Annotated in this window: 50 protein-coding genes and 7 tRNA genes; 48 read left to right on the forward strand and 9 right to left on the reverse strand. The window is 54.6% G+C overall.

The annotated features are described in order from the left end of the window. Positions 1-501: 501 nt before the first annotated feature. A complete protein-coding gene (locus ACOTX2_RS09000; protein WP_014069366.1) occupies positions 502-708 on the reverse strand; it encodes a YbfA family protein in 207 nt (68 codons plus the stop codon). Positions 709-1,018: 310 nt separating this feature from the next. Here ACOTX2_RS09000 and kdpF point away from each other — a divergent pair, with 310 nt between their 5' ends. From kdpF to potE, 9 genes are all read left to right on the forward strand, one after another. Then, positions 1,019-1,108: a K(+)-transporting ATPase subunit F gene (gene kdpF, locus ACOTX2_RS09005; RefSeq protein WP_100148835.1), complete on the forward strand. Its 90-nt coding sequence runs from the start codon at positions 1,019-1,021 to the stop codon at positions 1,106-1,108. Continuing rightward, a complete protein-coding gene (kdpA, locus tag ACOTX2_RS09010) occupies positions 1,108-2,787 on the forward strand; it encodes a potassium-transporting ATPase subunit KdpA (protein WP_063148007.1) in 1,680 nt (559 codons plus the stop codon). Before kdpF ends, kdpA begins: the two co-directional genes overlap by 1 nt. 18 nt (positions 2,788-2,805) lie before the next feature. After that, positions 2,806-4,854, forward strand: coding sequence for a potassium-transporting ATPase subunit KdpB (gene kdpB, locus ACOTX2_RS09015; protein ID WP_063148008.1), 2,049 nt, complete (start codon positions 2,806-2,808; stop codon positions 4,852-4,854). Positions 4,855-4,866: 12 nt separating this feature from the next. Beyond that, the gene (kdpC, locus tag ACOTX2_RS09020) at positions 4,867-5,442 is read left to right on the forward strand and encodes a potassium-transporting ATPase subunit KdpC (protein ID WP_022647452.1); all 576 of its coding nucleotides are present in this window, start codon (positions 4,867-4,869) and stop codon (positions 5,440-5,442) included. Beyond that, complete coding sequence (gene kdpD / locus ACOTX2_RS09025) at positions 5,443-8,130, forward strand: two-component system sensor histidine kinase KdpD (RefSeq protein ID WP_063148009.1); 2,688 nt, start codon at positions 5,443-5,445, stop codon at positions 8,128-8,130. After that, complete coding sequence (gene kdpE, locus ACOTX2_RS09030) at positions 8,127-8,804, forward strand: two-component system response regulator KdpE (protein WP_022647450.1); 678 nt, start codon at positions 8,127-8,129, stop codon at positions 8,802-8,804. Before kdpD ends, kdpE begins: the two co-directional genes overlap by 4 nt. A gap of 278 nt (positions 8,805-9,082) precedes the next feature. Continuing rightward, complete coding sequence (speFL, locus tag ACOTX2_RS09035) at positions 9,083-9,187, forward strand: leader peptide SpeFL (protein ID WP_003858645.1); 105 nt, start codon at positions 9,083-9,085, stop codon at positions 9,185-9,187. A gap of 255 nt (positions 9,188-9,442) precedes the next feature. Beyond that, positions 9,443-11,641 (forward strand): ornithine decarboxylase SpeF, encoded by a 2,199-nt coding sequence (speF, locus tag ACOTX2_RS09040; RefSeq protein WP_421625909.1) that lies wholly within the window; start codon positions 9,443-9,445, stop codon positions 11,639-11,641. Beyond that, positions 11,638-12,951: a putrescine-ornithine antiporter gene (gene potE, locus ACOTX2_RS09045; RefSeq protein ID WP_022647448.1), complete on the forward strand. Its 1,314-nt coding sequence runs from the start codon at positions 11,638-11,640 to the stop codon at positions 12,949-12,951. Before speF ends, potE begins: the two co-directional genes overlap by 4 nt. Positions 12,952-13,061: 110 nt before the next feature. Here potE and pgm read toward each other — a convergent pair whose 3' ends face one another. Beyond that, positions 13,062-14,702 (reverse strand): phosphoglucomutase (alpha-D-glucose-1,6-bisphosphate-dependent), encoded by a 1,641-nt coding sequence (pgm, locus tag ACOTX2_RS09050; protein WP_045621787.1) that lies wholly within the window; start codon positions 14,700-14,702, stop codon positions 13,062-13,064. A gap of 24 nt (positions 14,703-14,726) precedes the next feature. After that, complete coding sequence (seqA, locus tag ACOTX2_RS09055; RefSeq protein WP_003858650.1) at positions 14,727-15,272, reverse strand: replication initiation negative regulator SeqA; 546 nt, start codon at positions 15,270-15,272, stop codon at positions 14,727-14,729. Positions 15,273-15,455: 183 nt separating this feature from the next. Here seqA and ybfF point away from each other — a divergent pair, with 183 nt between their 5' ends. From ybfF to fur, 4 genes are all read left to right on the forward strand, one after another. After that, positions 15,456-16,229, forward strand: a complete 774-nt coding sequence (gene ybfF / locus ACOTX2_RS09060; protein ID WP_022647446.1) for an esterase — start codon at positions 15,456-15,458, stop codon at positions 16,227-16,229. 128 nt (positions 16,230-16,357) lie between these two features. Then, positions 16,358-16,645: a LexA regulated protein gene (ybfE, locus tag ACOTX2_RS09065; RefSeq protein ID WP_003858652.1), complete on the forward strand. Its 288-nt coding sequence runs from the start codon at positions 16,358-16,360 to the stop codon at positions 16,643-16,645. Between the two features lie 155 nt (positions 16,646-16,800). Further along, positions 16,801-17,331: a flavodoxin FldA gene (gene fldA, locus ACOTX2_RS09070; protein ID WP_003858653.1), complete on the forward strand. Its 531-nt coding sequence runs from the start codon at positions 16,801-16,803 to the stop codon at positions 17,329-17,331. A 291-nt stretch (positions 17,332-17,622) separates the two neighbouring features. Further along, on the forward strand, positions 17,623-18,069 hold the full coding sequence (fur, locus tag ACOTX2_RS09075; protein WP_003858655.1) for a ferric iron uptake transcriptional regulator: 447 nt from the start codon (positions 17,623-17,625) through the stop codon (positions 18,067-18,069). Between the two features lie 92 nt (positions 18,070-18,161). Here the strand turns inward: fur and chiQ are convergent, their stop codons facing one another. From chiQ to nagE, 4 genes are all read right to left on the reverse strand, one after another. Next, positions 18,162-18,488 carry a ChiQ/YbfN family lipoprotein gene (chiQ, locus tag ACOTX2_RS09080; protein WP_023299602.1) on the reverse strand — a complete coding sequence of 109 codons (327 nt, stop codon included), beginning with the start codon at positions 18,486-18,488 and terminating at the stop codon, positions 18,162-18,164. Between the two features lie 47 nt (positions 18,489-18,535). Then, positions 18,536-19,933, reverse strand: a complete 1,398-nt coding sequence (chiP, locus tag ACOTX2_RS09085) for a chitoporin ChiP (RefSeq protein ID WP_017694280.1) — start codon at positions 19,931-19,933, stop codon at positions 18,536-18,538. Between the two features lie 447 nt (positions 19,934-20,380). Further along, positions 20,381-22,048, reverse strand: coding sequence for a glutamine--tRNA ligase (gene glnS, locus ACOTX2_RS09090; RefSeq protein WP_015571127.1), 1,668 nt, complete (start codon positions 22,046-22,048; stop codon positions 20,381-20,383). Positions 22,049-22,217: 169 nt separating this feature from the next. Further along, positions 22,218-24,167 carry a PTS N-acetyl glucosamine transporter subunit IIABC gene (gene nagE / locus ACOTX2_RS09095; RefSeq protein ID WP_022647444.1) on the reverse strand — a complete coding sequence of 650 codons (1,950 nt, stop codon included), beginning with the start codon at positions 24,165-24,167 and terminating at the stop codon, positions 22,218-22,220. A gap of 325 nt (positions 24,168-24,492) precedes the next feature. On the opposite strand from nagE, the gene nagB reads away from it, so the two are divergent. The 12 genes from nagB (at position 24,493) to ACOTX2_RS09155 (ending at position 31,357) form a co-directional block, all read left to right on the forward strand. Beyond that, positions 24,493-25,293, forward strand: coding sequence for a glucosamine-6-phosphate deaminase (nagB, locus tag ACOTX2_RS09100; protein WP_003858663.1), 801 nt, complete (start codon positions 24,493-24,495; stop codon positions 25,291-25,293). Positions 25,294-25,347: 54 nt separating this feature from the next. After that, complete coding sequence (gene nagA, locus ACOTX2_RS09105; protein ID WP_023299598.1) at positions 25,348-26,496, forward strand: N-acetylglucosamine-6-phosphate deacetylase; 1,149 nt, start codon at positions 25,348-25,350, stop codon at positions 26,494-26,496. 8 nt (positions 26,497-26,504) lie between these two features. Then, positions 26,505-27,725 carry a DNA-binding transcriptional regulator NagC gene (nagC, locus tag ACOTX2_RS09110; RefSeq protein WP_100148833.1) on the forward strand — a complete coding sequence of 407 codons (1,221 nt, stop codon included), beginning with the start codon at positions 26,505-26,507 and terminating at the stop codon, positions 27,723-27,725. A 45-nt stretch (positions 27,726-27,770) separates the two neighbouring features. After that, complete coding sequence (gene nagD, locus ACOTX2_RS09115) at positions 27,771-28,523, forward strand: ribonucleotide monophosphatase NagD (RefSeq protein ID WP_003858667.1); 753 nt, start codon at positions 27,771-27,773, stop codon at positions 28,521-28,523. A 250-nt stretch (positions 28,524-28,773) separates the two neighbouring features. Continuing rightward, complete coding sequence (asnB, locus tag ACOTX2_RS09120) at positions 28,774-30,438, forward strand: asparagine synthase B (protein WP_015571128.1); 1,665 nt, start codon at positions 28,774-28,776, stop codon at positions 30,436-30,438. Positions 30,439-30,663: 225 nt separating this feature from the next. Continuing rightward, positions 30,664-30,740 (forward strand) — tRNA-Met (locus ACOTX2_RS09125). A gap of 8 nt (positions 30,741-30,748) precedes the next feature. Continuing rightward, positions 30,749-30,833: transfer RNA gene (locus ACOTX2_RS09130), tRNA-Leu, on the forward strand. A 23-nt stretch (positions 30,834-30,856) separates the two neighbouring features. Further along, positions 30,857-30,931, forward strand: a tRNA-Gln gene (locus ACOTX2_RS09135). A 32-nt stretch (positions 30,932-30,963) separates the two neighbouring features. Further along, positions 30,964-31,038 (forward strand) — tRNA-Gln (locus tag ACOTX2_RS09140). A gap of 17 nt (positions 31,039-31,055) precedes the next feature. Continuing rightward, positions 31,056-31,132, forward strand: a tRNA-Met gene (locus ACOTX2_RS09145). Between the two features lie 41 nt (positions 31,133-31,173). Continuing rightward, positions 31,174-31,248: transfer RNA gene (locus tag ACOTX2_RS09150), tRNA-Gln, on the forward strand. A gap of 34 nt (positions 31,249-31,282) precedes the next feature. After that, positions 31,283-31,357 (forward strand) — tRNA-Gln (locus ACOTX2_RS09155). 108 nt (positions 31,358-31,465) lie between these two features. Here ACOTX2_RS09155 and ubiF read toward each other — a convergent pair. Then, on the reverse strand, positions 31,466-32,641 hold the full coding sequence (gene ubiF / locus ACOTX2_RS09160; protein ID WP_063148012.1) for a 3-demethoxyubiquinol 3-hydroxylase: 1,176 nt from the start codon (positions 32,639-32,641) through the stop codon (positions 31,466-31,468). A 135-nt stretch (positions 32,642-32,776) separates the two neighbouring features. Between ubiF and miaB the strand changes: the two genes are divergently transcribed. From miaB to rihA, 10 genes are all read left to right on the forward strand, one after another. Then, positions 32,777-34,201 carry a tRNA (N6-isopentenyl adenosine(37)-C2)-methylthiotransferase MiaB gene (gene miaB / locus ACOTX2_RS09165; protein WP_003858672.1) on the forward strand — a complete coding sequence of 475 codons (1,425 nt, stop codon included), beginning with the start codon at positions 32,777-32,779 and terminating at the stop codon, positions 34,199-34,201. 163 nt (positions 34,202-34,364) lie between these two features. Next, on the forward strand, positions 34,365-35,411 hold the full coding sequence (locus ACOTX2_RS09170; protein ID WP_003858674.1) for a PhoH family protein: 1,047 nt from the start codon (positions 34,365-34,367) through the stop codon (positions 35,409-35,411). Next, on the forward strand, positions 35,408-35,875 hold the full coding sequence (gene ybeY, locus ACOTX2_RS09175) for an rRNA maturation RNase YbeY (protein WP_003858677.1): 468 nt from the start codon (positions 35,408-35,410) through the stop codon (positions 35,873-35,875). Before ACOTX2_RS09170 ends, ybeY begins: the two co-directional genes overlap by 4 nt. A gap of 84 nt (positions 35,876-35,959) precedes the next feature. Beyond that, positions 35,960-36,838 carry a CNNM family magnesium/cobalt transport protein CorC gene (gene corC / locus ACOTX2_RS09180; protein ID WP_003858679.1) on the forward strand — a complete coding sequence of 293 codons (879 nt, stop codon included), beginning with the start codon at positions 35,960-35,962 and terminating at the stop codon, positions 36,836-36,838. Positions 36,839-36,843: 5 nt separating this feature from the next. Further along, positions 36,844-38,382 carry an apolipoprotein N-acyltransferase gene (gene lnt / locus ACOTX2_RS09185; RefSeq protein WP_022647439.1) on the forward strand — a complete coding sequence of 513 codons (1,539 nt, stop codon included), beginning with the start codon at positions 36,844-36,846 and terminating at the stop codon, positions 38,380-38,382. A 383-nt stretch (positions 38,383-38,765) separates the two neighbouring features. Beyond that, positions 38,766-39,671, forward strand: coding sequence for an amino acid ABC transporter substrate-binding protein (locus ACOTX2_RS09190; RefSeq protein WP_022647438.1), 906 nt, complete (start codon positions 38,766-38,768; stop codon positions 39,669-39,671). A gap of 155 nt (positions 39,672-39,826) precedes the next feature. Further along, a complete protein-coding gene (gene gltJ / locus ACOTX2_RS09195; protein ID WP_015571133.1) occupies positions 39,827-40,567 on the forward strand; it encodes a glutamate/aspartate ABC transporter permease GltJ in 741 nt (246 codons plus the stop codon). Then, on the forward strand, positions 40,567-41,241 hold the full coding sequence (gene gltK / locus ACOTX2_RS09200; protein WP_022647437.1) for a glutamate/aspartate ABC transporter permease GltK: 675 nt from the start codon (positions 40,567-40,569) through the stop codon (positions 41,239-41,241). Before gltJ ends, gltK begins: the two co-directional genes overlap by 1 nt. Then, positions 41,241-41,966, forward strand: a complete 726-nt coding sequence (locus ACOTX2_RS09205; protein WP_006809622.1) for an amino acid ABC transporter ATP-binding protein — start codon at positions 41,241-41,243, stop codon at positions 41,964-41,966. The genes gltK and ACOTX2_RS09205 overlap by 1 nt, the downstream gene beginning before the upstream one ends. A 119-nt stretch (positions 41,967-42,085) precedes the next feature. Continuing rightward, positions 42,086-43,027 (forward strand): pyrimidine-specific ribonucleoside hydrolase RihA, encoded by a 942-nt coding sequence (rihA, locus tag ACOTX2_RS09210; RefSeq protein ID WP_063148013.1) that lies wholly within the window; start codon positions 42,086-42,088, stop codon positions 43,025-43,027. A gap of 68 nt (positions 43,028-43,095) precedes the next feature. Here rihA and ACOTX2_RS09215 read toward each other — a convergent pair whose 3' ends face one another. Beyond that, entirely contained in the window at positions 43,096-43,578 is a 483-nt protein-coding gene (locus ACOTX2_RS09215; protein ID WP_032621827.1) for a zinc ribbon-containing protein, read from the reverse strand. Positions 43,579-43,792: 214 nt separating this feature from the next. Between ACOTX2_RS09215 and leuS the strand changes: the two genes are divergently transcribed. From leuS to ACOTX2_RS09280, 13 genes are all read left to right on the forward strand, one after another. Further along, the gene (gene leuS / locus ACOTX2_RS09220) at positions 43,793-46,375 is read left to right on the forward strand and encodes a leucine--tRNA ligase (RefSeq protein WP_015571136.1); all 2,583 of its coding nucleotides are present in this window, start codon (positions 43,793-43,795) and stop codon (positions 46,373-46,375) included. A gap of 14 nt (positions 46,376-46,389) precedes the next feature. Continuing rightward, positions 46,390-46,959 carry an LPS assembly lipoprotein LptE gene (gene lptE / locus ACOTX2_RS09225; protein ID WP_022647432.1) on the forward strand — a complete coding sequence of 190 codons (570 nt, stop codon included), beginning with the start codon at positions 46,390-46,392 and terminating at the stop codon, positions 46,957-46,959. After that, positions 46,959-47,990, forward strand: coding sequence for a DNA polymerase III subunit delta (gene holA / locus ACOTX2_RS09230; protein ID WP_063148014.1), 1,032 nt, complete (start codon positions 46,959-46,961; stop codon positions 47,988-47,990). The genes lptE and holA overlap by 1 nt, the downstream gene beginning before the upstream one ends. Continuing rightward, on the forward strand, positions 47,983-48,648 hold the full coding sequence (nadD, locus tag ACOTX2_RS09235) for a nicotinate-nucleotide adenylyltransferase (protein ID WP_023299589.1): 666 nt from the start codon (positions 47,983-47,985) through the stop codon (positions 48,646-48,648). The genes holA and nadD overlap by 8 nt, the downstream gene beginning before the upstream one ends. 268 nt (positions 48,649-48,916) lie before the next feature. After that, entirely contained in the window at positions 48,917-49,234 is a 318-nt protein-coding gene (gene rsfS, locus ACOTX2_RS09240) for a ribosome silencing factor (protein ID WP_003858696.1), read from the forward strand. 3 nt (positions 49,235-49,237) lie between these two features. After that, on the forward strand, positions 49,238-49,705 hold the full coding sequence (gene rlmH, locus ACOTX2_RS09245) for a 23S rRNA (pseudouridine(1915)-N(3))-methyltransferase RlmH (RefSeq protein ID WP_003858701.1): 468 nt from the start codon (positions 49,238-49,240) through the stop codon (positions 49,703-49,705). Between the two features lie 28 nt (positions 49,706-49,733). After that, positions 49,734-51,635, forward strand: coding sequence for a peptidoglycan DD-transpeptidase MrdA (mrdA, locus tag ACOTX2_RS09250; RefSeq protein WP_015571138.1), 1,902 nt, complete (start codon positions 49,734-49,736; stop codon positions 51,633-51,635). Positions 51,636-51,637: 2 nt separating this feature from the next. Continuing rightward, entirely contained in the window at positions 51,638-52,750 is a 1,113-nt protein-coding gene (mrdB, locus tag ACOTX2_RS09255; protein ID WP_022647428.1) for a peptidoglycan glycosyltransferase MrdB, read from the forward strand. Positions 52,751-52,766: 16 nt separating this feature from the next. Further along, complete coding sequence (rlpA, locus tag ACOTX2_RS09260) at positions 52,767-53,873, forward strand: endolytic peptidoglycan transglycosylase RlpA (protein ID WP_022647427.1); 1,107 nt, start codon at positions 52,767-52,769, stop codon at positions 53,871-53,873. 139 nt (positions 53,874-54,012) lie between these two features. Then, on the forward strand, positions 54,013-55,224 hold the full coding sequence (gene dacA, locus ACOTX2_RS09265; RefSeq protein ID WP_003858714.1) for a D-alanyl-D-alanine carboxypeptidase DacA: 1,212 nt from the start codon (positions 54,013-54,015) through the stop codon (positions 55,222-55,224). Positions 55,225-55,331: 107 nt separating this feature from the next. Next, entirely contained in the window at positions 55,332-55,595 is a 264-nt protein-coding gene (ybeD, locus tag ACOTX2_RS09270) for a DUF493 family protein YbeD (RefSeq protein ID WP_003858718.1), read from the forward strand. Positions 55,596-55,689: 94 nt separating this feature from the next. After that, positions 55,690-56,331, forward strand: coding sequence for a lipoyl(octanoyl) transferase LipB (gene lipB, locus ACOTX2_RS09275; protein ID WP_023299587.1), 642 nt, complete (start codon positions 55,690-55,692; stop codon positions 56,329-56,331). Positions 56,332-56,622: 291 nt separating this feature from the next. After that, a complete protein-coding gene (locus ACOTX2_RS09280) occupies positions 56,623-57,576 on the forward strand; it encodes a YbeF family transcriptional regulator (protein WP_022647425.1) in 954 nt (317 codons plus the stop codon). Positions 57,577-57,671: the final 95 nt, after the last annotated feature.

Consider the following 57,671-nt stretch of genomic DNA (forward strand, 5'->3'; position numbering starts at 1 on the left):
AAATAAAAAAGGCCGCCCGAGGCGGCCTTAACGCTACTTGTCCTGCGCTATCGGGGTAAAGGCAATAAACACATTCGGTTTATCACTCTTTACAACGAGTGCGCTGGCGACAATGAACGCGATGCATAAATAGCGTTTCACTATGCGGTCCCTGCTGCTAACCGCTCCACCTATCACCACCGGTGATAAATCGGTGGACACAAGCCCGGGTAGGCGGGCTGCTTTACGGCTATGGATACACCTTTCCCAGGACCGATGCCCATTTGCGAGATGGCGGAAAGGGACGTGGCATCATAATTAACACCAACGCCAAAAGTAAGTTATTTCAGTAAAATTAGGAATTTATAAAGGTGAAGTGGATTGCGAACTTTTTAAAGAAGGGTATGATAAAAATCCCGGGTAGGGGCTGCAAGATTACCCAACGGACCGCGAATCCCGAGGGACAAAAAAACCGCCACTTTGCTGTAGGCGGTTTTTTTATGGCTACGATGTCACACCGTATCAGTAGAAATCGCAGGTTGCTTTCTCGGCCTGATCCATCCACACCGGCTTTTCGCTGGTTTTCGCCCAGACGCGGTGCAAATAGCTGTAAAAACGTGCGCGATCTTTCCAGAACAGCATCACCGGCAGGGCCAGCACGCCAGCCACTACGGCGAAAGTGCGACGCATGAACACGATATGAGCCGGATACTCTTTATAAAGATCCATATTTTTCTCCCCTGTAGTTGGCCGGAAACCGTCTCCGGAAAATGTGAAATCTGTGACCTGGTTAAAATAATACCGCTTTGTTTGTAATTTTACTACTCATCCGACCACTTATTTTCATCCATTTCGTGAATATTTACATTCACGCCTGTAATTAAGTTACAAAAAAGTTAACAGTTTACTTAACAATAGTTAAATTGTGGTCTTTCCCATTTTTATACTTTTTTTACACCTGCCCTTCTGATTTTTGCGAAATCTTTGCGCCACAAATCCTACCGTTTGTACAACAACAAAAGTCACCCGGAGGTGGAGTGTGAGTGCAGGTCTGATTGCCGGCATCGTGCTGGTGTTCCTGTTATTGGGTTATCTGATTTATGCCCTGACTAATGCGGAGGCATTCTGATGGCTGCTCAGGCGTTTTTGCTTATTGCCAGCTTTTTACTGCTGCTGTTTGTGCTCGCCAGGCCGCTGGGAACAGCGCTGGCGCGGCTGATAAACAACGTGCCACTGCCGGGTACGCGAAAAATTGAAAACGTGCTCTGGCGCATTTCAGGTATCAGCGACCGCGAAATGAGCTGGGGCCAGTACCTGATGGCGATACTGCTTCTGAATATCGTGGGGCTTATTGCCCTCTTTACGCTGCTCATGCTCCAGGGCAATTTGCCGTTGAATCCGCAGCAGTTACCAGGTTTATCCTGGCATCTGGCGCTGAACACGGCGGTCAGCTTTGTCACCAATACCAACTGGCAGTCTTACGCCGGTGAAACCACGCTCAGCTACTTCAGCCAGATGGCAGGGTTAACCGTGCAAAACTTTCTGTCTGCATCCAGCGGTATCGCGGTGATCTTCGCCCTGACGCGCGCGTTTGCCCGTCAGAATGTCAGCACGCTTGGCAACGCGTGGGTTGATGTCACGCGCATCACCCTTTGGATCCTGGTGCCTGTTGCGCTGATTATTGCCCTGTTCTTTATACAGCAAGGCACTCTGCAAAACCTGCTGCCTTATACCCCTTACACCTCGCTTGAAGGGGGCAGGGAACTCCTGCCAATGGGGCCAGTGGCGTCGCAGGAAGCAATCAAGATGCTGGGCACCAACGGGGGCGGCTTCTTCAACGCCAACTCATCGCATCCGTTTGAAAACCCAACGGCATTAACCAATTTTGTACAGATGCTGGCGATCTTCCTGATCCCCGCCGCGCTCTGCTTCGCCTTTGGCGATGTGGTTAACGATCGCCGCCAGGGCCGTACGCTGCTGTGGGCCATGTCGTTAATCTTCGTGGTCTGCGTTGCACTGGTGATGTGGGCCGAATGGAACGGCAACAGCCATTTCATGCAGCTGGGGGCTAACAGCAATATCAACCTGGAAGGCAAAGAGAGCCGCTTCGGCATTCTTGCCAGCAGCCTCTACGCGGTGGTCACCACGGCGGCCTCCTGCGGGGCGGTGAACGCCATGCACGACTCTTTCACCGCGCTTGGCGGCATGATCCCGATGTGGCTGATGCAGATTGGCGAGGTGGTCTTCGGTGGGGTCGGTTCGGGGCTGTACGGCATGCTGTTGTTCGTTCTGCTCGCCGTGTTTATCGCCGGGCTGATGATCGGCCGCACGCCGGAATATCTCGGCAAAAAAATCGACGTCCGCGAAATGAAATTAACCGCGCTGGCAATCCTGGTCACCCCTACCCTTGTGCTGCTCGGTACCGCGCTGGCGCTGATGACCGACGCCGGGCGCAGCGGCATCTTTAACCCGGGCATTCACGGCTTTAGCGAAGTGCTTTACGCCGTTTCGTCTGCCGCAAACAACAACGGCAGCGCCTTTGCAGGGTTAAGTGCCAACTCACCGTTCTGGAACTGTCTGCTGGCGTTCTGCATGTTCTTCGGTCGTTTCGGCGTGATTATTCCCGTCATGGCGATCGCCGGAACACTGGTGAATAAGAAGATCCAGCCGACCACTACCGGTACGTTACCGACTCACGGCGCGCTGTTCGTCGGCCTGCTGATTGGCACCGTTCTGCTGGTAGGTGCCTTGACCTTTATCCCCGCCCTCGCGTTAGGCCCGGTTGCGGAATATCTCTCTTTACGCTGATTTTGCGGAGAATTTGTCATGAGTCGTAAACAACTGGCCCTGCTCGAACCGACGTTAGTTCGTCAGGCCATCATGGATGCGGTAAAAAAACTGAGCCCGCGCGTGCAGTGGCACAACCCGGTGATGTTTATTGTCTGGACTGGAAGTTTACTCACCACCGCACTGGCGATTGCCATGGGAACGGGACACCTTTCAGGAAATGCAACCTTTACCGGCGCCATCAGCCTGTGGCTGTGGTTTACCGTGCTGTTCGCCAACTTTGCCGAAGCGCTGGCGGAAGGCCGCAGTAAGGCGCAGGCCAACAGTCTGAAAGGGGTCAAAAAAACCGCCTTTGCGCGCAAATTACGCGAACCTAAATACGGCGCGCAGATGGACCACGTTCCGGCGGATGAACTGCGCAAAGGTGACGTGGTGCTGGTGGAAGCCGGGGACATCATCCCCTGCGACGGGGAGGTAATTGAGGGCGGCGCGTCGGTAGACGAAAGCGCCATTACCGGGGAATCCGCACCGGTGATCCGTGAGTCGGGCGGAGATTTCGCCTCAGTTACCGGCGGAACGCGCATTCTTTCCGACTGGCTGGTGATCCAGTGCAGCGTTAACCCGGGCGAAACCTTTCTCGACCGGATGATCGCCATGGTGGAAGGCGCACAGCGTCGTAAAACGCCGAACGAGATCGCCCTGACCATTCTGCTGGTGGCGCTCACCATTGTGTTCCTGCTGGCAACGGCGACCCTGTGGCCCTTCTCTGCCTACGGCGGTACAGCGGTCAGCATCACCGTACTGATCGCCCTGCTGGTCTGTCTGATCCCCACCACTATCGGCGGCCTGCTTTCCGCGATTGGCGTGGCGGGGATGAGCCGTATGCTGGGCGCGAACGTCATCGCCACCAGCGGACGCGCCGTTGAAGCGGCGGGTGACGTAGACGTACTGCTGCTGGATAAAACCGGGACCATCACCCTGGGTAATCGTCAGGCCTCTGACTTTTTACCTGCTCCCGGCGTGGATGAAAAAACGCTGGCCGACGCGGCGCAGCTTTCTTCGCTGGCCGATGAGACGCCGGAAGGTCGCAGTATCGTGATCCTCGCCAAGCAGCGCTTTAACCTGCGCCAGCGCGACGTACAAAGCCTGCACGCCACGTTCGTGCCCTTCACGGCGCAAACACGGATGAGTGGAATTAACATTCAGGACCGAATGATCCGTAAAGGCTCCGTTGATGCCATCCGCCGTCATATTGAAGCCAATAATGGACATTTCCCTCCGGAAGTCGACCACCTGGTGGAAAGCGTAGCGCGTCAGGGGGCAACCCCGCTGGTGGTGGCGGAAGGTGCAAGCGTTCTGGGGGTTATCGCCCTGAAGGATATCGTTAAAGGCGGTATAAAAGAGCGTTTCGCCCAGATGCGTAAGATGGGGATCAAAACGGTGATGATCACCGGGGATAACCGTCTGACTGCGGCGGCCATTGCCGCCGAAGCGGGCGTGGATGATTTCCTTTCCGAAGCGACGCCGGAAGCGAAGCTGGCCCTCATTCGCCAGTATCAGGCGGAAGGCCGTCTGGTGGCGATGACCGGCGACGGCACCAACGACGCCCCGGCGCTGGCGCAGGCCGACGTGGCGGTGGCAATGAACTCCGGTACCCAGGCGGCAAAAGAGGCGGGCAACATGGTGGATCTCGACTCGAACCCGACCAAGCTGATCGAAGTGGTGCATATCGGGAAGCAGATGCTGATGACGCGCGGCTCGCTGACCACGTTCAGTATCGCCAACGACGTGGCGAAGTATTTCGCCATCATCCCGGCGGCGTTTGCGGCAACCTACCCGCAGCTGAATGCCCTGAACGTGATGCACCTGCACTCTCCGGCCTCGGCCATTTTGAGCGCGGTGATCTTCAACGCGCTGATTATTGTCTTTCTTATTCCGCTGGCGCTGAAAGGGGTGAGCTATAAGCCGCTGACGGCCGCCGCCATGCTGCGCCGTAACCTGTGGATTTACGGTCTGGGTGGGCTGGTGGTGCCCTTTATTGGGATCAAGGTTATCGACATGTTGTTAACGCTGTTCGGGCTGGTTTAAAAGGTGAATCTCATGACGATGTTACGTCCCGCTATACTGTTGTTTATTCTGCTGTCTCTGATTACCGGCGGGCTTTACCCGCTGATGACAACCGCGCTGGGCCAGTGGTGGTTTGAGGACCAGGCCAACGGCTCGCTGATTATCCAGAACGGTGAAAACCGCGGCTCGCGTCTGATTGGGCAAAACTTTACGGACCCGCGCTACTTCCAGGGACGCCCTTCCGCCACTGCGGAAAGCCCGTATAATCCAATGGCCTCCGGCGGCAGCAATCTGGCTGGCAGTAATCCTGACCTGGACAAAGCCGTTGCTGAACGCGTTGCCGCCCTGCGCGCCGCGAATCCGCAGGCCAGCCGTGAGGTACCGGTTGAGCTGGTCACCGCCTCCGCGAGCGGGCTGGATTACAGCCTGACGCCGGACGCAGCGGCGTGGCAGATCCCACGCGTGGCCGCCGCCCGTCAGCTGACCGTCGAGCAGGTGAGCCAGCTGGTTGCAGAACATACGCAAAAGCCGCTGGTCAGCTTCATCGGCATGCCGGTAGTGAACATTGTTGAGCTGAATCTGGCGCTGGATGCGCTAAGGAAGAACTAAATGACCGAAGAGCCCATGCGCCCGGATCCGGACAGGCTGCTTGAACAGACGGCTGAAGCCCACCGCGGCAAGCTGAAAATTTTCTTCGGCGCCTGCGCGGGCGTCGGGAAAACCTTCGCCATGCTGACGGAAGCCCAGCGGCTTCGGGCGCAGGGGCTTGATATTCTCATCGGCGTGGTGGAAACCCACGGTCGCAAAGAGACGGCGGCGCTGCTGACGGGGCTGGCGACGCAGCCGCCCCAGCGTATCAGCCATCGCGGTCGGCTGGTGACGGAGTTCGATCTTGATGCCGCCCTCGCCCGCCGCCCCGCGCTGATCCTGATGGACGAACTGGCGCACAGCAACGCGCCTGGCTCACGCCACCCGAAGCGCTGGCAGGATGTTGAGGAGCTGCTTGAAGCCGGCATCGACGTCTTCACTACGGTGAATGTTCAGCATCTGGAAAGCCTGAACGACGTGGTAAGCGGGGTAACCGGTATCCAGGTGCGGGAAACCGTCCCCGATCCGTTTTTTGATTCTGCCGATGAAGTCGTACTGGTTGACCTGCCGCCTGACGATCTGCGCCAGCGCCTGCACGAAGGCAAGGTGTATATTGCCGGCCAGGCCGAACGCGCCATCGAACATTTTTTCCGCAAAGGAAACCTGATTGCCCTGCGCGAGCTGGCCCTGCGCCGCACCGCCGATCGCGTGGATGACCAGATGCGCGCCTGGCGAGACCTGCAGGGGCGGGAGCGCGTCTGGCACACGCGTGACGCCATTCTGTTATGCATTGGTCACGGCAGCGGCAATGAAAAACTGGTCCGCACCGCCGCCCGGCTTGCGGCGAAGTTTGGCAGCGTCTGGCACGCGGTGTATGTCGAAACGCCACAGCTTCACGGCCTGCCGGAAAATCAGCGTCGCGCCATTTTGAGCGCGCTGCGGCTGGCGCAGGAGCTGGGTGCCGAAACCGCAACCCTTTCCGAACCGCAGGAAGATAAAGCCATTCTGCGCTACGCGCGCGAGCATAACCTGGGCAAGATTGTCATTGGACGTCGTCAGCATCGCCGCTGGTTTAGCCGCGAATCTTTTGCCGACAGGCTGGCCCGCCGCGCGCCGGATCTGGATTTAGTCATCGTCGCGCTGGATGACAAGCCCACCCCCCTGCCCGGCCGTACGCCGGACGCACGCACCTTTGGCGATAAATGGCGCGTCCAGATCCGGGGCTGCCTCGTGGCCGTGGTCCTTTGCGCCCTGATTACGGTGATTGCCAGCCAGTGGCTAATCGCCTTCGATGCCGCCAATCTGGTCATGATTTATCTGCTGGGCGTCGTTGTGGTCGCGCTCTTTTATGGCCGCTGGCCGTCGGTGCTGGCAACGGTGATCAACGTCATCAGCTTCGACCTCTTTTTTATCGCTCCGCGCGGGACGCTTGCTGTCTCGGACGTGCAGTACATTCTGACCTTTGCCGTGATGCTTACCGTCGGGCTGGTGATCGGGAATCTGACGGCAGGCGTGCGCTACCAGGCACGCATTGCCCGCTATCGCGAGCAGCGCACCCGCCATCTGTATGAGATGTCAAAATCGCTGGCGGTCGGTCGCACGCAGCAGGATATCGTCCAGACCAGCGAGCAGTTTATCCGTTCGACCTTTCATGCCAGTAACCTGATTTTGCTCCCCGACGAGCAGGGGCGCCTTCGCCCGCTGACCTCCCCTTCGGGGATGACGCCCTGGGATGAAGCGATTGCCCGCTGGAGCTTTGATAAGGGTTTACCTGCCGGTGCCGGCACCGACACTCTGCCCGGGGTGCCTTACCAGATCCTGCCGCTGCGCAGCGCGGATAAAAATCACGGGCTGGTCATCGTCGAGCCGTCTAACCTGCGTCAGCTGATGATCCCCGAGCAGCAGCGCCTGCTGGAAACCTTCACCCTGCTGGTCGCCAGCGCCCTTGAACGGCTGGCGCTCACCGCCAGCGAAGAGCAGGCGCGGCTGGCAAGCGAGCGCGAAAGTATTCGCAATTCGCTTCTGGCAGCGCTGTCTCACGATTTGCGCACCCCGCTTACCGTGCTGTTTGGCCAGTCCGAAATTCTGACGCTGGATCTGGCGGCGGAAGGATCAAAACATGCGATGCAGGCCAGCGAAATTCGTCAGCACGTGCTAAATACCACGCGTCTGGTGAACAACCTGCTGGACATGGCGCGCATTCAGTCCGGCGGGTTTAACCTCAAAAAAGAGTGGCTCACCCTTGAGGAGGTTGTCGGCAGTGCGCTGAAGATGCTGGAGCCGGGTCTCGGCGGGCGCCATATCGAGCTGGACATGCCGGAACCCCTGACGTTAATCCATGTGGATGGCCCGCTGTTTGAGCGCGTGCTGATTAATCTGCTGGAAAATGCCGCTAAATACGCCGGGACAAAGGCCCGGCTGGGGATTGCTGCCAGGGTGGATAAACGTGTGCTGCGGCTCGATGTCTGGGATACCGGGCCGGGTATTCCGGCCGGCCAGGAGCGCGCCATATTCGAAAAATTTGCGCGCGGTAATAAGGAATCTGCCATTCCGGGCGTCGGGCTGGGGCTGGCGATCTGCCAGGCGATTGTTGATGTGCATGGCGGCACCATTTCCGCAGAGAACCGCCCGGAAGGTGGGGCACGCTTTTGTGTTACACTTCCTCTTGAAACCCCACCAGAACTTGATGAATTACCAGAGGATTTGTGATTAACGTTCTGATTGTTGAAGATGAGCTCGCTATCAGCCGATTTCTGCGTACCGCGCTGGAAGGCGACGGTTTGCGCGTTCATGAAGCCGGTACGCTTCAACGGGGGTTAATTGAAGCCGCCACCCGCAAGCCAGATCTGGTGATCCTGGATCTGGGACTCCCGGATGGCGATGGCATCGATTTTATTCGTGAGGTGCGTCAGTGGAGCCAGATGCCCATTCTGGTGCTCTCTGCCCGCACCGAAGAGACGGATAAAATCGCCGCGCTGGATGCCGGAGCGGATGATTATCTGATAAAACCGTTTGGCATTGGCGAGTTACAGGCCCGGCTGCGTGTGGCGCTGCGTCGACACAGTGCCACCACTCCTTCTGAACCGGTGTACGTCTTTGGCGATATCCGCGTCGATCTTGCTGCCCGCCGCATCGTGCGAGGGGAAGAAGAGATCCACCTTACGCCTATCGAGTTTCGTCTGCTGGCCGTGTTGCTCAGTAACCACGGAAAAGTGTTAACGCAGCGACAGCTGTTAAGCCAGGTCTGGGGACCGAATGCTGTCGAACATAGTCACTATTTACGCATTTATATGGGACACCTTCGCCAGAAACTTGAAGCCGATCCCGCGCGTCCTCGTCATTTATTAACAGAAACCGGTATCGGATATCGGTTTATGATCTGAATAAGTATTCACTTTAATTTTAAATAAAGAACACACCAGCCTGAATATAGGCATGAAAATAATGACGAGATTATTTTCATGCCTATATTCGCCCTCACTAAACATATTTAGAACACCAACTTAACACCAAACCAACAAAACAGCATTTTGATCTGCGTTATTCACTCATAACGACTAATTATTTCTGAAATGATCGGTTATTGGTGATCTGTTTCACAGTTAATCCCTTTTTCCTGGATAAAATGACCGTGCTTTCAATTACTGAAAGGAAAATGAACATGGAAAACAATAATCGTTTAATGCCCCATATAAGGCGGACAACACATATCATGATGTTTGCCCACCGAAACTGTTTTGACTTTCATCTCTTTAACGCCCGGTAGTCCTTCGACTTCTGGCGCATCTGCTTACAGGTTATCCTGAAAAACGCTATTTTACAGGCTGTTGCCTGTGAACACCTGCGCTCATTCCTTGTGATTCAGATTCTCCGCAACCGGGCGGACTGAATTCTACTCAGCAAAAAAGCAATTAACTGATTTCGTATCAGCGGACGCGCTTTGCTTTTTTTTCCGGAAAAAATCGATTTCTTTACCGCAAGAAGTCGAGGGACCCATATTGCCTGAAATAAAGAGATAAAGATGAAAACGTTAAAAATTGCCGTCAGCCGTGCCTGCCCTGAATGCTTTACCACTTCGCGCGAGATCGTGGATGTCACCGCATCGGATTATATTGATGTGGCAGCCGTGGTTCTGGCCGTCAGTGATATTTTCAATGGCGCCATAGAAGAAATAGAAGCCACGGGATTCGGTATTCCGGTGTTTATTGCCACGCATAAAGAAGAAAGGGTTCCGGCTGAATTTTTGTCGCGTATTCACGGCGTTTTTGAGTACTCCGACACCAGCAATGCGTACTACGGACGCCAGCTTGAAGCGGCTGCGCAGAAGTACGAAACCCAGCTCCGTCCGCCGTTCTTCCGCGCGCTGGTCGATTACGTCCAGCAGGGGAACAGCGCGTTTGACTGCCCCGGACATCAGGGAGGCCAGTTCTTCCGCCGCCATCCGGCCGGAAACCAGTTTGTCGATTTCTTTGGCGAAACGCTTTTCCGCGCCGATCTGTGCAATGCCGACGTGGCAATGGGCGATCTGCTGATCCATGAAGGTGCGCCATGCATCGCCCAACAGCATGCGGCAAAAGTCTTTAATGCGGATAAAACCTACTTCGTGCTGAACGGCACCTCCTCTTCCAATAAGGTGGTGCTCAATGCCCTGCTCACGCCAGGCGATCTGGTGCTGTTCGATCGCAATAACCATAAATCTAACCACCACGGGGCGCTGTTACAGGCGGGAGCGACGCCGGTGTATCTGGAAACAGCGCGCAACCCGTACGGGTTTATCGGCGGTATTGACGCACACTGTTTCGACGAGAGTTACCTGCGGGAACTGGTGTCAGAGGTCGCGCCTGGTCGCGCGCGGGATGAACGTCCCTTCCGTCTGGCGGTGATCCAGCTGGGCACCTACGACGGTACTATTTATAACGCCCGTCAGGTGGTGGATAAGATTGGTCACCTGTGCGATTACATCCTGTTTGACTCCGCCTGGGTGGGTTACGAGCAGTTTATCCCGATGATGGCCGACTGCTCGCCGCTGCTGCTGGAGCTGAACGAAAACGATCCGGGCATTCTGGTTACCCAGTCGGTGCATAAGCAGCAGGCGGGCTTCTCGCAAACCTCGCAAATCCATAAGAAGGACAGCCACATAAAAGGCCAGCCGCGCTATGTTCCGCATAAGCGCCTCAACAACGCCTTTATGATGCACGCCTCCACCAGCCCGTTTTATCCGCTTTTTGCCGCCCTGGATATCAACGCCCGCATGCACGAGGGGCAAAGTGGGCGCAACATGTGGATGGACTGCGTGGTGACGGGTATCGAAGCGCGAAAACTGATCCTTCAGAACTGTCAGTTTATTCGCCCGTTCGTGCCGGAGACGGTGGATGGCCGTCCGTGGGAAAGCTGGGATACGGCGGAGATCGCCACCGATCTGCGCTTCTTCCATTTCGTTCCGGGCGAACGCTGGCACGCCTTTGAGGGATATGCCGAGCATCAGTATTTTATTGATCCCTGCAAACTGCTGCTGACCACGCCAGGCATCAACGCCCGCACCGGCGAGTATGATGATTTCGGCGTGCCCGCCACCATCCTCGCCAACTTCCTGCGTGAAAACGGCATCGTGCCGGAAAAATGCGACCTCAATTCCATTCTGTTCCTGCTCACCCCGGCGGAGGACATGGGCAAATTGCAGCAGCTCGTCGCCCAGCTGGTGCGCTTCGAAAAACTGCTCCAGAGCGATGTGCCGCTGAAAGAGGTTCTGCCCTCTCTTTATAAGCAACATCCGAAACGTTATGCGGATTATTCCCTGCGTCAGATTTGTCAGGAGATGCACGACCTCTACGCCCGCCATAACGTGAAGCAGTTGCAGAAAGAGATGTTCCGCAAGTCTCACTTCCCGCGCGTCATGATGAACCCGCAGGAGGCGAACTATGCCTATCTGCGCGGTGAGGTCGAGCTGGTGTCACTGCGCGACGCGGAAGGCCGTATCGCCGCGGAAGGCGCGCTGCCTTACCCACCGGGGGTGTTGTGCGTGGTTCCGGGGGAAGTCTGGGGCGGTTCCGTGCTGCGCTATTTCGCCGCGCTGGAAGACGGGATCAATCTGCTGCCGGGCTTTGCGCCGGAGTTACAGGGGGTTTACGTCGAGGAGTGTGACGGGCGCAAACAGGTACGCTGCTACGTCATTAAACACCCCGCCGCTCAGCCGTCTCTGCTGAAAGGAGAAAAATTATGAGTAAGTCCAACAAGATGGGCGTGGTACAACTCACTATCCTCACCATGGTGAATATGATGGGGTCCGGGATCATCATGCTGCCCACCAAGCTCGCTGAAGTGGGGACGATTTCGATTATCTCCTGGCTGGTAACGGCAGTCGGCTCAATGGCGCTGGCGTGGGCGTTTGCCAAGTGCGGGATGTTCAGCCGTAAGTCTGGCGGCATGGGCGGCTATGCCGAATATGCGTTTGGCAAGTCGGGCAACTTTATGGCCAACTACACCTACGGCGTGTCGCTGCTGATCGCCAACGTGGCGATTGCCATCTCCGCTGTCGGTTACGGTACGGAGCTGTTTGGCGCGACGCTGACCCCGGTGCAGATTGGGCTGGCGACCATCGGCGTGCTGTGGATCTGCACCGTCGCCAACTTTGGCGGCGCGCGCATCACCGGACAACTCAGCAGCATCACCGTCTGGGGCGTGATCATTCCGGTTGTCGGTCTGTGCATCATCGGCTGGTTCTGGTTTAGCCCGACGCTGTACGCCAATTCCTGGAACCCGCACCACGTGCCGTTCTTCACCGCCGTGGGATCGTCGATCGCCATGACGCTATGGGCTTTCCTCGGTCTCGAGTCAGCCTGTGCGAATGCGGAAGTGGTGGAAAACCCGGAAAAGAACGTGCCGATCGCGGTACTCGGCGGGACGCTGGGGGCGGCGGTGATCTATATCGTCTCAACCAACGTGATTGCGGGAATTGTGCCCAACATGGATCTCGCCAACTCCACGGCGCCGTTCGGGCTGGCGTTTGCGCAGATGTTTACGCCAGAGGTAGGGAAAGTGATCATGGGACTGATGGTGATGTCCTGCTGCGGCTCGCTGCTGGGCTGGCAGTTCACCATCGCCCAGGTATTCAAATCCTCCGCTGACGAAGGTTATTTCCCGAAAATCTTCTCCCGCGTCACCAAAGCGGATGCGCCGGTACAGGGTATGCTGGCGATTGTGATTTTCCAGAGCGGTTTGTCGCTGATGACCATCAGCCCGTCACTGAACAGCCAGTTTAATGTACTGGTCAACCTGGCGGTGGTGACGAACATCATTCCGTACATTCTGTCGATGGCGGCACTGGTGATTATTCAGAAGGTGGCGAAGGTGGATCCGCGCAAAGCCCGGGCGGCCAATATCGTGGCGCTGATTGGGGCGATTTACAGCTTCTATGCGCTCTACTCGTCCGGTCAGGAGGCGATGCTGTATGGCGCGATGGTGACCTTTATGGGCTGGACGCTGTACGGTCTGGTATCGCCGAGATTTGAACTGAAGAATAAGCATAGTTAAAAAAGAAGCCCGGTGGCGCTAACGCTTACCGGGCCTACGAGATCAATGTTTTCTCCCTCTCCCTGTGGGAGAGGGCCTGGGTGAGGGCATCAGCCCGCACCAGACACCACTTACGCGTTTTTCAGCACTTCGCTGACAATCTCTACCGCTTCTTTCTCAATCTGCTGACGATGCTCAGCGCCGAGGAAGCTTTCGCAATAGATTTTGTACGCATCTTCCGTACCGGATGGACGCGCGGCGAACCAGCCGTTTTCGGTCATCACTTTCAGGCCGCCGATCGATGCGCCGTTACCCGGTGCCGCCGTCAGACGCGCGGTGATCGGGTCACCTGCCAGGGTGCTTGCGCTGACCATCTCCGGAGAGAGTTTGGACAGAGCGGCTTTCTGAGCAGAGGTCGCGCCAGCCTGAATACGGTTATAGCTTGGCGCACCAAAGCGTGCCGCCAGGTCGTTGTAATGTTCCTGCGGGTTCTTACCGGTAACCGCGGTGATTTCCGCCGCCAGCAGGCACATGATGATGCCGTCTTTATCGGTTGACCATGGGGTACCGTCGAAGCGCAGGAAGGATGCCCCCGCGCTCTCTTCACCACCAAAGCCGAAGCTGCCGTCGTGCAGACCATCAACAAACCACTTGAAGCCCACCGGCACTTCCACCAGCTTGCGGCCCAGCGCATCGACCACACGGTCAATCATGGCGGAAGAGACCAGCGTTTTACCCACCGCAACCTCTTTGCCCCACTGCGGACGGTGCTGGAAGAGATAGTTAATCGCAACAGCCAGGTAGTGGTTCGGGTTCATCAGCCCAGCGGGGGTGACGATACCGTGGCGGTCGTAGTCCGGGTCGTTGGCAAACGCCAGGTCGAACTTGTCGCGCAGCGCCAGCAGGCCCGCCATCGCGCATTCGGAGGAGCAGTCCATACGGATCGCGCCGTCTTTGTCCAGGTGCATAAAGCGGAAGGTCTGATCGACGTGATCGTTCACGATGGTCAGATCCAGCTTGTAGTGATCGGCAATGCGTTTCCAGTATTCAATACCGGAGCCGCCCAGCGGATCCACGCCCAGCTTCAGACCGGCTTTCTGGATAGCGGCCATATCGACGATATCCGCCAGCCCTTCCACGAACGGCTGCACCAGATCCTGCTCTTTCACGTGGCCGGACGCCATGGCTTCATCCAGCGAGATGCGCTTCACGCCGTTCAGACCGTTAGCCAGTAACGCGTTGGCGCGATCTTCCACCACTTTCGTGACGTTGGTATCCGCCGGGCCACCGTTAGGTGGGTTGTACTTGATGCCGCCATCTTCCGGTGGGTTGTGGGACGGGGTGATCACAATACCGTCCGCCTGCGCGCCACCTTTTTTGTTATGTACCAGAATAGCGTTAGAAACCGCAGGCGTTGGCGTGAAACCGTTGTTCTCCTGAACAATCACGTCTACGCCGTTTGCCGCCAGTACTTCCAGCACGGAGATAAAGGCAGGTTCAGACAGGGCGTGGGTATCTTTCCCAACATAGCACGGACCGGTGACGCCATTTTTGGCGCGCTCTTCCGCGATGGCCTGAGCAATGGCCAGAATGTGCGGTTCGTTAAAGCTATGGCGCGCCGCGCTGCCGCGGTGGCCAGATGTACCAAACTTCACTGCGTGTTCTGCGTTGCCCACCACCGGCTTCAGCACGTAGTACTGCGCGGTCAGTTGAGCGACGTTAATCAAATCGCGTTGTTGTGCAGGTTGTCCTGCACGGCTGTGATTTGCCATTGCCTGGTCCTTCTGATGCAAGGGTTAAATTGTACCGCAAACCTTTTCGATCAATTCCGCCGGGAACTGCATGGACTGCATGATATGTTCGATCATGCTGCACTTGCGGCCCGTATTGGTATTGGTGATCACCCAGTATGGCGTACCGGGAACATGTTTGGGTTTGGTTTGGTTGCCATTTTGCAGCAGGGTCTGCTCGTCACCTGCGAAGTAAACGCGCGTGCGACCGTGCAGCGACTCTGTCGCTTCTGCAAATGCGTTGTTATCCAGTGAGTAAAGTGTAGACAGCACCAGCATAAAGCGGTTAACCGCCTTTTTCTGCTCTGCATATTCATCGGACAGCAGCAGCTCGCGCATCGCGCGCACTTTGTCTTTTGCCGGCATGACGGCAGGTTTTACTTGTGCAACAACGCTCGGCTGAGACACAACATCTTTAGTGACAGGAGTGGGCTGTGAGGCGGCGGAAATTTTAAGCATGCGCCGTAAAATGTCGGACGCGCTCTCCCCAATATGCCGCGTCTGGCTGGCAATATACTGATAGAGTTCGTCATCAACTTCGATTGTTTTCATCTTAATCCAGTGCGATATCTTATCTGAATACAAGTCGTTGAGATTATAAGGTCTAATCCCAACAGCGGATAGCGTCAAACCAGGTTGGCGGCAAAAGTCAGATTAAACTGGATCCTTGCCCCCGGGCGGCAGAATGGTCAACATGATACCCTAACCTGACAAACCTAAAAAAAGAACTTTGCCATGAAATTGAATACCCGAGCGCAAACTGCACAATCGCCGAACAATAATTCTCCCATCGTACTGGTTCACGGCCTGTTTGGTAGCCTGGATAACCTGGGCGTGCTGGCGCGCGATTTAGTGACCGATCACGAGATCCTCCAGGTTGATATGCGCAATCACGGTCTTTCAGGGCGCTCTGAGGAGATGACCTACGCAGCCATGGCGCAGGATCTGCGGGACACCCTCGATGCGAATAATATCCAGAAAGCGACGCTCATCGGGCATTCAATGGGCGGTAAAGCGGTGATGGCGCTTACAGCGCTGGCCCCTGAGCGAATTTCCGGTCTGGTGGTCATTGACGTTGCGCCCGTCAATTACGACGTTCGCCGTCACGATGAGATTTTCGCTGCGATCAATGCCGTGACAGAGTCAGGCGTCTCCACACGCCAGCAGGCGGCAGCCGTTATGCGCGAGCATCTCGATGAAGAAGGCGTAGTCCAGTTCCTGCTGAAATCCTTTGTTGACGGACAATGGCGCTTTAACGTCCCGGTACTGTGGGATCAGTATTCGCATATTGTGGGGTGGGAAAATGTCCCCGCCTGGCCGCACCCTACCCTCTTTATTCGCGGCGGCAACTCCCCTTACGTCACTGACGCGTACCGTGACACGCTGCTGGCGCAATTTCCGCAGGCTCGCGCTCACGTCATCGCCGGTGCCGGGCACTGGGTCCACGCGGAAAAACCGGATGCGGTCCTGCGCGCCATTCGCCGCTATCTTACTGATACAGCGAATTGATTAAAAAGCCAGCGACCGGAAGACGACGGGCTTCCAGTCGTTGGCGTGTGGATTTGGGTGATGTATGATGGCGCGCTTATCGCCCGGGCATTAGCAGGGCGGCGTGTTTCCCCCGAAGTCTCAGAATCATGGCCAAAGAACAAACGGACCGTACGACACTAGATCTGTTCGCGAATGAGCGTCGACCGGGACGACCGAAAACGAATCCGCTTTCGCGCGATGAACAGCTGCGTATCAATAAACGCAACCAGCTTAAACGCGATAAAAATCGTGGGCTTAAGCGTGTCGAACTCAAGCTGAATGCCGATGCCGTCGATGCGCTTAACGAGTTAGCTGACGCGCGCAACATCAGCCGCAGCGAACTGATCGAAGAGATGCTGATCGCCCAGCTTGAGACGTTACGCGGCAAGGCGTGAGTCAGAAAATCCCCAATATTACCTTTTTCATGTAGCACAGAGTGCAGTCCTGCGTGATAGCTGTTTCCGCAGGGTTGCCTGTTCTGCTATTATTGCCCTTATCCGTGGACAATTTGCGCCACCATACCATTAAGTTTCAAGAGGTTATTTTACTCATGGCAATCATCGGCATTTTCTTTGGCAGTGATACCGGCAATACTGAAAATATCGCAAAAAACATTCAAAAACAGCTCGGTAAAGACGTTGCTGATGTGCATGACATCGCCAAGAGCAGCAAAGAAGATCTCGAGGGCTATGACATCCTGCTGCTGGGCATCCCGACCTGGTACTACGGTGAAGCACAGTGTGACTGGGACGATTTCTTCCCGACGCTGGAAGAAGTCGACTTCAACGGCAAGCTGGTTGCCCTGTTTGGCTGTGGCGATCAGGAAGACTACGCTGAGTATTTCTGTGATGCGCTGGGCACTATTCGTGACATCATTGAGCCGCGCGGTGCGGCGATCGTTGGTCACTGGCCAACAGCGGGTTACCACTTTGAAGCTTCCAAAGGTCTGGCAGATGACGATCACTTCGTTGGCCTTGCCATTGATGAAGACCGTCAGCCAGAGCTGACCGCAGAGCGTGTAGAAAAATGGGTTAAGCAGGTTCGTGAAGAGCTGAACCTGGACGATATCCTTAACGCCTGATATCCCTGCGGCGCAACTCCGGTTGCGCCCGTTGTCCAGGTAAAACCGATTAAATTAATTGCTACAAACTTTTAACTTTTTCGTCCAGACCTGTACAATATCCCCCTGGTAAAAAGTGGGTGCCATCGAACAAGTTTGTTGGTGATACCACGTTTTTATAAGCATACTTTGCTTGAGACTTGCAGTTTTCATTTAGCCATGGCAGTTCTATAATGAGACGCATTATCCCAAGTGCATTTTCTGTCACTTCTTCTTTTGAAGTGAATCGTTTAGCAACAGGACAGATTCCGCATGACTGACAACAATACCGCATTAAAGAAAGCTGGCCTGAAAGTAACGCTTCCTCGGTTAAAAATCCTTGAAGTGCTTCAGGGGCCAGACAATCACCATGTCAGTGCGGAAGACCTTTATAAGCGTCTTATCGATATGGGTGAAGAGATTGGGCTGGCAACCGTCTATCGTGTGCTGAACCAGTTTGATGACGCGGGCATTGTTACTCGTCATAATTTCGAAGGCGGTAAATCCGTGTTCGAGCTGACTCAGCAGCACCACCACGATCACCTGATCTGCCTCGACTGTGGCAAGGTCATTGAATTTAGCGATGATTCCATTGAATCACGCCAGCGTGAAATCGCCGCCCGTCATGGCATCCGCCTGACCAACCACAGCCTGTACCTGTACGGTCACTGTGCTGAAGGGGATTGCCGCGAAAATGAACATGCGCACGACGCAAAATAAGTCAGTGTTCATACTCTGAGCCAGCCGTGAGGTTGGCTTTTTTTTGCCTGGAAAAAGCCCAGTAAGCGCAGCGCCACCGGGCGTAAAGCAACTTATTTATTGTTATTGCGAATCTCGTCCCAAATCTTATCGCAACGCTTCGCCACTTCCTGATCGTTACCGGTTTTACGCGCCTGAATACAGGCCTGGTAATCCATCACGCGAACGTTTTCCTGCGTGGCGAATTGCTCATGGGCTTTGTCTTTTTTTAGCTCGTTCAGCACGCTTTGACAGGCTTCAATCTTCTCAGGTGAACCTTGTGCGGTATTGATGCAAGCGCTATACGCCTCTTTCAGACGGGAGTCTTCTTTCGGCGCCTGATCCTGCGCGCACGCCACCAGCCCGAATGCCAGCAGCGCAACGATTACCCTTTTTTTCATCATGTTCAGTCTCCATAACGGCGGGACACAGCCCGCCGCAGCATTCATCAGAAGATGGTAAATGGCGCAATGACCATGAATTTCACGTCGCGCTCATCCTGGAAGATGTTGCCGTAACCGCCCGCGTAGCTCGGGATATCGGAGTGGTTGTCATACTGGGTGAAGTGCAGTTTGAACATCGTGCCTTTCGCACGCCCCTCCTGCAGGGTGTAAATCGCATCCAGACTGTATGAAGACTCTTTCAGACGGTAGTTCGGATCGTAGTAGGCGTCTGGCGTAGCCATATCCGCTGGCTTCGCGTCCCAGGCGTACGCGTAGGACGCACCCACTGCCCAGCCAGGCAGGTTCCAGTTCTTCAGGTCATACATTGCGCCGAAGAAGACCGCCTTTTCGCCGTCGGCGTTGAAGTCAGAGCGGTTATCCCACCAGATATCCAGACGACCGTTGGAAGAGGCGTAGGTTGGCGTCATACGTTGCAGGAAGTAGCCCTGCTGCCCTTCTGCCTTAACCCATGTACCCTCCAGACGCAAATCAACCTGACCCACCTTGTAGCCGAAGGTCAGCGCCTGTAACCACGCGGTGCCGTCATAAATATCATTTACGCTGCCATCGCTGACCTTGTCGCGCGTACCGTAGAACTGATAGCTGGTGCTCAGCGGGCTACCTGCGATATCAAATTTGTAGCTGGCTTTAGCAAAGTACTGATCGATATAGCCTTCAGCCTGACCAAAAGCCGCTTCCAGCACCAGATCGTTTTTGAAGTCGTACTTCGCCCCCAGCGAGTGGAGATAATCAACTTTGGTTTTTTTATCGTTTTGATAGAACTTGTCCATCTCAATGTGCCACGGCGCTTTGTACTCGTTGGTCCACATATAGGAGAAGCTCAACGCCCCCGCATCGCCGTAGTCAAAATTAGCACCGGCTTCCGCGCCCTGATAGGTACCTGGCATAAAGCTCCAGTGCGGCGCTAACAGCGTCTGACCGGTTGGCTGGATATAACCACCACGCGCCCAGACCGGGCCATATTTGAATTTTGCAGCCGCTTTATACAGGCTGATTCCGCTTTTATCGCCGGACCAGTCTTCGTCGTAAGCTTTATTGCTGGAGGAGAACGCAATTTCGTTCGGATGGCCGCTGTCGCCATTTTCGGCCATTTCAATTGCGGTGAACGCTGCAATATCGATCCCGAACATATCGGCGGCATATCCCGACTGGAAATCCAGGTTGGCGTTCCAGGTCGAGTGAGAAAGGTTAGTTTTGTATTTATCTTCAGTGACGTCTTTACGGTCACGCTCACGTTGCCAGTAATAAATACCGCCCGTAAGGGTGGAATCTTCAATGAAACCTGCTGCTTTTGCCTCTGGCGCAACCACCAGGCCCGACATTGCTGTCACACCGGCGATAGCCAGCGCCAGCGCACTACGTTTGCCACTGAACGTACGCATAGATTATTCCTCTTTGACGAATTAAAACGCCTTAAACGGCGAAAAACAGAAAAGACCAAATGGTCAGGGGTAGTCAGAAATACCCTCGAATTAACTACCGTCTTTAGGTTATTTTTCGCGACGCGAATTATCAATGCTTTTAATCAGGCAAAAGTCAGGATTATGACGAAGAGCACATATTTCGTAGTGCTTTGTAACATTTACCGGGAAGCGAGTACTGGCGGGGGAATACGCTAATTTTCAGTAAGTAACATTGAGATTGAGAATATATTTTTCAGCGTTTCTGTTTTTGGAAAACAACAAACTTTTTTTAAATAAAATAAGTAGCACCACATTGACCTGGAATGTTGGCTTTAAAAGATTATCCCGATGCTTAACGACATGATCGTTAAATAAAAAAACGCCGCATTACGCGGCGTTTGTTTCTCATTGACCAGAGCAGCGTTATTATTCGCCGATCTTAGTCCAGGTATCACGCAGACCCACGGTACGGTTAAATACCGGTTTTTCTGCCGTGCTGTAACGACTGTCCAGGCAGAAATAACCCTCACGTTCGAACTGGAACGCTTTACCGGCTTCAGCGGCTTTCAGAGACGGCTCGGCATACCCCTGCTTGATAATCAGCGACTCAGGGTTAATAACCGCCAGGAAGTCTTCCGCTGCGCCTGGGTTAGGCACGCTGAACAGACGGTCGTAGAGACGGATCTCAACCGGCAGCGCATGCTGCGCGCTCACCCAGTGGATTACACCTTTCACTTTACGGCCATCCGCCGGATCTTTGCTCAGCGTTTCTGCGTCGTACGTACAGAAGATGGTCGTGATGTTACCTTCCGCATCTTTCTCTACGCGCTCGGCTTTGATTACATAGGCGTTACGCAGACGTACTTCTTTGCCCAGCACCAGACGCTTGTACTGCTTGTTCGCTTCTTCGCGGAAGTCGGCACGATCGATCCAGATTTCACCGCTGAACGGCACGTCGCGGGTGCCCATTTCCGGTTTGTTCGGATGGTTAGGCATAGAGACCAGTTCGCTCCCGCCCTGCGGATAGTTTTCGATAACCAGTTTCACTGGATCGATCACCGCCATCGCGCGCGGCGCGTTTTCGTTCAGGTCTTCACGAATGCAGGATTCCAGAGACGCCATTTCGATGGTGTTGTCCTGCTTGGTGACGCCGATACGTTTGCAGAACTCACGAATGGAGGCGGAGGTGTAGCCACGACGACGCAGGCCAGAGATGGTCGGCATACGTGGGTCGTCCCAGCCTTCAACGTGCTTGTCAGTGACCAGCAGGTTCAGCTTACGCTTGGACATCACGGTGTATTCCAGGTTCAGACGAGAGAACTCGTACTGACGCGGATGCACAGGAATGGTGATGTTATCCAGCACCCAGTCGTACAGACGACGGTTGTCCTGGAATTCCAGCGTGCACAGAGAGTGCGTAATGCCTTCCAGCGCATCGCTGATGCAGTGGGTGAAGTCGTACATCGGGTAGATGCACCACTTGTTACCGGTCTGGTGGTGTTCTGCGAACTTAATGCGGTACAGCACCGGATCGCGCATCACGATGAACGGGGACGCCATATCGATTTTGGCACGCAGACACGCTTTACCTTCTTCAAAGCCACCGGCACGCATTTTTTCAAACAGCGCCAGGTTCTCTTCCACGCTACGATCGCGGAACGGACTGTTCTTACCGGGCTGAGTCAGCGTACCGCGGTATTCACGGATTTCGTCAGCAGAGAGCTCGTCGACGTATGCCAGACCCTTGTTAATTAGTTCAACCGCATAGGCATACAGCTGATCGAAATAGTCTGAGGAGTAGCAGATATCGCCAGACCAGTTGAAGCCCAGCCATTGCACGTCGTTTTTAATCGACTCAACGTATTCGATGTCTTCTTTTACTGGGTTGGTGTCATCGAAACGCAGGTTGCACTGCCCCTGGTAGTCTTGCGCAATACCAAAGTTCAGGCAGATCGATTTGGCGTGACCAATGTGCAGGTAGCCATTTGGCTCCGGCGGGAAACGCGTGTGGACTGTGGTGTGCTTACCACTGGCCAGATCTTCATCGATGATCTGACGAATAAAGTTACTCGGGCGGGCTTCTGCCTCACTCATCGTGGATTCCTCAAAGCGTAAACAACGTATAACGGCATATGATCTTATAAGCCGGACGTAGTGACAACCCTTAAAACGTCCCGGAAGAAAATAATGGGGGCAATTGCTGCAAAAAAAAGCGGCGGAGGATATCCCCCGCCGCTAAAGGCATAACTCTACTCAGGAGCGATTACTTGCCTTTAATCTCATACAGTGGCGTTTGGCCTGCAACTACCTGCCCCTGCGCCTGGATCACCAGACCGCTGAAGTCGTCGATGTTGCTGCACACTACCGGGCTTATCATGGAGCGCGCGTTGGCGTTTAGGAACTCCAGATCCATTTCCAGAATCGGCTGGCCTGCCGCCACTTCAGCGCCCTCTTCCACCAGGCGAGTAAAGCCCTGACCGTTCAGCGCAACGGTATCGATACCCATATGGACAACGATCTCCGCGCCTTTTTCCGTTTCCAGGCAGAACGCGTGGTTGGTGTTGAAGATTTTCACGATAGTACCGGCTGCCGGAGAGACCACGGTTTTGTCCGTTGGTTTCACCGCCACGCCATCACCGACCGCTTTGCTGGCGAACGCTTCGTCAGGCACCTGCTCAAGCGCAACAACGTCACCTGTCACCGGAGAAACCAGCGCAGCGATGGTCACCGCATTTGGCACAGCCTGCGGTTTTGCAACCGGCGCGTCAGCCACTGGCGCGTTATCCGTTGAGGCGGCAGCGACCGGCCCACGGGCAACCACTTTTTTCATTTCATCGCCGATAGATTCGGCTTTCGCACCCACGATAACCTGGATGGTTTGTTTGTTCAGCTTCACCACACCAGACGCACCAAGGCGTTTGCACATTGCATCGCTCACGCGCGCGGAGTCGCCCACGGTCAGACGCAGACGGGTAATACAGGCATCGATCGCTTTCAGGTTGTCGGTGCCACCCACAGCGGCAATATAGCTGGTTGCCAGCTGGGTTAAACCCTCTTCGGTGTTGCTGTTGGCTTCACTGGTCACAACATCATCTTTCGTATCTTCGCGGCCCGGCGTCTTCAGGTTAAACATACGAATAACCGCGCTGAACAGAACGAAGTAGATAACGAAGAAGATCAGGCCCATCACCACCAGCATCCAGACGTTGCTGCTTGCCGCCGGCAGGTTGTACATCAACACATAGTCGATAGCGCCTGCGGAGAAGGAGAAGCCTGCATGGATACCCAGAAGGGTGGCAACGAACAGGCTGATACCGGTCAGGATCGCGTGCATCAGATACAGCAGCGGAGCCAGGAACATGAACAGGAATTCCAGCGGCTCGGTCACGCCGGTCAGGAAGGCGGTGATCGCAACGGACAGCAGCATCCCGCCAACCATTGGGCGACGCGCTTTCGGCGCAGCCAGGTACATTGCCAGCGCGGCGCCAGGCAGACCAAACATCATGATTGGGAAGAAGCCGGACATGAACATGCCCGCGGTGCCGTCGCCTGCGTAGAAGCGGTTGATATCACCGTGGAATACCGCGCCAGCCGCGTTGGTGAACTCACCAATCTGGAACCAGGCGATGGTGTTCAGTACCTGATGCAGACCGGTTGGGATCAGCAGACGGTTAATGAAACCGAAGATGCCCGCGCCCATTGCGCCCGCAGACACGATCCACTCGCCACCCGCATGGATAGCATGCTGAACCGGTGGCCAAACGTAGCCAAAGATGGCGGCGAGGATCAGACAGAAAAAGCCCGTCGCAATCGGCACAAAACGTTTACCGCCGAAGAAGCTCAGGAAGTCAGGCAGTTTGATACCCGCCCAGCGGTTGTACACGGCGCCACCGACCAGACCGGTAATGATACCCGCCAGTACACCCATGTTGATTTCCGGGTTGATGGTTACCATCGCTTTCGTGAGGATGAAGTAACCTACCGCCCCTGCCAGTGCCGCAGCACCGGCGCTGTCTTTTGACCAGCTTGACGCCACGCCGATGGCGAAAATCAGCGCAAGGTTGTCAAAAATGGCGCCGCCTGCCTGGGCAATAAACGGCACATTAAGAAGATCGGGTTGCCCGAATCGCAGCAGCAACGCTGCAACCGGTAGCACGGCGATAGGGAGCTGCAAAGCCCTACCGAGGCGCTGGAAAAAACCTAAAATATTCATCCTATTCCCCCTACGAGACCCTTTGTTAAGACTCGCGCATAAACTATGTTTTTATTGTGTCACGAACGATAGATACTGTTGATGATTCACTGGCAGTGTGAGTGTGTGAAAAATTAATTCGTATCGCAAATTAAACACCTATTTTTTGTGATTATTGTCACCAAATATCGTATTAAACCCTCCCTTTCACTGGCTAACCACGAAAACTTATTTTATCATTCAAAAAATCAAGACGGATTGATCCGGCCTGAAAGGTTCCAGGTTACGCTTAGTTCAGGTTGCACTAATCATCCGCCCACTTTTACTTAAACTTTAGAGGTGAATAATGAGACTGATTCCCCTGGCAACAGCTGAACAAGTCGGAAAATGGGCTGCTCGTCATATCGTTAACCGCATCAACGCGTTCAAACCAACAGCCGATCGTCCTTTCGTACTCGGTCTTCCAACCGGTGGTACTCCCCTGACCGCGTATAAGGCTTTGGTTGAAATGCACAAAGCGGGCCAGGTTAGCTTTAAACATGTTGTGACCTTCAACATGGACGAATATGTCGGCCTGCCAAAGGAACATCCGGAAAGTTACCACAGCTTTATGCACCGTAATTTCTTCGATCACGTTGATATTCCGGCTGAAAACATTAACCTGCTGAATGGAAACGCGCCTGATATTGACGCAGAATGCCGTCAGTATGAAGAAAAAATCCGTTCCTACGGTAAAATCCACCTGTTTATGGGCGGCGTAGGCAACGATGGTCATATCGCGTTCAACGAACCGGCATCTTCACTGGCTTCCCGTACCCGTATTAAAACGTTGACCCATGACACGCGTGTGGCTAACTCCCGCTTCTTTGACGGCGACGTCAATCAGGTGCCGAAATACGCGCTGACCGTGGGTGTGGGTACACTGCTGGATGCCGAAGAAGTGATGATTCTGGTACTGGGCGCAGTGAAAGCGCAAGCGCTTCAGGCTGCCGTTGAAGGCAACGTGAACCATATGTGGACGATCAGCTGCTTACAGTTGCATCCAAAAGCGGTTGTCGTGTGTGACGAACCGTCCACCATGGAGCTGAAAGTGAAAACGCTGAAATACTTCAACGAGCTGGAAGCTGAGAACATTAAAGGTCTGTAATTGAATAACCGCCTCTTTTATCAGGGGCGGTCGCTTTTTTAACCGGGGGTCGATATGTACGCTTTAACCCACGGTCGGATTTATACCGGCCATGAAATTCTGGATGACCATGCGATTGTAATCGCCAATGGCCTGATTGAACGTGTTTGCCCGCTGGCGGAACTGCCGCCGGAGATCGAACAGCGTTCCCTCAATGGAGCAGTAATCTCCCCCGGTTTCATCGACGTACAGCTTAACGGCTGCGGCGGTGTCCAGTTTAACGATACCGCAGAGGCGGTAACGGTTGAAACGCTGGAAATCATGCAAAACGCCAACGAGAAATCGGGCTGCACCAGCTATCTGCCAACGCTGATTACCAGCAGCGATGACCTGATGAAACAGGGTATCCGCGTCATGCGTGAATACCTGGCAAAACATCCGAATCAGGCGCTGGGTCTGCACCTGGAAGGACCATGGCTGAATATGGTCAAGAAAGGCACCCATAACCCGAACTACGTGCGCAAACCGGATGCCGAGCTGGTGGATTACATGTGCGCCAATGCCGATGTGATCACCAAAGTGACGCTGGCACCGGAAATGACCGGCACGGACGTTATCAGCAAACTGGCCGCCGCCGGGATTGTGGTATCTGCGGGCCATTCGAACGCGACGCTTAAAGAGGCGAAGGCCGGTTTCCGCGCAGGTATTACATTTGCCACACACCTTTATAACGCGATGCCGTATATTACCGGTCGCGAACCGGGACTGGTTGGCGCAATTCTGGATGAACCAGACGTCTACTGCGGCATTATCGCCGACGGCTTGCATGTCGATTACACCAACATCCGCAACGCCAAGCGCCTTAAAGGCGACAAGCTCTGCCTGGTCACGGATGCTACCGCTCCGGCAGGAGCGAATATTGACCAGTTCATTTTTGCTGGTAAAACAATATACTACCGGAATGGACTGTGTGTGGATGAGAACGGCACGCTGAGCGGTTCTTCTCTGACGATGATCGAAGGGGTACGTAACCTCGTTGAACATTGCGGCATTGCGCTTGAGGAAGTGCTGCGCATGGCCACGCTTTATCCGGCGCGTGCTATTGGCGTCGATAAACAGCTCGGCGGTATTGCGCCAGGTATGGTTGCAAACCTGACGGCGTTCACACACGATTATAAAATTATTAAGACCATCGTTAATGGTAACGAGGTCGTCACTGAGTAAGTAAAAGTATGACACCAGGCGGACAAGCTCAAATCGGTAATGTCGATCTCGTTAAACAACTTAACAGCGCGGCAGTTTATCGCCTGATTGACCAGCACGGGCCAATCTCACGCATTCAGATAGCCGAACAAAGCCAGCTTGCTCCCGCCAGCGTGACAAAAATTACACGTCAGCTTATTGAGCGCGGCCTGATCAAAGAAGTGGATCAGCAGGCCTCCACCGGCGGCCGCCGCGCGATTTCCATCGTCACTGAAACCCGCAATTTTCAGGCCATTGGCGTTCGCTTAGGCCGTCATGACACCACGCTTACGCTCTACGATCTGAGCAGCAAGGCCATTGCCGAAGAGCACTACCCCCTTCCTGAGCGCACACAGGAGACGCTCGAACACGCGTTACTGAATACCATCGCGCAGTTTATCGAAAGCTGTCAGCGCAAGATCCGTGAACTCATCGCCATCTCGGTGATTTTACCCGGTCTGGTTGACCCGGAAAGCGGCGTTATTCGCTACATGCCGCACATTAAGGTAGAGAACTGGGGGCTGGTTGAGGCGCTGGAAAAACGCTTCAAGCTGACCTGCTTTGTTGGTCACGATATCCGCTCGCTGGCGCTGGCGGAGCACTACTTTGGTGCGAGCCAGGACTGCGAAGACTCTATTCTGGTGCGCGTTCACCGTGGTACAGGTGCGGGCATCATCTCGAATGGCCGCATTTTTATTGGTCGTAACGGTAACGTAGGCGAGATCGGTCATATCCAGGTGGAACCGCTTGGCGAGCGCTGCCACTGCGGTAACTTTGGCTGTCTTGAAACCGTTGCCGCCAATGCCGCCATTGAACATCGCGTCCGCCACCTGCTGGAGCAGGGTTATCAGAGCCGCGTCACGCTGGGCGACTGTAAGATCGATGCCATCTGCAAAGCGGCAAACAAAGGCGATGCGCTGGCCTGCGAAGTGATCGAACAGGTAGGACGCCACCTGGGTAAGACCATCGCCATTGCCATCAACCTGTTTAATCCGCAAAAAGTGGTGATTGCCGGCGAGATCGTTGAAGCCGAAAAAGTATTACTGCCTGCCATTGAAGGCTGCATCAATACCCAGGCGCTGAAGGCATTTCGCCAGAATTTGCCGGTGGTGCGATCTACGCTCGATCACCGCTCGGCAATTGGCGCATTCGCCCTGGTAAAACGTGCCATGCTCAACGGGATCCTGCTGCAACATTTGCTGGAATCCTGATCGGACCTTATAGTAACGCCTTCTTTTTTTGATGTCGGATAGTCCATGACCATTAAGAATGTAATTTGTGATATCGACGGCGTGCTGATGCACGACAACGTTGCCGTGCCAGGTGCTGCGGAGTTTCTTCACCGCATCATCGACAAAGGAATGCCACTGGTTCTTCTCACGAACTACCCTTCACAGACTGGTCAGGATCTGGCAAATCGCTTTGCTACCGCGGGCGTCAATGTCCCGGACAGCGTGTTTTATACCTCTGCGATGGCGACCGCGGATTTCCTGAAGCGTCAGGAAGGCAAAAAAGCCTACGTGGTTGGCGAAGGCGCGCTGATCCACGAGCTGTATAAAGCGGGCTTCACCATCACCGACGTGAATCCGGACTTTGTCATCGTGGGCGAAACGCGCTCCTTTAACTGGGAGATGATGCATAAAGCAGCCTACTTTGTCGCCAATGGTGCACGTTTTATCGCCACTAACCCGGATACGCATGGTCGTGGTTTTTATCCCGCCTGCGGTGCGCTGTGCGCCGGTATCGAAAAAATCTCAGGCCGTAAGCCGTTTGTTGTCGGCAAACCGAGCCCGTGGATCATCCGCGCTGCACTGAATACGATGCAGGCACACTCAGAAGAAACCGTCATTGTTGGCGACAACCTGCGCACCGATATTTTGGCCGGCTTCCAGGCCGGGCTTGAAACCATCCTGGTGCTTTCTGGCGTTTCACAGCTTGATGACATTGATACGATGCCGTTCCGGCCAAGCTGGATTTACCCCTCTGTCGACGAAATCGACGTTATTTGATTCAGAACCACGCCTCAGGGCGTGGTTTTTCATTTCTGCTGCCTGAAAATATCACTTCATCTAACGAAATCAGCTCTTCATTGAGAAATCATCAATAGAATGGCTTAATGCATACTCTTTTTTTAAGATTCGGCAATTGCCATTGCACTTTTTACGTTTTCATCGGTAAAACGCTTGCGCCCCCTCCCCTTTTTGCGGCATTTTCATAAGCAAGCAACATCACAACGCAACAGGGTTAACGGAGAAGGTTATGTGTTCTATTTTTGGCGTACTGGATATTAAAACTGACGCGGGCGAACTGCGTAAAAAAGCACTCGAATTGTCCCGCCTGATGCGCCATCGCGGTCCGGACTGGTCAGGCGTATACGCCAGCGATAAAGCGATTCTGGCTCACGAACGTCTCTCCATTGTTGATGTCAACGCTGGCGCACAGCCGCTGTATAACGAGAAAAAAACGCACGCGCTGGCTGTTAACGGTGAAATTTACAACCATCAGGCGCTGCGCGCCGAGTACGGCGATCGCTACGCGTTTCAGACCGGCTCAGACTGCGAAGTGATCCTGGCGCTGTATCAGGAGAAAGGCCCGGAGTTCCTCGACGACCTGCAAGGTATGTTCGCCTTCGCGCTGTACGACAGCGAAAAAGACGCTTACCTGATTGGCCGCGACCATATTGGTATTATCCCGCTGTACATGGGACACGATGAACACGGTAACTTCTACGTTGCCTCAGAGATGAAAGCCCTGGTACCGGTGTGCCGCACCATCAAAGAGTTCCCGGCAGGTAGCTACCTGTGGAGTAAAGACGGCGAGATCCGCCCGTACTACCAGCGCGACTGGTTTGATTATGAGGCGGTGAAAGACAACGTGACGGACAAAGCCGAACTGCGTCAGGCACTAGAGGAGTCAGTGAAAAGCCACCTGATGTCAGACGTACCCTACGGCGTACTGCTCTCCGGCGGTCTGGACTCCTCCGTGATCTCCGCGATCACCAAGAAATTCGCCGCACGTCGCGTGGAAGATCAGGAGCGCTCTGAAGCCTGGTGGCCGCAGCTGCACTCCTTTGCCGTGGGTCTGGAAGGGGCACCTGACCTGAAAGCCGCCCAGGAAGTGGCGAACCATCTCGGCACGGTGCACCATGAAATTCACTTCACCGTACAGGAAGGTCTGGATGCGATCCGCGATGTGATCTATCACATTGAAACCTATGATGTGACCACCATTCGCGCCTCCACGCCGATGTATTTGATGTCGCGGAAGATCAAAGCGATGGGCATCAAGATGGTGCTCTCCGGCGAAGGTTCTGACGAAGTGTTTGGCGGTTATCTCTATTTCCACAAAGCGCCAAACGCCAAAGAGCTGCATGAAGAAACGGTGCGTAAGCTACAGGCGCTGCACATGTTTGACTGCGCGCGCGCCAACAAAGCGATGTCCGCCTGGGGTGTGGAAGCCCGCGTGCCGTTCCTCGATAAGAAATTCCTCGATGTGGCGATGCGCATCAACCCGCAGGACAAAATGTGCGGCAACGGCAAAATGGAGAAACATATCCTGCGTGAATGTTTTGAATCCTACCTGCCGGCGAGCGTGGCGTGGCGTCAGAAAGAGCAGTTCTCCGATGGCGTAGGTTACAGCTGGATCGACACCCTGAAAGAGGTGGCGGCAAAACAGGTTTCTGATCAACAACTGGAAACTGCGAGCTTCCGCTTCCCGTACAACACGCCAGCCTCGAAAGAAGCGTATTTGTACCGTGAGATCTTTGAGGAGCTGTTCCCGGTTCCAAGTGCAGCCGAGTGCGTACCGGGTGGTCCATCGGTCGCCTGCTCTTCTGCTAAAGCCATTGAATGGGATGAATCCTTCAAAGCCATGAACGATCCGTCAGGACGCGCAGTGGGCGTTCACCAGTCTGCCTATAAATAATGTTTAGAGTATCATCAGGCCCTCCGGGGCCTGTTTTTTTTTCCTCTCTTTTCCCCGCATAAAATCGATTAATAACCAATAATTGTCGAATATTCGGCCTCGCTGTTCGCAACCTAACCAAACAGTCACATTCCGGCTATTTTCATTGAAAAAGGTGTTGACGCTGCAAGGGTCTATACGCATAATGCGCCCCGCAACGCCGATAAGGTAACGCGAAAAAAAGATGGCTACGTAGCTCAGTTGGTTAGAGCACATCACTCATAATGATGGGGTCACAGGTTCGAATCCCGTCGTAGCCACCATCTTTTTTGCGGGAGTGGCGAAATTGGTAGACGCACCAGATTTAGGTTCTGGCGCCGCAAGGTGTGCGAGTTCAAGTCTCGCCTCCCGCACCATTCCCAGGTAAGCGTTGCACGGATGGGGTATCGCCAAGCGGTAAGGCACCGGTTTTTGATACCGGCATTCCCTGGTTCGAATCCAGGTACCCCAGCCATATTTCTTCGATCATGCGGTTCTCCGCGGTATTGGGGTATCGCCAAGCGGTAAGGCACCGGTTTTTGATACCGGCATTCCCTGGTTCGAATCCAGGTACCCCAGCCATCGAAGATTGCAGTACTGGCTACGTAGCTCAGTTGGTTAGAGCACATCACTCATAATGATGGGGTCACAGGTTCGAATCCCGTCGTAGCCACCATATTTATGTTATCGAATACGATTCGGTAAACTGAACATTGTTGGGGTATCGCCAAGCGGTAAGGCACCGGATTCTGATTCCGGCATTCCGAGGTTCGAATCCTCGTACCCCAGCCACTTTAAAGTCGTTAAGCAGTTTGTTTAACGCAATTGGGGTGTCGCCAAGCGGTAAGGCTCTGGTTTCTGATACCAGCATTCCGGGGTTCGAATCCCTGCACCCCAGCCACTTAAAACAAACAAGCCCGCTCTGCGGGCTTTTTTGTTTTTGTTGCTCAGAATAGTGCGGCCTGATGCCCTCACCCTAACCCTCTCCCACGGGGAGAGGGAATAAAGATTAGAGTCCGAGGGCGTATTTCAGTGCCTGACGCTTCAGACCACCGGCACGTTCCGCTGCCATCAATCCAATATTGCGCAATATCCGCACCGGACCCACGTCATTGCTGAACCCGGCATAGAACAGATCCATCCCCGACTGCATAATGAAGTTATCCGCCATACGGCGCGTCTGGTAGCGCTTCAGTACCTCATGGCTGGCCCAGGCTTCCGCGTGGGCGCGAGCGTTACCCAGCACATCCAGTAACGCATCGACGTCACGGTATCCCAGGTTAACCCCCTGCCCCGCCAGCGGATGAATGGTGTGCGCCGCGTCTCCCACCAGGGCCAGCCCTTCACGGGCATACTGCAACGCATGGCGTCGCATCAGCGGGAATGCGCCAGCGGCAACCGGGGTCACGTTACCCAGACGGCGCGGGAAGTGCTGGCGGATTTCGCGCTGCAACTGTTCCATGGACAGCCCCTGCAACTGTCGAATGCGCGCCGGCTTGTCGTACCACACCAGCGAAGCCCAGTTATCAAACAACGGTAAGAATGCATGCGGGCCGTTCGGCGTAAAATGCTGCCAGGTGCTTTCGCCCGGCGCGTTTTCTGACTGCACGGTGATCAGCATGCAGGACTGGTGATACTGCCAGGCATGGATCCCAATGCCTGCCATCTGCCTGACCTGCGAGTTCGCGCCATCCGCCCCCACCACCAGCTTTACGGCCAGCTCATCGTCGTTATCCAGCGTCAGGAGATATCCACCTTCATGACGATGCAGGGCTTTTAGCGAGTCCGGAACGCGCAGCGTCACCTTCGGGTGCGCCTCCAGCGCCTGCCAGAGCGCCTGCTGGAGCACGTTGTTTTCCACCATATAGCCCAGACGCGGCAGTTTCAGCTCGGCGGCGTCAAACGAGACGTGAGCATTTTCCCACTCCCAGGTTTCAAGACGGCTGTAGGGGTGCGCGCGCATCGCCAGCACCGCCTCCCAGACGCCCAGCCCGCGAAGCAGATCAACAGAGGACGCGCTGATGGCGGAAATACGCACGTCCGGTTGGCTGGCAGGATCGAATACCGGCGGAGCCGCCTGTTCAATAACGATTACGTCAAATCCCTGCTGCGCCAGCCCCAGCGCCAGTGCGCCGCCGACCATACCGCCGCCAACAACGGCAACTTCGGTGTTCAGGAGTGTCATGGTCACTATTCCTTATTGGAGAATACCTTAAGTTTACCGGATTTTTGCGGCCCTGAGGTTGACAACCTTCATACTGGTCACAACCGCACCAAAGCATTACAATACGCGGCTTGCAATCCTGAGCTGAGCAAGTCGATGACTAAAAAACTCCATATAAAAACCTGGGGCTGTCAGATGAACGAATACGATTCATCGAAGATGGCCGATCTGCTGGATACCACCCACGGATACCAGCTGACTGAAAATGCGAAAGAAGCCGATGTGCTGCTGCTGAACACCTGTTCAATTCGTGAAAAAGCACAGGAAAAAGTCTTTCATGTGTTAGGCCGCTGGAAGCTTCTCAAACGGAAAAATCCGGACCTGATCATTGGCGTGGGTGGCTGCGTCGCATCGCAGGAAGGTAAGCTGATCCGCCAGAGAGCCCCCTATGTGGATATCGTTTTTGGCCCTCAGACCCTGCACCGCCTGCCAGAGATGATTAACCAGGTTCGCGGCAGCCGTAGCCCGGTGGTTGACGTGAGTTTCCCGGAGATCGAGAAATTTGACCGTCTGCCAGAGCCGCGCGCTGATGGCCCGACCGCCTTCGTCTCCATCATGGAAGGCTGCAACAAATACTGTACTTACTGCGTGGTACCTTACACCCGCGGTGAAGAAGTGAGCCGCCCGGCAGACGATATCCTGTTTGAAATCGCGCAGCTTGCCGCGCAGGGCGTTCGCGAAGTGAACCTGCTGGGCCAGAATGTGAACGCCTGGCGCGGGGAAAACTACGACGGCACCACTGGCAGCTTTGCTGAACTGCTGCGTCTGGTGGCGGCGATTGACGGCATTGACCGCATTCGCTTTACCACCAGCCATCCGATGGAATTTACCGACGACATTATTGACGTCTATCGCGATACGCCAGAGCTGGTGAGCTTCCTGCACCTGCCGATCCAGTGCGGCTCTGACCGCGTGCTGAACCTGATGGGTCGTCCACATACGGTGCTGGAGTATAAGTCCACCATCCGCAAGCTGCGTGAAGCGCGCCCGGATATCCAGATTAGCTCCGACTTTATCGTCGGCTTCCCTGGCGAAACCGCTGATGACTTCGAGCGCACCATGAAGCTCATCGGCGAGGTGAATTTCGACGTCAGCTACAGCTTCATCTTCTCAGCACGCCCGGGCACCCCAGCGGCCGATATGGTTGACGATGTGCCGGAAGAAGAGAAAAAGCAGCGTCTGTATATTTTGCAGGAGCGTATCAACCAGCAGGCCAACGCCTGGAGCCGTCGTATGCTCGGCACTGTCCAGCGTATTCTGGTGGAAGGCACTTCCCGTAAGAGCATCATGGAACTGTCTGGTCGAACCGAAAATAACCGCGTGGTGAATTTTGAAGGCACCCCGGACATGATTGGTAAGTTTGTGGACGTCGAGATTGTCGAAGTGCTCACGAACTCGCTGCGCGGGAAGGTGGTACGCACTGAGGACGAAATGGGTCTGCGTATTGCACAGACTCCGGAATCCGTTATCTCTCGCACCCGTAAAGTCAACGATTCTGGCGTAGGTATTTACCAGCCCTGATCCCTCTGGCCTGCCTGTCCGGCAGGCCTTGTATTTCCTCTCATCACCCCCAATATCTACCGCAACGCTTGCGCCTTTATTCTATGGCGTGAATAATTTCGGTAATGACCGTTTTATTACGCCGTGTGGCCACAGGTCAGTTAACCAAATAAAGAGGAACAGTTTGAACATAGATACGCGTGAAATTAGCCTTGAGCCCGCAGACAACGCTCGCCTGCTGAGCCTGTGCGGGCCGTTTGATGACAACATCAAACAACTGGAGCGACGTCTGGGTATCGAAATCAATCGTCGCGATAACCATTTCAAACTCACCGGACGCCCAATCTGCGTCAACGCCGCGGCAGATATTCTCCGCAGCCTGTATGTTGATACCGCCCCGATGCGCGGTGAGATCCAGGATATTGAACCTGAACAGATCCACCTGGCCATCAAAGAGGCGCGCGTGCTTGAGCAGAGCGCGGAAAGCGTGCCGGACTATGGCAAAGCCATCAACATCAAAACCAAACGCGGCGTGATTAAGCCTCGTACCCCGAACCAGGCACAGTACATCGCCAACATTCTCGACCATGACATCACCTTTGGCGTGGGTCCGGCGGGTACGGGTAAAACCTATCTGGCCGTTGCTGCTGCGGTCGATGCACTTGAGCGTCAGGAGATCCGCCGTATCCTGCTGACCCGCCCTGCTGTAGAAGCCGGTGAGAAACTCGGCTTCCTGCCGGGCGATTTAAGTCAGAAAGTGGACCCCTACCTGCGCCCGCTGTACGACGCGCTGTTCGAAATGCTCGGCTTCGAGAAAGTTGAAAAGCTCATTGAACGTAACGTGATTGAAGTCGCCCCGCTGGCCTACATGCGTGGCCGTACGCTTAACGACGCGTTCATCATTCTGGATGAGAGCCAGAACACCACCATCGAACAGATGAAGATGTTCCTGACGCGTATCGGCTTTAACTCGAAAGCGGTTATCACCGGTGACGTCACCCAGATTGACCTGCCGCGTAACACCAAATCGGGTCTGCGTCACGCCATCGAAGTCCTGGCCGAGGTAGAGGAAATCAGCTTCAACTTCTTCCACAGTGAAGACGTGGTACGCCATCCGGTGGTCGCGCGTATCGTTAACGCTTATGAGGCCTGGGAAGAGGCAGATCAGAAGCGCAGGGCCGAACTGGCCGCAGAACGTAAGCGCGAAGCGCAGGAGCATGAACAGAAATGAGTCAGGTGATCCTCGATTTACAGCTGGCCTGTGAAGATAATTCCGGCATGCCAGAAGAGGCACAGTTTCAGAAATGGCTGGATGCCGTTATCCCCCAGTTTCAGGAAGAATCAGAGGTCACGATTCGCCTGGTGGATGAAGCAGAAAGCCATGAGCTCAACCTGACCTATCGCGGGAAAGATAAGCCGACCAATGTGCTCTCTTTCCCATTCGAAGCCCCTCCGGGCATTGAGATGCCGCTGCTGGGCGATCTGATCATCTGCCGTCAGGTGGTTGAGCAGGAAGCCAAAGAGCAGCAAAAGCCGCTGGAAGCGCACTGGGCACACATGGTGGTGCACGGTAGCCTGCATCTTCTGGGTTACGACCATATTGAAGATGACGAAGCGGAAGAGATGGAATCCCTTGAGACAGAGATAATGCTTGCTCTGGGCTATGAGGATCCGTACATTGCCGAGAAAGAATAGTCAGTCACTGACTACCATGCCGCCGCGCAGGGACATAGCGCGGCGGTTAACGTTGAACTAACAAGAGAACCCTTAACAAACGCCATGAGCGACGACAATTCACACAGTAGCGACACGACAACCACTAAAAAGGGATTTTTCTCCCTCATCCTGAACCAGCTTTTCCACGGCGAACCGAAAAACCGTGATGAACTGCTGGAGCTGATTCGTGATTCCGGGCAGAACGACCTTATCGACGAAGATACGCGCGAAATGCTCGAAGGGGTGATGGACATCGCCGACCAGCGCGTCCGCGACATCATGATCCCCCGCTCGCAGATGATTACCCTGAAACGCAACCAGACGCTGGACGAGTGCCTCGATGTGATTATCGAATCGGCTCACTCACGTTTCCCGGTCATCAGCGAAGACAAAGATCACATTGAAGGGATTTTGATGGCGAAAGATCTGCTGCCGTTTATGCGCAGCGATGCCGAAGCCTTCAGTATGGAAAAAGTGTTACGCCCGGCCGTGGTTGTGCCGGAAAGTAAGCGTGTGGATCGGATGCTGAAGGAGTTTCGCTCCCAGCGCTATCACATGGCGATTGTTATTGATGAATTTGGTGGCGTTTCCGGTCTGGTCACAATCGAAGACATCCTTGAGCTGATCGTGGGCGAAATCGAAGATGAGTATGACGAAGAAGAGGATATCGACTTCCGTCAGCTGAGCCGCCACACCTGGACCGTGCGCGCGCTGGCCTCCATTGAAGACTTCAATGACACCTTTGGCACCAGCTTCAGCGATGAAGAAGTGGACACCATTGGTGGTCTGGTGATGCAGGCCTTCGGCCATCTTCCGGCCCGCGGTGAAACCGTTGACATCGATGGTTACCAGTTCAAGGTCGCAATGGCTGACAGCCGACGTATTATTCAGGTTCATGTCAGAATGCCGGACGACTCACCGGTGCCAAAACTGGAAGATTAATGTAAATGGCATTTGCCCCACTCTTTGAACGCCAGCGCGTCCGTTTGCTGCTGGCGCTGTTACTCGGAGCCAGCGGTACGCTGGCTTTTTCTCCTTACGATATTTGGCCAGCCGCTATTCTCTCCCTGATGGGGCTACAGGGTCTTACCCTGAACCGTCGTCCGGTACAGGCCGCGGCCATAGGCTACTTCTGGGGGCTGGGGCTGTTTGGCTCTGGTATCAACTGGGTCTACGTCAGTATCGCGCAATTTGGCGGAATGCCGGGGCCGGTTAACGTCTTCCTGGTTGTGCTGCTCGCCGCCTATCTTTCGCTCTACACTGGCCTGTTCGCCGGTATTCTATCTCGTCTGTGGCCTAAAACGACCTGGCTGCGCGTCGCGATAGCGGCTCCCGTTGTCTGGCAAATCACCGAATTTCTGCGCGGCTGGGTACTGACCGGCTTCCCGTGGTTGCAGTTCGGCTATAGCCAGGTGGACGGCCCGCTGAAAGGTCTGGCTCCCGTCATGGGCGTGGAGGCGATTAACTTCCTGCTCATGGCGGTCAGCGGCCTGCTGGTGCTGGCTCTGGTGACACGTAACTGGAAGCCGCTGGTTGCCGCGTTAATCCTGTTTGCCCTGCCTTTCCCACTGCGTTATATCCAGTGGTTCACGCTGGAGCCCGCGCGCGCCACGCAGGTATCGTTGATACAGGGCGATATCCCGCAGTCATTGAAATGGGATGAGAATCAGCTGCTGAACACGCTGAAAATCTACGCCAATGCCACTGAAAAGGTGATGGGTAAATCGCAGCTCATCATCTGGCCTGAGTCTGCGATCCCGGATCTGGAGATCAATCAGCAGCCCTTCCTGAAGATGATGGACGATCTGCTGCGCGCGCGCGGCAGTACGCTGATTACCGGAATTGTGGATGCGCGTCTCAATCAGCAGAACCGCTATGACACGTACAACACGATCATTACGCTCGGTAAGGACAGCGAATACAGCTATACCTCCACCAATCGTTACAACAAAAATCACCTTGTACCGTTTGGCGAATTTGTTCCGCTGGAGTCTATTCTGCGCCCACTGGCACCGTTCTTTGACCTGCCGATGTCCTCATTCAGCCGGGGCCCTTACGTTCAGCCGCAGCTGCATGCGCACGGTTTTGCCCTGACGGCCGCTATTTGCTACGAGATTATCCTCGGCGAGCAGGTGCGCGATAACTTCCGCCCGGACACCGACTATCTGCTGACCATCTCAAACGATGCGTGGTTCGGTAAATCGATCGGCCCGTGGCAGCACTTCCAGATGGCACGAATGCGTTCTCTGGAGCTGGCACGTCCGCTGTTGCGCAGCACCAATAACGGCATCACCGCCGTGATTGGCCCGCAGGGTGAAATCCAGGCCATGATCCCGCAGTTCACCCGTGAGGTGCTGACCACGAAAGTGACGCCAGCTACGGGCCTGACGCCTTATGCGCGCACCGGGAACTGGCCGCTGTGGATCCTGACCACGCTGTTCGGTTTTGCCGCCGTAGTGATGAGCCTGCGTCAGCGTCGTAGATAACCTGGCCTTCTGTTGCCGGGTGGCGGCTACGCCTTACCCGGCCTACTCTCCGGCGCAGCCGCCACCCGACAATTTCCGCCTAAACTTCAATTCTGGCACGCCTGTTGCTTTGTTTAATTACGCAAACGCTGTCTGGCTTAACGTGCAACCTTGTCGCACCAGCATGGATCTCCGGTAGCACCGAAACGGTGCAACGAGAGATTATTGCCTCTGAATGGTGCGGCGCGCTTCGCAAAAATAAACAATAACGCAGCAAAATCTTTACATTAAGCCAGACTAAATGTTAACAAGCTTGCATAACACTGCACTCGCATTGCGCGAGATATAACAACATCACAATGGGTATCAAAGCGTCACTGGCGCTGATAAGAAAGGAGTTGGGTATGCAATTACGTAAACTGGCCACAGCAATGCTGGTTATGGGAATGTCTGCGGGCATCGTTCACGCTGAAGACGCTCCGGCAGCAGGAAGCACTCTCGACAAGATTGCCAAAAACGGCGTGATCGTGGTCGGCCACCGTGAATCTTCTGTCCCGTTCTCTTACTACGACAACACGCAAAAAGTCGTGGGCTATTCACAGGATTACTCCAACGCCATCGTTGAAGCCGTGAAGAAAAAGCTGAACAAACCTGACCTGCAAGTGAAGCTGATCCCCATCACTTCACAGAACCGTATTCCTCTGCTGCAAAACGGCACATTTGATTTTGAATGTGGCTCAACCACCAACAACCTTGAGCGTCAGAAACAGGCCGCTTTCTCGGACACTATCTTCGTTGTAGGCACCCGCCTGCTGACGAAGAAAGGCGGCGATATCAAAGATTTTGCTGACCTGAAAGGCAAAGCGGTTGTCGTGACCTCCGGTACCACGTCCGAAGTGCTGCTGCACAAGCTGAACGACGAGAAGAAAATGGACATGCGCATCATCAGCGCGAAAGATCACGGCGACTCCTTCCGTACCCTGGAAAGCGGTCGTGCCGTTGCGTTTATGATGGATGACGCTCTGCTGGCAGGCGAGCGCGCCAAGGCGAAGAAACCCGACAACTGGGAAATCGTCGGGACTGCGCAGTCGAAAGAAGCTTACGGCTGTATGCTGCGTAAAGGCGATGAAGGCTTCAAAAAGCTGATCGATGACACCATCGCTCAGGCGCAAACCTCTGGCGAAGCGGCAAAATGGTTCGACAAATGGTTCAAGAACCCAATTCCACCAAAAAACCTGAACATGAACTTTGAACTGTCTGACGACATGAAAGCGCTGTTCAAATCACCAAACGACAAAGCTCTTAACTAACTAGAACGACAGGGGCGGGATCTCCTGCCCTCTCGATTGTCGGGAAGCATGGACAGACTATACGTTGAGTGGTCGTTCCCCACTCAGCGCAAAAATTGAGCTTCTCACCAATCTTCGAGGGTAGCGCTGCTACCCTCTTTTTTCTGGAGTTTACTATGTCAATTGACTGGAACTGGGGCATCTTTCTGCAACAAGCCCCGTTCGGCAACACCACCTATCTCGGCTGGCTGTGGAGCGGCTTTCAGGTTACCGTTGCGTTATCGATAACGGCGTGGATTATCGCGTTTCTTGTCGGTTCGCTGTTCGGTATTCTGCGTACCGTCCCTAACCGTTTTCTCTCTTCGATTGGCACGCTCTATGTGGAACTGTTCCGTAACGTTCCGCTGATCGTGCAGTTCTTTACCTGGTATCTGGTGATCCCGGAACTGCTGCCGGAAGATCTCGGCATGTGGTTCAAGGCCGAGCTGGATCCTAACGTACAATTCTTTGTCTCCTCCATGCTGTGTCTGGGACTGTTCACCGCTGCGCGCGTCTGCGAGCAGGTGCGTGCCGCCATACAGTCACTGCCACGCGGACAAAAGAATGCGGCACTGGCGATGGGCCTGACCCTGCCACAAGCCTACCGTTACGTACTGCTGCCTAACGCTTACCGCGTCATCGTTCCGCCGATGACCTCCGAGATGATGAACCTGGTAAAAAACTCGGCCATCGCCTCAACCATTGGTCTGGTAGATATGGCGGCGCAGGCGGGCAAACTGCTGGATTACTCCGCTCACGCATGGGAATCCTTCACGGCAATCACGCTCGCCTATGTTCTGATTAACGCTTTCATCATGCTGGTGATGAACCTGGTTGAACGCAAAGTACGCCTGCCGGGCAATCTGGGGGGCAAATAATGTACGAATTTGACTGGAGTTCCATTGTTCCCTCCATGCCTTATCTGCTGGATGGCCTGGCGATCACCTTAAAGATTACCGTAATCGCCATTATCGTCGGTATTGTCTGGGGCACCCTGCTGGCAGTGATGCGCCTGTCGAGCTTTAAACCGCTCGCCTGGTTTGCTACGGCTTACGTTAACGTGTTCCGCTCCATTCCACTGGTCATGGTGCTGTTGTGGTTTTACCTGATTGTTCCCGGCTTTTTACAGAACGTGCTGGGACTGTCGCCGAAAACCGATATCCGCCTGATCTCTGCCATGGTGGCATTCTCTATGTTTGAAGCCGCCTACTACTCCGAGATCATCCGCGCAGGTATTCAGAGTATCTCGCGCGGGCAGTCCAGCGCTGCGCTGGCGCTCGGTATGACGCACTGGCAGTCCATGAAGCTTATTATTCTGCCACAGGCGTTTCGCGCCATGGTTCCGCTGCTGCTGACGCAGGGCATCGTCCTGTTCCAGGATACCTCCCTGGTCTACGTGCTGAGCCTGGCAGACTTCTTCCGTACCGCCTCCACCATTGGCGAACGTGACGGAACGCAGGTTGAGATGATCCTCTTCGCGGGCGGGGTCTATTTTGTGATTAGTTTAAGCGCATCGCTGTTGGTCAGCTGGCTGAAGAAAAGGACCGTATAATGATTTCCCTGAAAAATGTTTCTAAATGGTATGGGCACTTTCAGGTGCTGACCGACTGCTCAACAGAAGTGAAAAAAGGCGATGTGGTGGTGGTATGCGGCCCGTCCGGCTCCGGTAAGTCGACGCTTATCAAAACCGTTAATGGGCTGGAACCTGTCCAGCAGGGCGAGATTGTCGTTAACGGCACCAAAGTGAATGACCGCAAAACCAACCTTGCCCAGCTTCGCTCCCACGTTGGGATGGTGTTCCAGCATTTTGAGCTGTTCCCTCACCTCTCCATCATTGAGAACCTGACGCTGGCGCAGGTGAAAGTGCTGAAGCGCGACAAAAAAGCGGCGCGTGAAAAGGGACTGAAGTTGCTGGAACGCGTCGGGCTGTCTGCACATGCGGATAAGTTCCCTGCGCAGCTTTCAGGTGGCCAACAGCAGCGCGTGGCAATCGCGCGTGCGCTGTGCATGGATCCGGTGGCGATGCTGTTTGATGAGCCGACGTCCGCGCTCGATCCTGAGATGATCAACGAAGTGCTGGACGTTATGGTGGAACTGGCGCACGAAGGGATGACCATGATGGTGGTGACGCACGAAATGGGCTTCGCCCGTAAAGTGGCCAACCGTGTGATCTTCATGGATGAAGGGAAAATTGTTGAAGACTCACCGAAAGAAGAGTTCTTCGCAAATCCTAAATCTGAACGTGCAAAAGACTTCCTCGCCAAAATCCTGCATTAATCTTTTTAGTGCGCAATCTGTGGATTGCGCACTGCTTCACGCTTTAGATCTCTTTTTCTATTCGGCGTCACATCGCAGCGTTAACCTTGTCACAAATAATGCTAAGAATGGAGAACGCCATGACACAGCCTATTATTCTCGACTGCGATCCGGGTCATGATGACGCAATCGCACTCGTCCTTGCTCTTGCCTCCCCTGAACTGGACGTAAAAGCTGTCACCTCCTCTGCAGGGAACCAGACGCCGGATAAAACCCTGCGAAACGTGTTGCGCATGTTAACGCTGCTAAAACGCACCGATATTCCGGTCGCAGGTGGCGCCATTAAGCCGCTAATGCGCGAGCTGATCATTGCGGATAACGTTCACGGTGAAAGTGGGCTGGATGGCCCGGCGCTGCCGGAGCCGGGTTTCGCACCACAAAACTGCACTGCCGTCGAGCTCATGGCGAAAGTTCTGCGTGAAAGCGCAGAGCCCGTGACGCTGGTGGCGACCGGCCCACAGACCAACGTAGCGCTGCTGCTGAACAGCCATCCTGAACTGCACAGCAATATCGCCCGTATCGTCATCATGGGCGGGGCAATGGGGCTGGGGAACTGGACGCCAGCCGCGGAGTTCAACATCTTTGTTGACCCGGAAGCCGCAGAAATCGTCTTCCAGTCGGGCCTGCCGATTGTGATGGCGGGGCTGGACGTTACCCACCGCGCACAAATTATGGCGCAGGACATCGAACGATTTCGTACTGTGGGTAACCCGGTTGCAACAACCGTGGCAGAGCTGCTCGATTTCTTTATGGAGTATCACAAAGCCGAGAAGTGGGGATTCCACGGCGCCCCGCTGCATGACCCATGCACCATCGCCTGGCTACTGAAGCCGGAAATGTTTACCACGGTCGAGCGTTGGGTTGGTGTGGAAACACAGGGGAAATATACCCAGGGAATGACGGTGGTGGACTATTACTCGCTGACGGGAAACAAGCCGAATACCACAGTGATGGTGGATATCGATCGGAAAGCGTTTGTGGATTTGCTGGCGGAGAGGCTGGCTTATTATTCTGCGGCCTGATGCCCTCACCCACAGGGAGAGGGAGCAGACACTAAAAACGGCAACGACGTTGCCGTTTTGCTTTTTCCCTACGGCTCAAACGGCCGACGCTGGAACTGGTCGTGCCCGCATTTCGGACACAGCGACAGCACCTCCGGCGTATAAACGGCGATATGGTGGTGGCACTTCTCACACACCAGGTTCCCCAGCCCCACCACTTCGCCGCTGTGATAGACACCGTGGTGGTTTAAATCCTGGAATACCTCGCGCCACTCCAGTTGGGTTTTATCGGTAATATCCGCCAGCTCCTGCCACAGGCTCTCTTTAATTACCCGCATAAAAACACTGTCGGCGATTTCGTCCTGGCTCTCTTCATAGCTTCGCGCAAACTCTTCCAGGTCGCGGCGCACGGCGCGCGTCACCTCTTCCACTTCGGTTCGCGATAACTCACCCGTTTGCGTCACGCGTGCGCGTGCCTGTTCGACCAACGCGTCGATATCACGTTCGCCGTTACGCAGCCTTTCCGTCAGAGTCGCTACCAGTTCACGGTAAAATTGAGCAACCTTGTTCATCATTTTGCCTCCCGGGTAAGTAACTGTCTCTAATAATAGACCTTATTTCGTCGCCGCTTTGTCAGGTGAAGCACAGACCCGGTAAATTCCTGCAAAGTGCATTTGCGTGAAAGGCTGTTTTGACGCGGGCGTTTGGGCTATGCTATGCGGATCTGAATTACCACATCCATTGGCTACATTTGTAGCTGTATTGAACACAGGACCACTGGCTGCCATGCAAGAGCAATACCGCCCGGAAGAGATAGAATCAAAAGTCCAGCAACACTGGGACGAGAAGCGCACCTTTGAAGTAACCGAAGACGAGAGCAAAGAGAAGTATTACTGCCTGTCGATGCTTCCCTATCCTTCTGGTCGACTACACATGGGCCACGTGCGTAACTACACCATCGGTGACGTGATTGCACGCTACCAGCGTATGCTGGGCAAAAACGTACTTCAGCCTATCGGCTGGGATGCGTTCGGCCTGCCTGCTGAAGGCGCGGCGGTGAAAAACAACACGGCACCGGCTCCGTGGACGTACGACAACATCGCGTACATGAAAAACCAGCTGAAAATGCTGGGCTTTGGCTATGACTGGAGCCGCGAGCTGGCAACCTGTACCCCGGAATACTACCGCTGGGAGCAGAAGTTCTTCACCGAGCTGTATAAAAAAGGCCTGGTCTACAAGAAAACGTCCGCCGTTAACTGGTGCCCGAACGACCAGACCGTTCTCGCGAACGAGCAGGTTATCGATGGCTGCTGCTGGCGCTGTGACACCAAAGTAGAGCGTAAAGAGATCCCGCAGTGGTTTATCAAAATCACCGCCTACGCTGACGAGTTGCTGAACGATCTGGATAATCTGGATCACTGGCCTGACACCGTTAAGACCATGCAGCGCAACTGGATCGGCCGTTCCGAAGGTGTGGAAATTACCTTTAACGTAGAAAACTACGACCAGACGCTGACCGTCTACACCACCCGTCCGGACACCTTCATGGGCGCGACCTACCTGGCCGTGGCCGCAGGTCATCCGCTGGCGCAAAAAGCGGCGGAAAACAATCCGGAGCTGGCGACCTTTATCGACGAATGCCGCAACACGAAAGTGGCCGAAGCCGACATGGCGACGATGGAGAAAAAAGGCGTTGATACCGGCTTCAAAGCGATCCACCCGCTGACGGGCGAAGCGATACCTGTCTGGGCCGCCAACTTCGTACTGATGGAATACGGCACAGGCGCCGTGATGGCCGTGCCGGGTCACGATCAGCGCGACTACGAATTTGCCACCAAATACGGCCTGACCATCAAGCCTGTTATTCTTGCTGCTGACGGCTCTGAACCCGATCTCTCTGAGCAAGCGCTGACTGAAAAAGGCACCCTGTTTAACTCCGGTGAGTTCAGCGGCCTGAGCTTCGAAGAGGGCTTCAACGCCATTGCCGACAAACTGGCATCCCTGGGCGTGGGCGAGCGTAAAGTGAACTACCGTCTGCGCGACTGGGGCGTTTCCCGTCAGCGTTACTGGGGTGCGCCAATCCCAATGGTGACCCTGGAAGACGGCACCGTGATGCCAACGCCGGAAGATCAACTGCCGGTGATCCTGCCGGAAGACGTGGTCATGGACGGCATCACCAGCCCGATCAAAGCCGATCCTGAGTGGGCAAAAACCACCGTCAACGGTCAGCCAGCGCTGCGTGAAACCGACACCTTTGACACCTTTATGGAATCCTCCTGGTACTATGCGCGCTACACCTGCCCGCAGTACAAAGAAGGCATGCTGGATTCCGATGCTGCAAACTACTGGCTGCCGGTAGACATCTATATCGGTGGCATTGAACACGCCATCATGCACCTGCTCTACTTCCGCTTCTTCCACAAACTGATGCGTGACGCAGGCCTGGTCAACTCCGACGAACCGGCAAAACAGCTGCTGTGTCAGGGTATGGTGCTGGCAGATGCGTTCTACTACGTTGGCGCGAACGGTGAACGTAACTGGGTTTCTCCGGTTGATGCGATTGTGGAGCGCGACGAGAAAGGCCGTATCGTGAAGGCGAAAGACGCCGAAGGTCATGAACTGGTTTATACCGGCATGAGCAAGATGTCCAAGTCTAAAAATAACGGTATCGACCCGCAGGTGATGGTTGAGCGTTACGGCGCTGACACCGTGCGTCTGTTCATGATGTTCGCCTCCCCGGCAGATATGACGCTGGAATGGCAGGAATCCGGCGTTGAAGGGGCAAACCGCTTCCTGAAACGCGTCTGGAAACTGGTTTACGAGCACACCTCACAAGGTGATGCGCCAGCGCTGAACGTGGCTGCACTGAGCGAAGATCAGCAGGCGCTGCGTCGTGATGTTCATAAAACCATTGCGAAAGTCACCGATGATATTGGTCGTCGTCAGACCTTCAATACCGCAATTGCGGCTATTATGGAACTGATGAACAAGCTGGCGAAAGCCCCGCAGGACGGCGAGCAGGATCGCGCGTTAATGCGCGAAGCGCTGCTGGCGGTCGTTCGCATGCTGAACCCGTTCACGCCGCACGTTAGCTTCACCCTGTGGCAGGAGCTGAAAGGCGAAGGGGATATCGACAACGCGCCGTGGCCAGTGGCGGATGAATCCGCTATGGTGGAAAACACCACGCTGGTTGTGGTGCAGGTTAACGGTAAAGTGCGCGGTAAAATTACCGTCGCGGTCGACGCAACCGAAGAACAGGTTCGCGAGCGCGCAGGCCAGGAGCATCTGGTCGCGAAATACCTTGAGGGCGTTACCGTACGTAAAGTGATCTACGTACCCGGTAAACTGCTGAATCTGGTCGTTGGCTAAGCGCGGGAGGAAACGTGCGACACCTGGCAACAATACTCTTATCTCTGGCGGTGCTGGTCACCGCTGGCTGCGGCTGGCACCTGCGCAATACCACGGCAGTGCCTGCTCAGATGAAAACAATGATCTTCGACTCATCCGATCCGAATGGACCGCTGAGCCGGGCCATTCGTAACCAGCTGCGTTTGAACGATGTTGAGCTGATCGAGAAGGGAACCCTGCGTCAGGATGTTCCTTCGCTCCGCGTCCTGAAATCAACGCTGTCACAAGACACGGCATCGATCTTCCAGGATGGACGAACCGCGGAATATCAAATGGTGCTTACCGTTGATGCGGCCGTTTTAATGCCAGGTAAAGATATTTACCCTATCAATACCAAAGTCTACCGCTCGTTCTTCGATAACCCGCAGACGGCCCTGGCAAAAGACGCCGAACAGCAGATTATCATCAAGGAAATGTATGATAAGGCCGCGGAGCAACTGATCCGCAGACTGCCTGCCATTGCCGCGTCGACGAAAAAAGGCGCTGACGTTATCGAAACACCGGATGCCAGCACGCCGGATATGCCAACGTCGCTGGGTAACTGATGATCAGGTTGTATCCTGAACAACTCCGCGCGCAGCTCAACGAAGGGCTGCGCGCGGCCTATCTGCTACTCGGCAATGACCCCCTGTTACTTCAGGAAAGCCTTGATGCGGTTCGCCATGCGGCAGCCGCGCAGGGTTTCGATGAGCATCATACGTTCCAGATCGATAACAGTACCGACTGGAACGCTATCTTCTCGCTTTGTCAGGCCATGAGCCTGTTTGCCTCTCGTCAGACAATCCAGATCGTGCTGCCAGAGAATGGTCCTAACTCGGCCATTAATGAACAGCTGACCATGCTGGTGAGTTTATTACACGGCGATCTGCTGCTTATCGTACGCGGTAACAAGTTCACGAAAGCGCAGGAAAACGCGGCCTGGTTTACCCAGCTTGCTACCAATGCGGTACTGGTCACCTGCCAGACGCCAGAACAGGCGCATCTGCCAAAATGGGTTGCCGCGCGCGCAAAGCTGCACAATCTGCAACTGGATGATGCCGCCAGCCAGCTCCTTTGCTATTGCTATGAAGGCAACCTTCTGGCACTGGCGCAGGCGCTGGACAGGCTCGCCCTGCTGTGGCCCGATGGCAAGCTGACGCTACCGCGCGTGGAACAGGCGGTGAATGATGCCGCGCACTTTACTCCCTTCCACTGGGTTGATGCGCTGCTGTCGGCGAAAAGTAAGCGAGCCCTGCACATACTGCAACAGCTGCGCCTGGAAGGGAGTGAGCCGGTCATTCTGCTCCGCACGCTCCAGCGCGAATTACTGCTGCTGAACAACCTTAAACGTCAGTCGGCACATACGCCCCTGCGCGCCTTATTCGATAAACATCGCGTCTGGCAGAACCGTCGGGCGATGACCACGGAGGCGATAAACCGCCTGAGCCAGGAGCAGTTGCGTCAGGCAGTGCAACTTCTGATGCGCGCCGAACTGACGTTAAAACAGGACTACAGCCAGTCTGTCTGGGCGGAGCTGGAGAGCCTCTCTTTGCTGCTCTGCCATAAGGCGCTGGCAGACGTATTTATCGATGGGTGATATGCATTCTTTACAGGCAATGTATGGCGGGACCTTCGACCCGGTACACTATGGGCATCTTAAGCCGGTAGAAATCCTCGCGAATTTGATTGGGTTGCAGCGGGTAATCATCATGCCCAACAATGTTCCTCCGCATCGTCCTCAGCCAGAAGCAACCAGCGAGCAGCGCAAAGCGATGCTCGCGCTGGCTATCGCAGATAAGCCTCTCTTCACGCTGGATGAGCGCGAATTGCGCAGGGATACCCCTTCCTGGACATCGCAAACGCTGCGGGAGTGGCGCGCTGAGCAGGGGCCCATGCAACCGCTGGCGTTTATCATCGGCCAGGATTCCTTGCTCAACTTTCCCAGCTGGTACCAGTACGAAACCATTCTGGAAAACAGTCATCTGCTGGTCTGCCGCCGTCCGGGCTACCCGTTGACCATGCGCGATGCGCAGCATCAGCAGTGGCTTGACGCGCATCTGACGGACAATATAGAAGACCTGCACAGTCTACCCGCCGGGAAAATTTACCTCGCTGAAACGCCGTGGTTTGATATTTCCGCGACCCTCATCCGCGAGCGTCTCCAGCAAGGTTTAGACTGTGACGATCTCCTGCCCTCGCCCGTGCTGGCCTATATCCACGCACACGGTTTGTATCAGAAAAGTACAGATGCCTGATCATCACCGGCGAAATTGTCTGTTAATGTTTATCCTGCCTTGACAGGCTAAGCCATACTGATATCCTCCGCTGCCAGACTTTCCCGCCGATCGCTGCTTTACAGAAATTGTTTTACAAAAATGGCGATGCAATCTCAGGCGGAGGGTGGGATGATACCCGCCTTCAAAAGCCGGGCGGTGACATTTGTCCCGCGACTGGCGTCAGTTCAGGTATACTGACTGGCCACGAATTCATAGTTGTACAATCTCATTCACCCAGGGGGAAAACTTGCAGGGTAAAGCACTCCAGGATTTTGTTATCGACAAAATTGATGACCTGAAAGGTCAGGACATCATCGCTATCGACGTTAAGGGTAAATCCAGCATCACCGACTGCATGATCATCTGCACCGGGACCTCAACTCGTCACGTTGTTTCGATTGCTGACCATGTTGTTCAGGAATCGCGCGCGGCAGGGCTGCTTCCGCTGGGCGTTGAAGGTGAAGCGACCGCTGACTGGGTGGTTGTCGATCTCGGCGATGTGATTGTCCACGTCATGCAGGAAGAGAGCCGTCGCCTGTATGAGCTGGAAAAACTCTGGGGTTAATGCGTGAAGTTGCAACTGGTCGCCGTCGGCACCAAAATGCCGGACTGGGTACAAACCGGTTTTACTGAGTATCTGCGTCGTTTCCCAAAAGATATGCCGTTCGAACTGGTGGAGATCCCAGCAGGAAAGCGCGGCAAGAACGCAGATATCAAACGTATTCTCGATAAAGAGGGAGAGCTGATGCTGGCTGCCGCAGGCAAAAACCGCATCGTGACCCTCGATATCCCGGGAAAACCCTGGGATACGCCGCAGCTGGCGCACGAACTGGAGCGCTGGAAGCAGGATGGTCGTGATGTCAGTCTGTTGATTGGCGGACCAGAGGGGTTATCTCCCGCCTGCAAAGCGGCAGCAGAACAAAGTTGGTCACTCTCGGCGCTGACGTTGCCCCACCCGCTTGTGCGGGTTCTCGTGGCAGAAAGTTTGTATCGCGCATGGAGCATCACTACCAACCACCCTTATCACCGCGAGTAATGACTGACCAGGGTAATTTAAGCAGCGGATGAAACTACAGAATTCTTTTCGCGACTATACGGCTGAGTCCGCGCTGTTTGTGCGCCGGGCGCTGGTCGCCTTTACGGGGATTTTGCTGCTTACCGGCGTGCTGATCGCCAACCTCTATAATCTGCAAATTGTCCGCTATACCGATTACCAGACCCGCTCAAACGAAAACCGTATCAAGCTGGTGCCCATCGCGCCCAGCCGCGGCATTATCTACGATCGTAACGGCACCCCGCTGGCGCTAAACCGCACCATCTACCAGATAGAGATGATGCCAGAGAAAGTGGATAACGTGCAGGATACGCTGAACGCGCTGAGAAGCGTTGTCGACCTGACTGATGACGACATCGCTGCGTTCAAAAAAGAGCGCGCACGTTCTCACCGCTTCACCTCTATTCCGGTAAAAACCAACCTGACGGAAGTGCAGGTCGCCCGTTTTGCCGTTAACCAGTACCGTTTCCCCGGTGTGGAAGTCAAAGGCTATAAACGTCGCTACTATCCTTACGGCTCCGCGCTGACGCACGTCATAGGCTACGTCTCCAAAATTAACGATAAAGACGTCGAACGCCTTGATAAAGACGGCAAGCTGGCTAACTACGCCGCAACCCATGATATTGGCAAGCTTGGGATTGAACGTTATTACGAAGATGTCCTGCACGGTCAGACCGGGTATGAAGAGGTTGAAGTTAACAACCGTGGCCGCGTGATCCGTCAGCTCAAAGAGGTTCCCCCACAGGCGGGACATGACGTTTATCTGACGCTCGACCTGAAGCTACAGCAGTATATCGAAACGCTGCTGGCGGGTAGCCGGGCCGCCGTAATCGTGACCGACCCGCGTACCGGCGGTATTCTGGCGATGGTTTCTATGCCAAGCTACGATCCGAACCTCTTCGTGGATGGCATCTCCAGCAAGGATTACTCCGGCCTGCTCAACGATCCAAACACCCCGCTGGTGAACCGCGCCACGCAGGGGGTTTATCCTCCAGCCTCAACGGTAAAACCGTATGTCGCCGTTTCTGCGCTGAGCGCGGGCGTCATTACCCGTAATACCAGTCTGTTTGACCCTGGCTGGTGGCAGTTACCTGGCTCTGAAAAACGCTACCGTGACTGGAAAAAATGGGGTCACGGCCATCTGAACGTGACCAAATCACTGGAGGAGTCGGCGGATACCTTCTTCTATCAGGTCGCCTACGACATGGGTATTGATCGTCTGTCTGAATGGATGAGCAAATTCGGCTACGGACATTACACCGGTATAGATTTGGCGGAAGAACGTTCCGGCAACATGCCAACCCGCGAATGGAAGCTGAAGCGCTTTAAAAAACCCTGGTATCAGGGTGATACCATTCCGGTGGGCATCGGCCAGGGCTACTGGACGGCAACGCCGCTGCAAATGAACAAGGCGATGATGATCCTCATCAACGATGGCGTTGTGAAAGTACCGCACCTGCTGCAAAGCACCGTAGAAGACGGCAAAAAAGTGCCATGGATACAGCCGCACGAGCCGCCGGTGGGTGACATTCATTCCGGGTACTGGGAAATCGCGAAAGACGGCATGTATGGCGTAGCCAACCGCCCTAACGGGACGGCGCACAAATATTTCGCTGGCGCACCGTATAAGGTTGCCGCGAAATCAGGTACGGCTCAGGTCTTCGGTCTGAAAGCGAATGAAACCTATAACGCACATAAAATTGCCGAACGTCTGCGTGACCACAAGCTCATGACGGCGTTTGCCCCTTATGATAACCCGCAGGTTGCGGTGGCGATGATTCTTGAGAACGGCGGCGCAGGCCCGGCGGTGGGTACCATCATGCGTCAAATCCTCGACCACATCATGCTGGGTGATAACAACACCGAACTGCCAGCTGAAAACCCGGCAGCCGCTGCGGCGGAGGACCAATAATCATGACGGATAATCCGAATAAAAAATCGCTGTGGGATAAGATCCACATCGACCCTGCCATGCTGCTGATCCTGCTGGCTCTGCTGGTGTACAGCGCCCTCGTTATCTGGAGCGCCAGCGGCCAGGATATCGGCATGATGGAGCGTAAAGTTGGCCAGATCGCCATGGGTCTGGTCATTATGGTGGTGATGGCGCAAATACCACCGCGCGTGTATGAGGGCTGGGCGCCCTATCTCTATATTTTCTGTATCATTTTGCTGGTGGCAGTAGATGCGTTCGGTGCTATCTCGAAGGGGGCGCAACGCTGGCTGGATCTGGGGATTGTCCGCTTCCAGCCGTCAGAAATCGCCAAAATCGCCGTTCCGCTGATGGTGGCGCGCTTCATTAACCGCGACGTCTGCCCGCCGTCGTTGAAGAATACCGCCATTGCGCTGGTGCTAATTTTCCTGCCGACGCTGCTCGTGGCCGCACAGCCTGACCTCGGTACCTCGATTCTCATCGCCCTCTCCGGCCTGTTCGTCCTGTTCCTGTCCGGCCTGAGCTGGCGTCTGATCGGCATCGCGGTGGTCCTGCTGGCTGCCTTTATTCCTATTCTCTGGTTCTTCCTGATGCATGATTACCAGCGCCAGCGCGTGATGATGCTGCTCGATCCCGAGACCGATCCGCTGGGCGCAGGCTATCATATTATTCAGTCGAAGATTGCGATTGGCTCCGGCGGCCTGCGCGGAAAAGGCTGGCTGCACGGGACTCAGTCGCAGCTCGAATTTTTACCGGAACGCCACACCGACTTTATCTTTGCCGTTCTGGCTGAGGAGTTAGGGCTGGTTGGCATCCTGGTGCTGCTTGCACTCTACGTGCTGTTGATCATGCGTGGGCTCTACATTGCCGCACGCGCGCAGACCACCTTTGGCCGGGTTATGGCGGGTGGATTAATGTTGATTTTGTTCGTTTATGTCTTCGTAAATATTGGTATGGTGAGTGGTATTCTGCCGGTTGTTGGCGTACCGCTGCCGCTGGTGAGTTACGGGGGCTCGGCACTGATCGTGTTGATGGCCGGGTTTGGTATCGTCATGTCGATCCATACCCACAGGAAAATGTTGTCCAAAAGCGTATAAAAATAAGGGGATCGCAATGCGTAAGCAGTGGCTGGGGATCTGCATCGCAGCAAGTTTACTTGCCGCCTGTACAAGTGATGATGGTCAGCAACAGGCAACCGTCGCGCCGCCGCAGCCTGCGGTCTGTAATGGCCCGATTGTTGAAATTAGCGGTGCCGATCCCGTTTATGAACCGCTGAACGCCAGCGTGAATCAGGATTATCAGCGCGACGGTAAAAGCTATAAAATCGTTCAGGATCCTTCCCGTTTCAGCCAGGCCGGCTTTGCTGCCATCTATGACGCTGAGCCAGGCAGCAATCTGACCGCGTCAGGTGAAACCTTCGATCCGATGCAGATCACGGCGGCACACCCGACACTGCCTATTCCAAGCTATGCGCGCATCACTAACCTGGCGAATGGCCGGATGATCGTGGTACGTATCAACGATCGTGGCCCTTACGGCAACGATCGCGTGATCTCCCTGTCACGCGCGGCAGCCGACCGTCTGAATACCTCAAATAATACAAAAGTGCGTATCGACCCGATTATCGTGGCGCAGGATGGTTCGCTGTCTGGCCCGGGCACGGCCTGTACCACGGTCGCGAAACAGACCTACGCCCTGCCCGCACGCCCGGATCTAAGCGGTGGTATGGGGGGCGCTTCAATGCCAGCAGAGCCCGCGCAGCCGCAGGGTGAAGTGCACGCCATCAGCAACGATACGCTACAAAGTGAAGATGCGACAGGCGCCCCGGTGAAAAGCAGTGGTTTCCTTGGTGCACCCACCACGTTAGCGCCGGGCGTGATTGAATCAAATGAACCTGCCCCAGCGCCTGCGCCCGTTGTTGCTGCACCCGCTGCACAACCCGCTCCGGTAACCGCACCGGCTGCTACGCAGACTGCGGCGCCTGCGACGGCGAGCGGCAGCTACGTGGTTCAGGTTGGCGCCGTCAGCGATCGGGCCCGTGCAGAGCAGTATCAGCAGCGTTTAAGCCAGCAGTTTGGCGTGCCAGGCCGCGTTGAGCAAAACGGTGCGGTATGGCGTATCCAGATGGGTCCGTTTGCCAGCAAATCGCAGGCAGCGTCCCTGCAACAGCGTTTGCAGAGCGAGGCGCAGCTCCAGTCGTTTATCGCTGTTGCGAAGTAATTAATCGGTGGTATCCGAAATGTCAGTTTGTGTAAACCACGTTAACACTCTCATGATGAAAGTCGGATGCCTGCCCGTATAGCATTTGCTATAGTAAGGCACTTTTTTTAATTCCATCACGGATGTCGTAGTTCTGACCATGAAGACCACTTTTTCTGCTCGTTTTGTGCAGCGCATGGCGCTGACCACGGCCCTTTGCGCTGCTGCGTTCTCCGCAGCTCACGCGGATGACCTGAACATCAAGACCATGATCCCTGGCGTTCCGCAGATCGACGCGGAATCCTACATCCTGATTGATTACAACTCCGGCAAAGTTCTTGCAGAACAGAACGCCGATGCCCGCCGCGATCCGGCCAGCCTGACCAAAATGATGACCAGCTATGTTATCGGCCAGGCCATGAAAGCGGGTAAATTTAAAGAAACCGATCTGGTGACTATCGGTAACGATGCGTGGGCAACCGGCAACCCGGTGTTCAAAGGTTCATCGCTGATGTTCCTGAAGCCAGGCATGCAGGTTCCGGTCTCTCAGCTTATCCGTGGCATCAACTTGCAGTCCGGTAACGACGCCTGCGTGGCAATGGCCGATTTTGCAGCGGGCAGCCAGGACGCGTTTGTGGGCCTGATGAACAGCTACGTCTCTGCGCTGGGCCTGAAAAACAGCCACTTCCAGACCGTTCACGGCCTGGACGCCGAAGGTCAGTACAGCTCCGCGCGTGACATGGCGCTGATCGGTCAGGCGCTGATCCGCGATGTGCCAAACGAGTACTCTATCTACAAAGAGAAAGAGTTCACCTTCAACGGCATTCGTCAGACCAACCGTAACGGCCTGCTGTGGGACAATAGCCTGAACGTCGACGGCATCAAAACTGGTCACACCGACAAAGCCGGCTATAACCTGGTGGCTTCTGCCACTGAAGGCCAGATGCGTCTGATCTCTGCCGTGATGGGGGGCCGCACGTTTAAAGGACGCGAAACGGAAAGTAAAAAACTGCTGACCTGGGGCTTCCGCTTCTTCGAAACCGTGAATCCGCTGAAAGCCGGTAAAGAATTTGCCTCTGAACCTGTCTGGTTTGGCGATAACGACCGTGCTTCCCTGGGTGTGGACAAAGATCTCTATCTGACGATCCCACGCGGTCGTATGAAAGATCTGAAAGCCAGCTACGTGCTGAATACCACCGAGCTGCACGCCCCGCTGCAAAAGAATCAGGTCGTGGGTACCATCAACTTCCAGCTGGATGGAAAAACCATCGATCAGCGCCCGCTGGTGGTGCTGGAGGAAATTCCTGAAGGCAATTTCTTCGGCAAAATCATTGATTACATTAAGCTGATGTTCCATCACTGGTTTGGTTAAAAATTGAACACTTGAAAGTGTGATTTTGATCCCCATATACTACGTATCAGTAAAACTCCCGCCCCGTGGCGGGAGTTATTATTTTTTATACACACGCCGGAGCTGACATGAAAACCAAACTTAACGAACTGCTTGAATTCCCTACCCCTTTTACTTACAAAGTAATGGGTCTGGCGAAACCTGAGCTGGTTGATCAGGTGGTTGAAGTGGTACAGCGCCATGCGCCGGGCGACTACTCTCCATCAGTCAAACCGAGCAGCAAAGGTAACTACCACTCAGTCTCAATCACCATCACTGCGACACACATTGAGCAGGTTGAGACGCTGTACGAAGAGCTCGGCAATATCGAAATTGTTCGTATGGTGCTGTAGTCCCTCAGCGGTTACCCGGTTTGCCGGGTAACCCACTTCCCCGCTGTGATATACTCCCCGTTACCTATTCTCCCTTGTCTTCGGAGACGTCCTTTTGTACCAGGATAAAATTCTTGTCCGCCATCTTGGGCTACAGCCTTACGAGCCTGTCTCTCAGGCTATGCATGACTTTACCGACAGGCGCGATGACACCACGCCTGATGAAATCTGGCTGGTTGAACACCTGCCGGTGTTCACTCAAGGCCAGGCAGGAAAAGCCGAACATTTATTGATGACGGGCGATATCCCGGTGATCCAGAGCGATCGCGGTGGACAGGTGACCTACCACGGCCCGGGCCAGCAGGTGATGTATGTTCTGCTTAACCTGAAACGCAGAAAGCTGGGCGTGCGTGAGCTCGTGACCTTACTGGAGCAAACCGTGGTGAATACGCTGGCTGAGTACGATATTGACGCTCACCCTCGCGCCGATGCCCCGGGCGTTTATGTGGGAGAGATGAAGATCTGTTCGCTGGGGCTGCGTATCCGCAAAGGCTGCTCGTTCCACGGGCTGGCGCTGAATATCAATATGGATTTGGCCCCCTTCCAGCGCATCAACCCATGTGGGTATGCCGGTATGGAAATGACGCAAATGCGCCAGTGGGTCGATACCGCCACGCCTGACAATATCCGGCCCGTGCTTCTGAAGAACTTTTTAGCACTGCTTAACAATCCCACCTACGAATATATTGCTGCTTAACTCACCTCGGGCAGTGGCTCAATTATTTGACCAGCCACTGCTTAATTACCGCATTTACGCTTTACAATAAACCGCATATTCTATATTTTCGAGTCGCCCATATATTAGCGTCACATATTAATTAGAACCTTAATAGAACCATCGCCGGGTTTCGTGTAACGTGCGTGACAATCACCCAACTGCTTGTTTTCGATAAATAATGGAAACTTACTAAACACTTTACGAATCTCTGCAAGCATAATAAATAAATTCAACTATCATTCATATTGTGAATGGATACGGAGTAAGAGCGTGGAGCCTACTAATTTACCAGCCAAACGCCTGAATGAAACCAGCGGCGAAGATAAGCCGCAAATTTTTCGGACTTTACGTAATATTGATCTCAATTTATTGACTATTTTTGAGGCGGTATATGTCCATAAAGGTATCGTTAATGCTGCGAAAATTCTTAATCTCACGCCCTCTGCTATTAGCCAGTCAATTCAAAAATTGCGCGCGATATTTCCCGATCCGTTATTTATTCGTAAAGGCCAGGGCGTAACCCCAACCGCGTACGCTACCCATCTGCATGAGTACATCAGCCAGGGTCTGGAATCAATACTGGGCGCGCTGGATCTCACCGGCAGTTATGATAAGCAACGAACTATCACCATAGGCACCTCTCCCTCAGTGGGCGTTCTGGTCATGCCGGCCATCTATCAGGCGGTGAAACAGCATGCGCCACAGTTGCTTATCCGCAACGTGCCCGTCACCGATCCGGAAACACAGCTGGCGCAATTCCAGACGGACCTGATCATCGACGGCAATAGCTTTACGGCCAGAGCGTTAGGGCATAACGTACTTTATACCGACACTCTGGCGCTCGTTTGTCGTCAGGCTCACCCTGCGTTGAGCGCACCTTTGACGCCAGAAAATTTGCGCCATTACGAACATGCGACATTTATGTCCGAAGGACAGGGTCAGGATCCGCTGCGACAACGTATTGACGAACTCTTCCCGGATCGTCCGATCAGCTTTAGCAGTTACAATATGTTTACCCTCGCGGCCCTGATTGGCAGCAGCGACTTGCTCTGTATCATGCCTGTGCGTCTCTTCACTTTGCTTCAAAAGTGCTGGCCACTGGAGAGCATTCCATTAAGTCAACTTACGACGGAATCTATTGAAATCTCACTGCATTACAACAAGCTAAGCCTGCGTGATCCGGTGCTGGAAAACGTCATCAATGTGATCCGCCAGACTTTTTGATCCGCCTTTCAGCGTAAGGCCCTGCCACATGCGGGGCAAAAGGCACAAAACAACAACTATTTTACAAATTGGCGACCTGGCAGGCTGCTTTACCG

Origin of the sequence: Enterobacter cloacae complex sp. IR5412 (assembly GCF_049237385.1) — a bacterium.
Lineage (GTDB): Bacteria > Pseudomonadota > Gammaproteobacteria > Enterobacterales > Enterobacteriaceae > Enterobacter > Enterobacter intestinihominis.

Excerpts from the sequence above, each read along its gene's own strand:
- ACOTX2_RS09000 (WP_014069366.1), bottom strand. The coding sequence starts at position 708 with ATGGATCTTTATAAAGAGTATCCGGCTCATATCGTGTTCATGCGTCGC.
- kdpA (WP_063148007.1), top strand. The coding sequence starts at position 1,108 with ATGGCTGCTCAGGCGTTTTTGCTTATTGCCAGCTTTTTACTGCTGCTG.
- kdpB (WP_063148008.1), top strand. The coding sequence starts at position 2,806 with ATGAGTCGTAAACAACTGGCCCTGCTCGAACCGACGTTAGTTCGTCAG.
- kdpC (WP_022647452.1), top strand. The coding sequence starts at position 4,867 with ATGACGATGTTACGTCCCGCTATACTGTTGTTTATTCTGCTGTCTCTG.
- kdpD (WP_063148009.1), top strand. The coding sequence starts at position 5,443 with ATGACCGAAGAGCCCATGCGCCCGGATCCGGACAGGCTGCTTGAACAG.
- speFL (WP_003858645.1), top strand. The coding sequence starts at position 9,083 with ATGGAAAACAATAATCGTTTAATGCCCCATATAAGGCGGACAACACAT.
- speF (WP_421625909.1), top strand. The coding sequence starts at position 9,443 with ATGAAAACGTTAAAAATTGCCGTCAGCCGTGCCTGCCCTGAATGCTTT.
- potE (WP_022647448.1), top strand. The coding sequence starts at position 11,638 with ATGAGTAAGTCCAACAAGATGGGCGTGGTACAACTCACTATCCTCACC.
- pgm (WP_045621787.1), bottom strand. The coding sequence starts at position 14,702 with ATGGCAAATCACAGCCGTGCAGGACAACCTGCACAACAACGCGATTTG.
- seqA (WP_003858650.1), bottom strand. The coding sequence starts at position 15,272 with ATGAAAACAATCGAAGTTGATGACGAACTCTATCAGTATATTGCCAGC.
- ybfF (WP_022647446.1), top strand. The coding sequence starts at position 15,456 with ATGAAATTGAATACCCGAGCGCAAACTGCACAATCGCCGAACAATAAT.
- ybfE (WP_003858652.1), top strand. The coding sequence starts at position 16,358 with ATGGCCAAAGAACAAACGGACCGTACGACACTAGATCTGTTCGCGAAT.
- fldA (WP_003858653.1), top strand. The coding sequence starts at position 16,801 with ATGGCAATCATCGGCATTTTCTTTGGCAGTGATACCGGCAATACTGAA.
- fur (WP_003858655.1), top strand. The coding sequence starts at position 17,623 with ATGACTGACAACAATACCGCATTAAAGAAAGCTGGCCTGAAAGTAACG.
- chiQ (WP_023299602.1), bottom strand. The coding sequence starts at position 18,488 with ATGAAAAAAAGGGTAATCGTTGCGCTGCTGGCATTCGGGCTGGTGGCG.
- chiP (WP_017694280.1), bottom strand. The coding sequence starts at position 19,933 with ATGCGTACGTTCAGTGGCAAACGTAGTGCGCTGGCGCTGGCTATCGCC.
- glnS (WP_015571127.1), bottom strand. The coding sequence starts at position 22,048 with ATGAGTGAGGCAGAAGCCCGCCCGAGTAACTTTATTCGTCAGATCATC.
- nagE (WP_022647444.1), bottom strand. The coding sequence starts at position 24,167 with ATGAATATTTTAGGTTTTTTCCAGCGCCTCGGTAGGGCTTTGCAGCTC.
- nagB (WP_003858663.1), top strand. The coding sequence starts at position 24,493 with ATGAGACTGATTCCCCTGGCAACAGCTGAACAAGTCGGAAAATGGGCT.
- nagA (WP_023299598.1), top strand. The coding sequence starts at position 25,348 with ATGTACGCTTTAACCCACGGTCGGATTTATACCGGCCATGAAATTCTG.
- nagC (WP_100148833.1), top strand. The coding sequence starts at position 26,505 with ATGACACCAGGCGGACAAGCTCAAATCGGTAATGTCGATCTCGTTAAA.
- nagD (WP_003858667.1), top strand. The coding sequence starts at position 27,771 with ATGACCATTAAGAATGTAATTTGTGATATCGACGGCGTGCTGATGCAC.
- asnB (WP_015571128.1), top strand. The coding sequence starts at position 28,774 with ATGTGTTCTATTTTTGGCGTACTGGATATTAAAACTGACGCGGGCGAA.
- ubiF (WP_063148012.1), bottom strand. The coding sequence starts at position 32,641 with ATGACACTCCTGAACACCGAAGTTGCCGTTGTTGGCGGCGGTATGGTC.
- miaB (WP_003858672.1), top strand. The coding sequence starts at position 32,777 with ATGACTAAAAAACTCCATATAAAAACCTGGGGCTGTCAGATGAACGAA.
- ybeY (WP_003858677.1), top strand. The coding sequence starts at position 35,408 with ATGAGTCAGGTGATCCTCGATTTACAGCTGGCCTGTGAAGATAATTCC.
- corC (WP_003858679.1), top strand. The coding sequence starts at position 35,960 with ATGAGCGACGACAATTCACACAGTAGCGACACGACAACCACTAAAAAG.
- lnt (WP_022647439.1), top strand. The coding sequence starts at position 36,844 with ATGGCATTTGCCCCACTCTTTGAACGCCAGCGCGTCCGTTTGCTGCTG.
- ACOTX2_RS09190 (WP_022647438.1), top strand. The coding sequence starts at position 38,766 with ATGCAATTACGTAAACTGGCCACAGCAATGCTGGTTATGGGAATGTCT.
- gltJ (WP_015571133.1), top strand. The coding sequence starts at position 39,827 with ATGTCAATTGACTGGAACTGGGGCATCTTTCTGCAACAAGCCCCGTTC.
- gltK (WP_022647437.1), top strand. The coding sequence starts at position 40,567 with ATGTACGAATTTGACTGGAGTTCCATTGTTCCCTCCATGCCTTATCTG.
- ACOTX2_RS09205 (WP_006809622.1), top strand. The coding sequence starts at position 41,241 with ATGATTTCCCTGAAAAATGTTTCTAAATGGTATGGGCACTTTCAGGTG.
- rihA (WP_063148013.1), top strand. The coding sequence starts at position 42,086 with ATGACACAGCCTATTATTCTCGACTGCGATCCGGGTCATGATGACGCA.
- ACOTX2_RS09215 (WP_032621827.1), bottom strand. The coding sequence starts at position 43,578 with ATGAACAAGGTTGCTCAATTTTACCGTGAACTGGTAGCGACTCTGACG.
- leuS (WP_015571136.1), top strand. The coding sequence starts at position 43,793 with ATGCAAGAGCAATACCGCCCGGAAGAGATAGAATCAAAAGTCCAGCAA.
- holA (WP_063148014.1), top strand. The coding sequence starts at position 46,959 with ATGATCAGGTTGTATCCTGAACAACTCCGCGCGCAGCTCAACGAAGGG.
- nadD (WP_023299589.1), top strand. The coding sequence starts at position 47,983 with ATGGGTGATATGCATTCTTTACAGGCAATGTATGGCGGGACCTTCGAC.
- mrdA (WP_015571138.1), top strand. The coding sequence starts at position 49,734 with ATGAAACTACAGAATTCTTTTCGCGACTATACGGCTGAGTCCGCGCTG.
- mrdB (WP_022647428.1), top strand. The coding sequence starts at position 51,638 with ATGACGGATAATCCGAATAAAAAATCGCTGTGGGATAAGATCCACATC.
- rlpA (WP_022647427.1), top strand. The coding sequence starts at position 52,767 with ATGCGTAAGCAGTGGCTGGGGATCTGCATCGCAGCAAGTTTACTTGCC.
- dacA (WP_003858714.1), top strand. The coding sequence starts at position 54,013 with ATGAAGACCACTTTTTCTGCTCGTTTTGTGCAGCGCATGGCGCTGACC.
- ybeD (WP_003858718.1), top strand. The coding sequence starts at position 55,332 with ATGAAAACCAAACTTAACGAACTGCTTGAATTCCCTACCCCTTTTACT.